The sequence below is a fragment of the Micropruina sp. genome, from assembly GCF_047602385.1.
Lineage (GTDB): Bacteria > Actinomycetota > Actinomycetes > Propionibacteriales > Propionibacteriaceae > Micropruina.
Map to the genome: position 1 here is coordinate 513,538 of NZ_JASGHL010000005.1, position 55,585 is coordinate 569,122.

Here is a 55,585-nt window from a genome sequence, read left to right on the forward strand (position 1 = left end):
CCCAGAAAGCCTCGCCGCGACACCACCCGTCCCGGCTGGCTTGGAACTTCACTCATATTCGATCTCCTCCTTGAGTTTCGACGCCGCTGCCAGCGCGCTGGCGCGGCATGCTGGCTGGGACATTACACGAGTAGACTACGCCCGACAATCCCCTCCCCAGCGAGGCTCGTGCGGCTCCATTTCACCTTGCCGCCGACGCGACTGCACGTGTAGATTTGCAGCTGGCCCGCCTCGACGAATGAGGCCTGGCGAGGGGCGGCTATGCGGCGCCATCTCCTCGGGAGGGCTCCGACGGTCCGCCCAGCCGCCCTCGCCGAGCCGAACCGGCCGGCCGAGGGGGACCGGGCACCGCAACTTGTGTCCGCACCTAGAAACGATTCAGTCGAAAGGACTCGGCGTGACCGTCGACACCTGTGCCGTACTGCGCTCCGCCGGGGTGTGTGTCGTCCTGGACGCCACCCTCGGCAGGCTTCCAGCCATCCTGCATTGGGGACAGGACATCGGTGCACTCTCACTGCGGGACGTGCGGGCGATGATCCGTGCGGCGGTGCCACCGGTGGTCTCCAACCTCGTCGACGAACCGGCGCGCCTGGCGATCCTGCCGGAGCACTGGACGGGGTGGGTCGGCAGGCCCGGGCTCAGCGGATCGCGTAGCGGACGGGACTGGTCACCACAGTTCACCACGACCGCATTGCGAGCCAACGGCCACGCCACTGGCAGCGAACTGATCGAGCTCGGCGCAGGGGTGGTGGAGGTGGACGCCGTCGATCGCGACGCCGGCCTCGCCCTCACCCTGACGATCGAACTGACCTCGAGCGGGCTGCTGCGCAGCAGGGCCACGGTGAGCAACCTCGTCGACGAGCCTTACCACGTCCACGATCTGGTGCTGGCCTATCCGGTGCCGCAACTCGCGACTGAGCTCCTCGACATGGCCGGCCGCTGGACCAAGGAGCGAGTCCCGCAGCGTCGCGAGTTCACCGTCGGCACGCACCTGCGCGAGAACCGCAAGGGTCGTACCGGGCCGGACTCCGCCTACGTGCTGCATGCGGGAACCCGCGGGTTCAACTTCGCTTCCGGTGAGGTCTGGGCGGTCCACACCGCGTGGAGCGGAAACCATGTCCACTACGCCGAACGCCTGTACACCGGTGATCAGCTGATCGGCGGCGGCGAACTGCTGCTGCCCGGCGAGGTGATCCTCGGCCTCGATGAGAGCTACACGACGCCGTGGCTGTACGGCGCACATGGAACCGGCCTGGACGCGGTCGCGGCGCGATTCCACGCCTACCTGCGGTCCCGGCCCGGCCACCCCTCAGTGGACCGGCCGGTCACCCTCAACGTGTGGGAGGCCGTCTACTTCGACCACAACCTCTCCAAGCTGATCGCATTGGCCGAGGCCGCGGCCTCTGTCGGCGTCGAGCGGTTCGTCCTCGACGACGGCTGGTTCGGCCGGCGACGTGACGACCGAGCAGGGCTTGGCGACTGGCACGTGTCTCCTGACATCTGGCCGAACGGCCTTCATCCGCTGATCAATCGGGTCAACGACCTGGGCATGCAGTTCGGCCTGTGGTTCGAACCCGAGATGATCAACGCCGACTCCGACGTCGCGCGGGAGCACCCGGAATGGGTGATGGCGACCGGAGGTCGCTGGCCGATCGAATCCCGCTACCAGCAGGTCATCAATCTGGGCATTCCCGAGTGCTATGCCTACATTCGCGACGCAATGATGGCGATCCTCGATGAATACCACATCGCGTACATCAAGTGGGACCACAACCGTGACCTGATCGATGCCGGAACCGCGCCCACGGGACGCCCCGGTGTGCACGATCAGACTCTCGCCTTCTATCGCCTGATCGACGAACTCAAGTCAGCCCACCCGGGACTTGAGATCGAGTCCTGCGCCTCGGGTGGCGGACGCGTCGATCTCGAGGTGATGCAGCGCACCGACCGTGTGTGGGTGTCCGACTGCATCGACCCGTTGGAGCGCCAGCAGATGAATCGCTGGACGCAACAGCTGCTGCCGCCGGAGTTGCTCGGATCGCACATCGCGTCGGGCGTATCGCACACGACCGGGCGCGCCCACAGCCTCAACTTCCGGGCGGCGACCGCGGTGTTCGGCCATCTCGGCATCGAGTGGGATCTGACCAGGGCCAGCGTCGACGAACTGGACGCCCTCGGCAAGTGGATCGCGTTCCACAAGAAGTACCGGCCGCTTCTGTTGGGCGGCGACGTGATCCGCGTCGACGATCCGGACGAGACCAACAGCGGCCACGGCGTGATCGCTCCGGACCGCAGCAGGGCGATCTACTCGTTCGCGGAGGTCGGGCGGCCGGCAGTCGTGCTGCGCGGCCGCATCCGGCTGCCCGGACTGGACCCCGCCCGCCGGTACCGCGTGTCACCGCTGATGCTCGAGTATGCGCCGCTGGTCGAACCACCGTCGTGGTGGGGCGTGACCGGTGAGCAGACTCATCTCCTCGACCACTTGAGCTTTGGCAGGCGGACCCCGTTGCAGCCGACCGACTCCTTCGGAGTCGAGTTGACCGGCGCGGCGTTGGGCTCGGTCGGGCTCAGCCACGCCCCGGCACTCCCGGATACGGTGACGCTCTATCTGGCGGAGGCCGTCCACTGACCCGGGCCGTGCCATTCGGTCGCCGGGTTCGGCGGACTGCTTCGGGGAGCCGCGTATCGCACCGGTAGATTTCGGGCGGCGTGCCTTATCGCAATAGCCTGGCTCCGACTCGGTGCCGAGATGCACGGGGCCACTGTTGAGGGAGGGGGAATCGACATGGCGGTCGGTTCGCGAAATGGGGTCGTCACTCGTACCGACGTCGCCCGATATGCCGGGGTCAGCAGCGCGGTGGTGAGCTATGTGGTCAATGACGGCCCGCGTCCGGTGGCAGCGGCGACCGCGGCGCGAGTCCGGCAGGCGATCGAGGTTCTGGGCTACCGGCCCAACGGCAGTGCCCGCGCACTGCGCCGCGGGGTCAGCGACATCATCGGGCTGGTTCTTCCCTCGTCCAACAATCCGTTCTTCGCCGAGTTGGGCCTCGAAATTCAGCGCCTTGCGGCCGATACCAACCGGTCGGTGTTGATGGGCAGCACCATGGGCCGGCAGCGCCAGGGCGACAAGATGATCGAGCGACTTCTCAGCCAGCAGGTCGAAGGGATCATCGTCCGCAGCGACGCGGCCAATCGCGATCCATTCGTGAATATCCGGGCCGACGTCCCGTGCGTTCTCCTCGACACCAGCGTGCCGATCCCCGGCCGGCGCACCGTCGGTTCGGATCTCCGCCGAGGCGCCGACGAACTCGTCGAACACCTGGTCACGACGCACGGCCTGACCCGGATCGGCCTGGTCATCGGCGAGGATCCAAGCGGCCTTGCCGACCCGCGGGAACTCGGCTGGCGCGACGTCCAGCGGCGGCACGGACTACCCGAGGGCCCGATCGCTCGCGGTTCCTTCGGTCGCGACGGCGGCTACGACGCGATGATGCGGATGCTCGGAAAAGAGCCCCAGGCGGTGTTCGCGTCGTCCGACCAGCAGGCCGTCGGGGTACTCCGGGCGTTGCATGAGTCGGGCGTCCGGGTCCCGGACGATGTCGCCGTCGTCAGCTTCGACGGGACCGTCGAGTCGGAGTACACCTGGCCGCCGCTGACGGTTGCCCGGCAGCCGGTGGCCGAAATCGCCGCCGAAGCTTTTCGGCTGATCACCGAGGACGGCCCCGACGAGCTGTTCCGGCTGTTCCCGACGCAACTGATCATCCGCACCTCCTGCGGGTGTCATCCCGCGTCCGGCTGAACGGCACAGCGACGGCTACTGGGCGTAGCCGTCCGGATTCGCGGCCTGCCAGCGAACGGTGTCCGCGCAGGCCTGCTCGAGGCTCCGGTGCGCCGTCCAATCGAGCTCCCGGCCGGCCTTGCTGACGTCGGCGTAGGAGGCGGCCACGTCACCGGGCCGGCGGTCGACGATCTGGTACGGAATCCTGACGCCGGACGCCGCCTCGTAGGCCGAGATGACCTCGAGCACCGAGAACGGGCGACCGGTGCCGAGGTTCCAGGTCTGGCAGCCGGCACCGTCCGCCAGCCGGGCGAGCGCGGCGAGATGCCCCTGAGCCACGTCGACCACGTGGATGTAGTCGCGCAGCCCGGTGCCGTCGGGCGTCGGATAGTCGTTGCCGAACACCTGCAGGCCGGTGCGGCGGCCGGCCGCGACCTGGGCCACGAAGGGCAGCAGGTTGTTCGGGATGCCCTTCGGGTCCTCACCGATCCGGCCCGACTCATGGGCACCGATCGGGTTGAAGTAGCGCAGCACCGCCACGCTCAGGGACGGATCGGCGGCGGCCGCGTCGGCGAGGATCTGCTCGATCATGTGTTTGGTGTGTCCGTACGGGTTCGTCGCCCCGGTCGGCGCGTCCTCGGTGAACGGTGGTTCGGAGGCGCTGCCGTAGACCGTCGCCGAGCTGCTGAAAACGATCTGGTGACAGCCGTGGGCGGCCATCGTCTCGAGCAGTGTCACCGTGGCCGCCACGTTCTCGCGGTAGTAGAGCAACGGCAGCCGGGTGGACTCGCCGACCGCCTTGCGGCCGGCGAAGTGAATCACCGCGTCGGGCCGGAAGCTGGTGAAGGCAGCGTCGAGCTCGGCGGCGTCCCCGACGTTGGCCTGGACGAAGTCCGCCGGCCGGCCGGCCAACTCGGCGACCCTGCGCAGCGACTCCTCCGAACTGTTGGACAGATCGTCCAGCACCAGGACCTGATGGCCCTGACCCAGGAGTTCCACCGTGGTGTGCGAGCCGATGTAGCCCGCGCCGCCGGTTACCAGAACGCGCATTTCAAGAACCTCTTCCTATCGAGTTCGCCTAGGTGGTGCCGATTCGGGACTCAGTGCCCAGCGCCCGGTGCCGACGCCGAGGTGTCCACCACCACCGGCTTCAGTCTGGCCCACGCCATGAACACTCCGCCTGCCACCAGCAGGCACAGTCCAGTGATCAGATTCGCATTGATCCCGCCGGTCTTGTCCAGTTCGGGGTCGGCGAACAACCCCATGGCGGTCAGCACCACGCCGTAGATGAGCAGCAGCAGCCCGATGAAGTTGCGGATGTCGTAGAGCCCGGCGCCCTTGCTCGTGGTGTTCGGGGCGGTGTTGGGGGACATAGTCGGTTCCCTTTCTGTCAAGACTGGAGGCTAGAAGACGAAGTTGAGGGCGATCACCATGACCAGGGCTACCCCCGCCAGCGGGACGGTGCGGCGGTACCAGGGCATCGCCTTCTCCGCCGGGTCGACCAGGTGTTCCTTCGGCGTCTCGGAGTACACCAAACCCACCAACAGCTCGGCCGGCTTGGGCTTGCTGACCAACGACACGGCGATGCTGACCACGATGTCGACCAGGAAGCCGATCGAGGCGGCCAGGAAGGCGGTTCCCTGCCCAGGCAGGTCGAACACTCCCCACTGGTTGAGCAGCCAGGTGAAGATCGCGCTGCAGGTGCCCGCCACCAGCCCGATCCAACCGGCCGCCGGGGTCATCCGCTTCCAGAACATGCCCAGGATGAAGGTGGCGAACAGCGGGGCGTTGAAGAAGCCGAAGAGGGTCTGCAGGTAGTCCATGATGTTGCGGAACCCGGCCGCGATCAGCGCGGTGAAGATCGCCACTCCGGTCGCCACGAAGGTGGCGATCCGGCCCATCCGGACGTAGTAGGCGTCGTCGCGGTCCTTGACCACGTAGCGCTGCCAGATGTCCACGCTGAACACCGTGTTGAACGCCGACACGTTGGCCGCCATGCCGGCCATGAAGGCCGCCAGCAGGCCGGTGATCGCCAGGCCGACGAGCCCGTTCGGCAGCAGGTCACGCATCAGCAGCAGCAGCGCGTCGTTGTAGGTCACGCCCTCGCCCGAGGCTCCGCCGGCCGGGGAGCCGCCCGCCTTGAGCTGCCCGATCTCGACCACCAGCACCCCGGCGAGCATGCCCGGAACGATGGTCAGGAAGGGCACGAACATCTTCGGGAACGCGCCGATGATCGGGGTCTTGCGTGCCGCCGACATCGACTCCGACGCCATGGCGCGCTGCACCTCGACGAAGTTGGTCGTCCAGTAGCCGAAGGAGAGCACGAAGCCCAGGCCGAACACGATTCCCACCACCGACAGCACCGGATTGTCGAAACCGGACAGTGCCTGGCCGGGCCAGGAGTTGAGCTGTTCTGCTGCCGGCGGGACGCCGGCGTCCGGCGGTGCCGCCGCCGCGGCCGCGGTGATCTTGTCGACCATGCCCTGCCAGCCCCCGGCCTGGTGCAGGCCGAGCAGCACCAGCGGCAGCAACGACGCCACGATCACGAAGAACTGCAGCACCTCGTTGTAGATCGCCGCGGACAGGCCGCCGAAGCTGATGTAGGACAGCACCACCACCGCGGCGACGATCAGGGCCACCCACAGCGGCCAGCCGAGCAGGGCGTGCACGATGTTGCCCAACAGGTACAGGTTGATGCCGGCGATCAGCAGCTGGGCGAGGGCGAACGAGATCGCATTCACCAGGTGCGCACCGACCCCGAACCGGCGGAGCATGAACTCGGGCACCGAGCGGACCTTCGAGCCGTAGTAGAACGGCATCATGACGACGCCGAGGAACAGCATCGCGGGGATGGCGCCGATCCAGAAGTAGTGCACGGTCGGCAGACCGATCTCGGCACCGGTGGCGGACATGCCCATGATCTCGACGGCACCGAGGTTGGCCGAGACGAAAGCCAGGCCGGTCACCCAGGCCGGCAGCGACCGCCCGGACAGGAAGAAGTCCAAGGAGCCGGACACCTGGCGCTTCGCCATGAAGCCGATCCCGAGAACGAAGATGAAGTAGGTGGCCAGGATGACGTAGTCGATGGCGTTCGCCCGGAGCAGCGTCTCCACGGAGTTCCTCTTTCGATTGGATGTGCCCAGCCGAGAGACGTTCGATGATTGCGTCACCATTCCAGCGCTGGATGGTGTCGCCCTCGCTCCGCTGGGAGGTCGATGTTTGCGTCACCATTGGGTGACACAGCTCGATGTTGACGGACGACAGAGCCTGTGTCAAGGTGATTGAGCACAAACTGTTTACGCAAACATTCCTGCGCTGCCGCTGGTTCGGCGGCGCGGAACGAAGCGGGCCACGACAAGGGAGTCGCATGAGCGAATGGCAGCGGGCGTGGAGCGATGGCACTGGAGTCGAGACCGTCCGGGAGATGTTCGGCGAAGCGTTCGGAGCGGAACCACAAGGGGTCTGGGCCTCGCCCGGACGGGTGAACCTGATCGGTGAGCACACCGACTACAACGGCGGACTCTGCCTGCCGATCGCCCTGCCCCATCGGACCTACGTCGCAATGTCCCGCCGGGACGACGGGCGTGCCCGGCTGACGACCGGGCTGGCCGACGGCCGGACCTGGTCGGGGGAACTCAGCGAGATTGCGCCGGGCACGGTGACCGACTGGGTCGCCTACTGCGGGGGCCCGGCGTGGGCACTGCGGGACGCCGGCGTGGACGTGCCCGGCTTCGACGCTGCGATCGCGTCCTGTGTTCCGCTCGGCGCGGGGCTGTCCTCGTCGGCCGCGGTCGAGTGTGCCGTCGGGCTCGGCCTGGCCCACCTCGCCGGACGCCGCCAGGACGCCGACGACTCCGCCCGCGCCTGGCTGGCCGGCGTGTGCGTCCGCGCCGAGAACGAGGTTGCCGGCGCACCGACCGGCGGCATGGACCAGGCGGCCTCACTGCGCTCGCAGGCCGGACACGCCCTGCTGCTGGACTGCCTGGACGGCACCGTCGAGCAGGTCCCGTTCGACCTGGACAGCGCCGGGCTGGAGCTGCTGGTGATCGACACCCGGGCCAGCCACTCGCTGGCCGACGGCCAGTACGGCGCCCGCCGGGCCAGCTGTGAGAGCGCCGCCAGAACGCTCGGGGTGGCGACGCTGCGCGAGGTCCCCGACGCCGAGGCCGCACTCGCGGCCCTCGACGACGAGGTGGTCCGGCGCCGCGTCCGCCATGTCCTCACCGAGATCCAGCGGGTCCGCGACTTCGTGGCCGCCGCCGGTGCCGGCGACTGGCAGGGCGCGGGCGCGCTGATGAACGCCTCGCACGAGTCGCTGCGCGACGACTACGAGGTGAGTTGCACCGAACTCGACGTGGTGGTCGAAGCGGCCCGGGCCGCCGGCGCGCTGGGGGCCCGGATGACGGGCGGCGGCTTCGGCGGCAGCGCCATCGCTTTGGTGCGCGTCGCGGACGCCTCCGCCGTCGCGCGGGCGGTGCGCCGCGAAGCCCTGGACCGCGGGCTGCCCGAGCCCGTCGTCCACCTGTCGACGCCGTCTGCGCCCGGCGAGTGCCTGCTCGAACCCTGAACGCAGAGACCACCTGAAGGGAGGCTGCCGATGAGTGAGCAAGGTCTGCTGAAGGCGCAGGAGAAGATGCGCGCCGCCGCTGTCGACGAGACCGCGATCACCGTTTTCACCCACTACTACCGGGAACTCGAGAGAGGTGCGACCGGCCTGATCAGGGAGGCCGAGGTGGAGCCGCTGACCGACGTCGCGCAGCTGGCCGACGTCGAGACCGGCCCGCGGGAACGAGCCGAGGCCCTCGACAAGACGGTGCTGCTGCGGCTCAACGGCGGCCTTGGCACGTCGATGGGAATGGATCGCGCGAAGTCCCTGCTCACCGTTCGCGACGGCAAGTCCTTCCTGGACCTGATCGTCCGGCAGGTGCGGCACACCCGGGCAACCACCGGCGCCCGGCTGCCGCTGGTGCTGATGAACTCCTATCGCACCCACCGCGACAGCCTGGAGGCCTTGGCCGGCTACCCCGATCTACCGGTCGACGGCCTACCGCTGGACTTCCTGCAGAACGCCGAGCCGAAGATCCTGGCCGATGGTCTGATGCCGGCCATCTGGCCGTCCAATCCAGCGCTGGAGTGGTGCCCGCCCGGTCACGGGGACATCTATCCGGCGCTGCTCGGCAGCGGCCTGCTCGAGCGCTTCCTCGATCTGGGCTACCGCTACGCGGCATCGGCGAACAGCGACAACCTGGGCGCGGCCCCGGACGGCCGGATCGCGGCCTGGTTCGCGGCCAGTGGCGCGCCGTATGCGGCCGAGATCTGCCTGCGGACGCCGGCCGACGTCAAGGGCGGGCATCTGGTCATCCGGAAGCGGGATCGTCAGCTGATCCTGCGCGAGACCGCACAAACCGCGTCCGACGAGATGCGCTACTTCACCGACGGCGAGCGGCACCCCTACACCCACACGAACAACCTCTGGTTCGACCTGGAGGCCCTGCACCGGGCTCTCACCGAACGGGGCGGCGTCCTCGGGCTGCCGCTGATCCGCAACGAGAAGACACTCGACCCCACCGACCCGACATCGCCGCGGGTCTACCAGCTCGAGACGGCTCTCGGCGCCGCGATCGAAACCTTCCCCGGCGCCACGGCCATCGCCGTCGGCCGGGACCGGTTCCTGCCGGTGAAGACCACCAACGACCTGCTGTTGCTGCGCTCCGATGTGTACCAGATGGGCGAGGACGCGGTGCCGCGGCTCGCGGCGGGGCGGGCCCCGCAGGTCGACCTGGATCCTCGGCACTACCGGACGATCGCGGGTTTCGAAGCTCGCTTCCCGGCCGGTCCGCCGTCCCTGGCACAGGCCGACCAGTTGCGCGTCCAGGGCGATTGGACGTTCGGTGCCGGCGTGGTGGCGCGCGGCACGGTGACCCTGCCGGACACCGGACGTCCCGAGCGTGTCCCCGACGCCGCCCAGCTGCCCTGACCCGACCCTTCGTCGCCCGCCTTTCCGACTGTCTGCCCGGTGCGCGAGACTAGGCCCGGACGAGCGGTCGCCCGAGCCTGCGGTGACGCCGCCGATATCATCGGCGGCCGGGACCAAGGGCTGGTGGCCGGGATCGAAAGGTGACCACGGTGCAGGACATGCGGACGACACGTCGAGTCCGCGCGCAGGATGTCGCAACCCTCGCCGGGGTGTCCCCGCAGACGGTGTCCCGGGTGGTGAACGGCGCCACCAACGTGCGCCCGGAAACCCGGGACCGGGTGACGGAGGCGATGGCCAAGCTGGGATACGCCCCCAGCCAGGCGGCCCGGGCGCTCCGCTCCGGTGCCCTGGAAACGCTCGGCGTGGCCGTCCACCACCTGGCGAGGACCGGCGAAGCTCGGATCATGGAGGCGGTTGCCCGGACGGCACATCGGCACGGCTATGCGGTCACCCTGCTCGATGCCACCAGCGAGGACGTCGGTGACATGAACCGCGCCCTGCAACACCTCGGACACGACATCGCCGGCCTGGTGCTGTTGAGCCTGGAGACCGCCGACGTCGAACGGATGCGCGTCCCCGGGCACCTGCCGGTGGTCGCCGCCGACAGCCGCGACCTGCTGCACCCTTCGGTCGGCTTCGACCAGCGCGGCGGCGCCCACCTGGCGGTGGCTCACCTGCTCGGACTCGGTCACCGCACCGTCCGGCTGCTCGCCGGACCGCAGAGCTCATTGCAGGCCCGCGAGCGCGAAGAGGAATGGCGCAAGACGCTTCAGGCTGCCGGTCGTGAGGTGATCGAGCCGTTCCACGGAGACTGGACGCATGCCTCCGGGTACGAGGTCGGCCGCCGCATCGCCGCCGACCCGGAGGTGACGGCGGTGTTCGTCGCCAACGACGAGATGGCTGCCGGGCTGCTGCGGGCCCTGCACGAGGCCGGACGCCGGGTCCCCGCCGACGTGTCGGTGGTTGGCTTCGACGACATCCTCGGCGGCTACCTGTGGCCGCCGTTGACGACCGTGCACCAGGACTTCGAGGCGATGGGCGAGAACCTCGTCCGCGTGCTGCTGCAGCAGCTGAGGTCCGGGGGCTCCGCCTCGGAGCCGGTCACCGCGATGATCCCCGCCCGGCTCGTCGTCCGGGCCAGCACCACGGCACCGCCGCTTCGCTGAACCGCGGTGTCGGGCGGCGCCGAGGTTCCAGATCTGGCGTCCATCGCCCAGCCTGGCGGGCGCGACCAATCCCGAGCATCCACTGGTCGATTGCCGCGGCACCGGCGTGTCGCCCACTTCTGGCTATCGAGTGCTGGATTCTCGGGATTTCCTCACCGGCAGCCTCGACCGGCTCGCGAGCGTGGTCGAGGAAACCGCGCACGCCTCGACATCTGATCGCGGCGCCGGCGCCCTGGTCAGGCGTAGTCCCGGGTCACTCGCCCGGTGATCAGGCAGGTCACCTCGTAGGGAATGGTGCCCATCAGGTCGGCGACCTCGGCGACGGTGATCTCCGCATCGCCGCGGCGTCCGATCAATACCACCTCGTCGCCGACCTCGGCGACCGGGTCGGGCCCGAGGTCGATCATGGTTTGGTCCATGCAGACCCGGCCGGCGATCGGGTAGGAGTTGCCGCCGATCAGCACCCGGCCACGGTTGGACAGCAATCGCGAGTAGCCGTCGCCGTAGCCAACCGGAATGGTGGCGATCCAGCTGTCCCGCGGCGCCGTCCAGGTTCGGCCGTACCCCACGGTTTCGCCTGCGGCTACGGGTTTCACGAAGGAGACCGCGGTGGTCAGCTCGAGCCCGGGGCGCAGCTCGACGGTACGTTCGGCGTCCGGGTCCGGCAGGCTGCCATAGATCATGATGCCCGGCCGGACCAGGTCGAACCAGGTCTCCGGATGGCCGAGCACGCCGCCCGAGTTGGCCAGGTGCTTCAGTTCGACCGGGCCGGCGGCCGCCTCGACGGCGGCTGCCGTGGACGCGAAGACGTCGGCTTGGGCGCGGGTGAAGGCGGCGCCGTCCGGGGTGTCCGAGATCGGGAGATGGCTGAACAATCCCTGCAGCCGCAGGCCCTCGTCGGCGATCCGGGCCGCCAGCGCGGGCGCCTGGGCGGGCTCGACGCCCACCCGGCGCATCCCGGTGTCGACCTTGAGATGGACGTCCACCCCGGTCAGGCCGACCATCCCGGCCACCCGAGACGTCTCCCGCACCGACGCCTCGTCAACCACGCTCAGGGTGAGCGCGGACGCCAGTGCCCGGCCGATCTCGGCTTCGCCGCGGGTCGGCGAGAACTTCAGGATCGGCAGCGTGACTCCGGCCTTGCGCAGCTGGCGTCCCTCGTCGACGGTCGCCACCCCGAGCCAGTCGGCCACCCTGCGCCGCTCGATCATGGCGGCCACGGCGGCCGCGCCGTGGCCGTAGGCATTGGCCTTCACCGCGGCGAGCACCAGCCGGTCACCGACCCGGGCCCGGACGCCACGCAGGTTGGCCTCAATGTTGCCGAGCAGGGTGCGCGCCGTGGTCGGATGGGTCATGCCGCACCGGGTTCCCCGGTCGCTACCGGACGTGCCGGGTCGTTGCTCCAGGCCGACCACGACCCCGGATAGAGGGCAACCGGCCGGTCGATGCTGGCTCCGGCCAGGACGAGCTGGGCGGCGCTCACACCCGACCCGCAGTAGGCGGCCAGCGGTCCGGGGTGGTCGAGCAGTTCGGTCAGGCGGTCCTGGCTCGGCAGCCGTCCGTCGGCGGCGAAGAAGTCGCTGACCGGCTGGTTGATCGCGCCGGGGATGTGTCCGGCGACCGGGTCGATCGGCTCGGTCTCGCCGCGATACCGCTCGGGTGCCCGGGCGTCCATCAAGGTGCCGGCATACCCGGCGGCCCCGTCGGCGTCGATCGTCGGCAAGCTCCCGGTGGTCAGTTGCAGCAGCACCGGCTCGACCTGGGTGTCACCGCTGGTCATCGGGCGGTTGCGGGCCGTCCAGGCGTCGACGCCGCCGTCCAGGACCCGGACGTCCAGCCCCGCCCAGCGCAACACCCACCAAGCCCGGGCAGCGGCGAACGAGCCCGCCTCGTCGTAGACCACCACCGGACGGGTGCCGTCCACGCCGAGTCGCCCCAGCCCGTGGGCCAGGGTGTCCACGTCGGGGAGTGGGTGGCGCCCATCGCTCGGCTCGCCGTGCCGGGTCAGCACGTCCTCCAGGTCGAGGAAGCGGGCGCCGGGCAGGTGAGCGCCGAGGTAGCGCTCGCGACCGGCACCGGCCGGTTCGCCGAGCCGCCAGCGGACGTCCAGCAGATCGACATCGGCCAGCACATCGTCGAGTTCGTCGGGAGTGATCAGCACATCGGATCGGGCCATGACTCCAGCCTGTCAGACCCGGGCCGCCCCGATCACCCCTGAAGCCCTCGACGCTGGGAACCTCACGCGCCGGACGCGCCCGCCAGTCGGGGGTGATCGCGCCAGGCCGGCAGGGTCGCCATGTAGGCGCGGGTCTGCTCTTCGATGGTGGCCTGCGGCTGGTCGGGGTGGCGGCGGCGCTGCCAGCCGACCATAGCGGCGAAGCGGGTGTCGAAGTCCTGCAGGTTGCCGTCGGCGTCGGTGCAGTAGGCGCAGTAGTGGCCGGTTTCGATCGGCATGCCGCAGCTCTCGCAGGACACGGTCTGGGCGGTCATGGTTGTTCCTTTCGTCGGGCCGCGGCGACCAGGGCATGCAGGCCGTCGATCAGTCCGCGGCGGGTGGTGGTGTCCAGGCGGTCCATCGCCTCGGCGACCAGGGCGCGGTCCAGCACATCGGAGTCCTGCCGCAGCCGGGCCAGGCCGGCATCGGTGAGCCAGACCAGCGTCCGCCGGCGGTCGGCCGGGTCGGGTTCGCGTTCCAGCAGACCGTGGCCCTCCAGCTGGCTGACGATCTCGCTCACCACCGACTGGGCACGATCCAGGTGCCGGGACGCCTCACCGATGGTGATCGGCCCGGAGCCGGCCAGGTGGGTGAGCACCGCGCGGGACGCGTTGGTCAGTCCGCTCCGGCGTCCGTCCCGGCGGTGGAAGGCCAGGTAGGCCTTCGGGAAAGCCGCGCAGAAGGCATCGACCTCGGACATGTACTCATCGTCGGACGGCGGGAATCCATCGTCAATCCCGATGCAATTCGCGACAGTTCGACGGAGAACGAGCGCCGGCGGCATCGACCAGCTCAGGAAGCCGAGCGCACCTCGGCAGCCTCGAAGGCGGGCAGCTCGCCCACTCCCAGCGGCCACACGGTGATCGACAGCTGCGCGATCCCGGCGGCGATCCCCCGCACCCGATCGAGCCAGGCCCGTCCGGAACGGGTCGAGGCCAGCTCCGGCGACACCGCCAGTCCCAGCACCGGACGGCCCTCAGCCAGCTCGGCAGCCACTCGCTCGAACAGCGCTTCCAGATCGTCGAGCTCGGCGAGCCGCTCGGCCACCTGAGGCGGCGCCGGGCGTCCGGACGCCGTGGCCGGATGCAGCTGGAAAGCCGGGATCGGCAGCTCCCACAAGGCGATTCGCTCCCGTGCGGCCCAGCCGGCCAAGCCGTCCGCAGCCGACGACGAGCACATGCCGTGACCCACCAACAGGATCGGGTCGGTGCTCTCAGCCATGTCGTCCTCCTTGTTCTCTCGGAGCCGCCGCCCCCGGACGGCGGCCCCGCGGGTACTGCTCAGTCGAGCAGGTCGGCGTACAGCGGGGTGCTCAGGTAGCGCTCGCCCCAGTCGGGGGTGACCACCACGATGGTCTTGCCGGCGTTGGCCGGGTCGGCGGCCAGATCGGCGGCGGCTCGCAGCGCGGCGCCGGACGAGATGCCCAGCAACAGGCCTTCTTCCTTGGCCACTCGCCTGGCCCAGTCGATCGCGTCGTCGGAGGACACCTTGATGATTCCGTCGATCACGCCGCGGTCCAGGATGTTCGGCACGAAGCCGGCGCTGATGCCCTGGATCTTGTGCGGCCCCTTCGGCTCACCGGAGAGCACCGCCGATTCCGCGGACTCCACCGCATACAGCTGGACGCTCGGCTTGCGCGCTTTCAGAACCTGGCCCACACCAGTGATGGTGCCGCCGGTGCCCACCCCTGATACGACGATGTCGACCGCACCTTCGGTGTCGTTCCAGATCTCCTCGGCGGTCGTCCGGCGATGAATCGCGACATTGGCGGCGTTGTCGAACTGGCGAGCCAGGATCGCGCCCGGGGTCTGTTCGGCGATCTCGGCGGCGCGGGCGTTGGCGCCGGGGACGCCGTCCGCCGCGGGGGTCAGCACCAGCTCGGCGCCCAGCGCCCGCAGCACGGCCCGCCGTTCCTTGGAGAAGGTCTCCGGCAGCGTGATGATCACCCGGTAACCGCGGGCCGCGCCCACCCAGGCCAGCGCGATGCCGGTGTTGCCCGAGGTGCCTTCGACGATGGTTCCGCCCGGCTGCAGCGAGCCGTCGGCCTCGGCGGCGTCGATGATCGAAACGCCGATCCGGTCCTTCACCGAGTTGGCCGGGTTGTAGTACTCGAGCTTGGCCAGCACGACGGCCTGGCTGTCGCCGTAGAGCCGGTTGATCTGGACCAGCGGCGTGCGTCCGATCAGTTCGGTCGCGTTCCTGAAGTAGGTCATGTCGTTGTTCCTCCCATTGGTTTCTTGGATCGATCTGGGTCAGGTTCGGCTCGCGGAGGGATCCGCGAGCAGGTCGAGGGCCTTCAGCACCTCCGGACGCCGAGCGGCTCCGACGAGGCGTTGGCGCACCGCTCCGGACGCGTCCAGCAGCAGCACCGTGGGCGTCCGGGTGATAGCGAACTCCTCGATCAGGTCGAGGTTGCGCTCGGCGTCGATGTCGATGTGGGTGACCGACGGACGCGTCGCGGTGACGTCGGCGAGCAGTCGGTGGGTGCTGCGGCAGGGCGCGCAGAAGCTGGACGAGAACTGCACGAGGGTGGCCTCGTTGCCGAGGCTGCCACCCAATCGGACGGCGTCCAGCCGCTGCTCGGCGCCGGGCCGGACGGTCTTGGCCCGGCCGTCGGTCAGCCGGCGGTAGCCGCCGAAGGCGAGCGCCAGCGCGACCGCCGCGAAGACCACCCACGCGCCGGTCATCGCGTCACCGTGCTGTCCCGGTGGCCGCGTGGGTGAACACGCGCCGTCCGAGCAGGTAGATCTCGCAGCCGAGGCAGTAGTCGAAGACGGCGTTCAGCACGGCCGCCACCAGCGCGAAGCCGCCGGCGACGTAGAACAAGGCCGGCGCAGCTGCGGCGCCGAGCAGCCCGGCGAGCCCGAACAGAAGGCCGACGGTCTGCGCGAACCGGGGCGGACGGGCGTCCTCCAGTGCAGCGGGCGGTGCAAGCCGCGGCCGGACGGCGACCCGGAACACCCAGGCCCATGGCTGATACCGCAGGCCGAACAGCGAGCCGGCGGCGAACGCCAGGGTCTGCCCGAGCAGGACGGGCCAGCCGAGCACCGGCCCGAGAGCCAACGCGGCGGCAAGCAGGACGGCGGTGACAGCGGCCGCAAAGCGCGGGCCGCGCGGATCGATCAGCTGCGCCGAGATGTCGGCGCCAGCAGGTGAAGGCATCGGAACTCCTTCGAGGCGGATGTGCGGGTCTGACCGGGGACGCCAGGCGTCACCCAGGGAGTCGGTGAAGGGCGCAGCCGAGGAGGCGCGCGATCGTCAGCGGGTGGTGCGAAGCGTCAGTGCCGGCAACACATTCGAGCGCAGACAAGGACCGCTTCGGGTACGACTCGTCCGGCGAACATGCGGAAAATCGTAGCACCTTTATCGGAGGCGGTTGTTGCGGCAAGGCTGAACACTTCGGTCAATCTCCTATTAAATCCGTAGGCGAACCATGTTAGCCTCTCCCGGTGACCTCCTCCAAGAAGCCCCGCCAGCTGCACCTGAACGCCTTCGTGATGAACGTGGGCCACCACGAGGCCGCCTGGCGGCTGCCCGAGTCCGACGTCTCGGGCGGCACCGGGCTCGATCACTACGTCCGGCTGGCCAGGATCGCGGAGCGCGGGACCTTCGACTCGATCTTCCTCGCCGACCATCCGGCGGTCTTCCCGGTGCACCGGCGTCCGACCAGCGTGCTCGACCCAACCGTGCTGCTGGCGGCCGTCGCCGCCTCGACCGAGCGGATCGGACTGATCGCCACCGCCTCGACGAGCTACAACTCGCCCTACAACCTGGCCCGCCGGTTCGCCTCGCTGGACCACGTGAGCGGGGGCCGGGCGGGTTGGAACATCGTCACCACCGAGGTGCCGGACGCCGCCCGCAACTTCGGCTTGGACGAGCACCCGAAGCATGCCGACCGGTATCGCCGGGCAGCCGAGTTCGTGGACGTCGCGCTCAAGTTGTGGGACAGCTGGGCCGACGACGCGATCCTGGCCGACAAGGAGCGCGGCGTCTGGGCCGACCCCGACCGAGTGCATCCGGCCGCCCACCGCGGCGAGTTCTTCTCGGTGGCCGGAGCGTTGAACGTCTCCCGCTCGCCGCAGGGCTGGCCGCTGCTGGTCCAGGCGGGGTCGAGCGAAACTGGCCGGTCGTTCGCCACCCGGTACGCCGAAGCCGTCTTCACCGCCCAGCAGAGCATCGACGATGCTCGCGCCTTCTACACCGACCTGAAGCGCCGGGCGTCCGGCCTCGGACGGGATCCCGAGGGCATCAAGGTGATGCCGGGGCTGGTGCCGATCATCGGCGCCACCGAGGCCGACGCCGAGGCGCGCAGCCGGCTGTTCGACGAGCACATCAACCCCGAGCTCGGACGCGAGGAACTCGCCCGCATCCTCCGGCTGCCGCTGGAGGACCTGCCGCTGGACCGACAGTTGCCGGCCGACCTGCCCGACGAGGACGAGATCGAGGGCAACCGCAGCCGGTACACCCTGATCGTCGAACTTGCCCGGCGGGAACGGCTGACCGTCCGCGAACTGGTCCGGCGACTCGGCGGCGGACGCGGGCACCGCACCTTCCACGGCACCCCCGAGCAGGTCGCCGACACCATCGAGGAGTGGTTCAGCACCGGCGCCGCCGACGGCTTCAACGTGATGCCGCCCGCACTGCCCGGCGACCTGACCACCTTCGTCGACGAGGTGATCCCGATCCTGCGCCGCCGCTCGCTGTTCCGCACCGAGTACACCGGACGGACGCTGCGCGAGCACTACGGCCTGGACCGGCCGGCCGCGACCGGCCTCTCGATCGGTCAGCGCGCTCACGGCGGACTGGACGGGGTGCTGGCGTGACCGCCCAGCCGATCGTCGGCGGCGAGCAGGGCATCGATGCCGAGCAGTTCCGGATGATCTTCCGCGGGCATCCGGCCGGGGTGGCGGTGGTCACCCTGCAGGACGGCGGCCGCGCGTACGGGTTCACCGCCACCTCGGTGATCTCGGTCTCGGCCGAGCCGCCGCTGTTCGCCTTCTCGGTGCACAAGGCGTCCTCGTCGTGGTCGGCGCTGAGCAGGGTGCGACGAGTGATGATCAACTTCCTCGCCGAGGACCAGGCCGACGTCGCAGCCCGCTTCGCGACCAGCGGCATCGACCGGTTCGCTGGCCGGCGGCTGGCATCCGCTGCCGACCGGCGAGCCGGTGCTGGCGGGCTGCGCCGGCTGGATCGAGGGCCGAGTGCGGTCCCGCGTCCCCGCCGCGGGCAGCCGGCTGATCATCGCTCAGGCAGCAGCCGCCTGGAGTTCCGGCCTATCCCCACTCATCTATCGCGACCACACCTACCACCGCTTGGCTGCCCAGGAGACCTGAACCTGGCGACACCGGCGCTCCCCGACATCGTTTCGACAACGCCGAATGCCCCGATCCACTGCCGATGAACCGGCGGTGGATCGGGGTACTTGGCGTTGAAGGAGGTGGGTGACTTCGTTGGTCGAGCTTGTCGAGACCTGAACCTATGCCCGCGCATTCCGCGACGGCGACCCGGCACACGGGTTTCGACAAGCTCAACCGGCGGTGGTGGCGGCCTCAACCGGCGTGGTTCTAGGCGGCAACCTCGTCCTGAGCCCGGTGGATGGCGTCCAGCAGGGTGTCGCGCAGGTCGACGAAGCCGGGATCGGCCCTGAGTTCGGCGGGGGTGAGGCCGTCCGGGAGGTCGACCGGCAGGTCCAGCAACACCCGGCCCGGGCGGGCGGTCATCACGATCACCCGGGTGCCGAGGAAGATCGCCTCCTCCACGTCATGGGTGATGAACACCACGGTCTTGCGCCGTTCGCGCCAGATCTGCAGCAGTTCGACCTGCATCCGCTCGCGGGTGAGCGCGTCCAGCGCCCCGAACGGCTCGTCCATCAGGATCACTTTGGGGTCGTTGACCAGCACCCGGGCGATCTGCGCCCGTTGCTGCATGCCGCCGGACAGCTCGTAGGGCTTGCGGTCGGCGAACAGCGACAGACCCACCATCTGCAGGAAGCGCTCGGCCTGCTCGCGGCGTTCGGCCTTGCCGACACCTCGGATCCGGGGACCGAGTTCCACGTTGCCGCGGGTGGTCAGCCAGGGGTAGAGGTTCGCCTGCTGGAAGACGACGCCGCGGTCGGCGTCCGGACGGCGTACCTGCACGCCGTCGACCAGCGTCTGACCGGACGAGGGCGCGTGGAAGCCGGCGAGCATCTGCATCAGCGTCGATTTGCCACAGCCGGAGGGTCCGACCACGCAGACGAACTCGCCCTCGGCGATGTCGAAGGAGGTCTCCGTCAGCGCGACGACGGGTTCGCCACTGTCGGTGGCGTAGGCCTTGGTGACCCGGTCGAACCGGATCTTCGGTGTCAGCACGTTGTCGGGGGCACTGGTCATCGTTTCGCTACTTTCTCGATGGAGGTCTGGTAGACGCCGGCCCGATAGGTCGACAGGTCGCTGACCGAAGCCACCTCACCCTGGGTGGCGAGGAACTCGGCGGTCGATTTGAGCTGACCGGGCAACTCGGCCAGCAGCTTCACCTGGTCCGCCGCCCGGGGGTAGGTGTAGCCCTTGAGCTGGCCGCGGACCGCTTCGGGCGTGCTGCCCAGCTGGACGGCGACCGACTGGGCCGCAGCCTGCTGATCGCTGCCGGTGAGCAGGCCAACCGCGTGGTCCTGCAGCGCCGTCCAGGTGTCCATGAAACCCGGGTTGGCGCTGACGAATTTGCGGGTCGCACCCTCCAGGTCGAAGGTCGGCTTGCCCTGCGCCGCGGTCTCTTGGCTACCGGTGATGATGTGGCCATGCTCGGTCAGCTCGCTGAGCACCGGGTCCCAGACCCAGGCGGCGTCCACCTCGCGACCGCTCCAGGCAGCCAGGATCTTGTCCGGGCTGAGGTTGATCAGCTTCACGTCGGTCCCGACCCTGAGGTTGGCGGCCTGGAGAGCCATCAGCAGGCTGAAGTGCGACGTCGAGCTGAACGGGACGGCGATCGTCTTGCCGCGCAGGTCGGTCAGCGTCTTCACCTCCGGGTCCTTGACCACCAGCGACTCGGCGGCACCGATCACGTCATCGATCCAGACCACCTGCATGTCCACGTTGAGCGGTGCCGAGAGCGCCTTGGTGGCCGGGCTGGAGCCGAGCGTGGACAGGTCGACCGAGCCCGATCCGAAGCCCTGCACCACATCGGCACCGGAGTCGAATTTGATCCAGGTCACCGTGACATTCGGCAGGCAGGCCTCGATCCAGCCCTTGTCCTTGACCAGCAGGTTCGCGCCCGGAATCGCCTGCCAGCCCAACCGGACGGCACCGGTGGCGGCCTTGTTCACCTCAACCGGGCACTGGACGGCGGAGCCGTTGTTCGCGTTGGCCCGAGCCTCGGCCTCACGGGCAGTGGTGCAGCCGGACAGGGCGAGCGGCAACGCCAGGGCGCAGGCCAGGGCCGTGAGCGGAGCTAGGCGGGTCAGGCGGTTCTTCATGGATGCGGATTTCCTCTCGCGGAACGACATGTCAGGCCTTGCCCTGCCACGGCACCAGCAGGCCGGCGACGTACTTGATGCCGCCATCGAGCGCGATCGCGGCCAGGCCGATGACGATGATGCAGGCGATGGTCAGCGGGGTCTGCAGTTGGGTGCCGGCCAGGTAGGCGAGCCCGCCGATACCGGGGATGCCGTTGTTGAGCTCGGCGGCGACCACCGTCGTCCAGGCGAAGCCGGTGGCGATCCGGATCCCGCTCAGAATGCTCGGGAGGCTGGCCGGAATGATCACGTGCCGCAGCACGTGGACCGGCTTCGCGCCCATCGCCTGGGCGGCCTGGATCCGGTCCACCCGGATGCCCCGGACGCCGTCGATGGTGGCCATCGCGATCGGCGGGAAGGCCGCCAGAAAGAGCAACCAGACCTTCGAAGTGTCCCCGATACCGAACCAAACGATCAGCAGGCCGATGTAACCCAGCGGTGGCAGCGAACGCAGGAAGTTCAGGTACGGCTCGAACAGCCGCCCGAACACCGGGACGAGGGCCATCGTGTAGCCGAGCAGCACGCCGAGGACGATGCCGAACACCACGCCGACGCCGATCCGCTGCAGGCTGGCCAGCAGGTGCTCCCACAGGAAATAGCCCTGCGAGCCACAGACGATCCGGGCGCTGCCCTCTTGGATCGGACGGCAGCCGTTGGCGTCGATGAACGCGCCGACGACCGCCTGCGGACTGGGCAGGAAGAGCGGCGCGATCAGCCCGGACGCGGTGAGCGCCCACCAGGCGGCGATGACTCCGGCGAACACGCCGGTGTTGATCGCCCAGCGGCGCCAAGGGACGGCCCGGGCCCGAGCGCGCTGCTTGGCCGGCGGCGTCTCCGCCGGCTGGGCGACGACCTTCTCGTCGACGAGTGTCATGGGAATCCTCTCAGGCCGGCAGTGCGGCCTCGTCCGCCCTGGTGGACGGTCAGGTCTGCTGATTGGGTGGTCCGCCGGTGGCGGCTCATGGAAGGACGAAGCCCTTCCCGCGAAGCCCGGTGCGCGATCAGCACATTCGGGAGGAACACCAGCGAAGCCGAGCGACGAGCGCCAGGCTCTGCCTATTCCTATTAATCACATGGGGATTGTATGTATAGCTGGCAGGTCGGTCAACCGCTCGCCACGTCGTGAGACCACGCCGGGGAGCACTCATCGCGGCGGTGGACCCGGCGGCAGTGCGCCGCACCGCTCGCCGAGGTGCCCCGAGGGTGAGATCGCCGGGCCTCGGGCGCGTCCCCACGGCACTCCCGAAGCCACAACAACGCACGGATTACGAAGCATTCCCCGCGTGCCGCCACGGAGACGGAGGCCCGGCCCGGCAATCCGCGGAATGTGTCGCCATTTGGATTGATATTCCCATTGGGGTCAGTTCCTTGCTACGGTTCCGACCATGAGCACCACCGCGACTCGCCTGTGTCCAGGCCGTCGAATGCCCGGTGACAACGTCTGTTGTCACCGCTGCTGCTCTGCCTGCGCCTGAACGTCCCTCGCCCGGCGCTGCACTGAACCTCCGATCGGCCTCACCCGCCTCGGCCGCTGGCCGATGCGGTTCGCCGTGACGGAGATTTCTATCTCGTCCGAGATCCGTATTTCTCATGCCTATTTCTGGGAGGAATTTCCCATGTCCAAATCCGATTCCGGCGGTGCCGTCGCGACCACCGCCGACGCCCCCGACCAAGCCGGCAAGTTCTCGATCAGCGAGGACTGGCTGGCTGTCGTGGTCGGCCTCGTCCTGCTCGGCCTGGTCCTCACCGGCCTCATCCCACAGGGGCTGATCCCATGAGCCTCCGCCAACCGCACACCCATGTCGCAGACGCCGCGCCGGCCGGTGTCCCAGCAGCGATCCCCGACGAGCCGACCGGCCGCACCTCCTTCAACTGGCCCGGCTTCGCCGCTGGCCTGGCGGTGGTGCTGGCGCTCGGCGTCGGCGCCCACGCCCTCACCGAGGGCGTCCCGGTCTGGACCAAGGGCACTCCCTTCGGCGCGGTGGCCAAGTCCATCGAGTTCCCGATCTACGCCATCGTGCTGGGTCTGCTCGGCAACCTGGTGCTCACCTCGACCGGGCTGCGGGACCGGCTGCTGCCGGGCTTTCGGACCGAGTTCTTCATCAAGACCGGGCTGGTGTTGCTCGGCGCCTCGATCAACTTCGCCGTCATCGTCCGGGCCGCCGGCCCCGCGATCGCACAGGCGGTGCTGCTGATCACCTTCGTCTTCTTCTTCACCTGGTGGGTCGCCGGCCGGCTGGGGGTGGAGGACCGGCTGCGGGCACTGCTCTCCAGCGCGGTCTCGATCTGCGGGGTGAGTGCGGCGATCGCGGCGGCCGGCGCGGTGAAGGCGAAGAAGGAGGACCTCGCCTACACCGCGAGCCTGGTGATCGTGTTCGCCCTTCCGGCGATCTTCCTGGTCCCCTGGCTGGCCGGCCTGCTCGGCCTCAGCGATGCCGTCACCGGCGCCTGGATCGGCGGCAACATCGACACCACCGCGGCGGTCACCGCGGCCGGCACGCTGGCCGGCGAGCAGCCGCTGCAGATCGCCACCATCGTCAAGGTCACCCAGAACGCCCTGCTGGGCGTCGCGGCGATCCTGTTGACGCTGTACTTCACCCTGCGGGTCGACCGCGGGTCATCGGAGCAGCGTCCTGGCGCTGCCGCCGTGTGGCAACGGTTCCCCAAGTTCGTGCTGGGATTCCTGGCCGCGTCGGTGATCGCCACGATCTACTCCGCCAGCGTCCCGGCGGCGGTCTCGTCGGCGACCGTCGGCGTGGCGAACGACCTGCGCACCTGGTTCCTGATCTTCGCCTTCATCAGCATCGGATTGGAGTTCAACGCCGCCAGCATCCGGCGGTTCGGCTGGCGTCCGGTGGCCGCGTTCGGAGCGGCGACGGTGGCCAACCTGGTGATCGGCCTGGGGCTATCGCTGCTGCTGTTCGGTTCGTTCGTGTTCTGAGGCGATTCCGAGGGCGGCCGGCGACAGTCGGCCGCCCTCCCTGATCGCATGCCATTTCCCCTTGTCACTCACGGCACGGAAGGACTTCCTGTGATCGCCGTCACCGACCTTGAGAAGGTCTATCGTCAGCCCAATCGTGAGATCCGCGCACTGGACGGGGTGACGCTGCAGGTGCCCGACGACTCGGTGCACGGTGTCATCGGCCAGTCCGGCGCCGGCAAGTCGACCCTGGTGCGCTGCATCGCGCTGCTCGACCGGCCCACCAGCGGAACCGTGGAGATCAACGGTGCCGACCTGACCGCCGTCCATGCCGCCGACCTGCGCCGCGCCCGGCGGCGGCTCGGGCTGGTCTTCCAACACGCCAACCTGTTCGACTCCCGCACCATCGCCGGCAACGTGGCCTACCCGCTCGAGCTGGCCGGGGCCGGACGCGACGAGCGGACGGCGAAGGCGTCCGAACTGCTCGGCCTGGTCGGGCTGGGCGACGCCGGCCAGGCCTATCCCGCGCAGCTGTCCGGTGGCCAGCGGCAGCGGGTCGGCATCGCCCGCGCGCTGGCCACCGACCCCGACGTGCTGCTCTGCGACGAGCCGACCAGCGCGCTCGACCCGAAGACCACCGGCGAGATCCTCGACCTGATCGCGTCGCTCAAGGCCCGGCTCCGCCTGGCCGTGCTGATCATCACCCACGAGATGTCGGTGGTGAAGCGGATCTGCGACTCGGTCTCGCTGCTGCAGGCCGGACGGGTGGTCGAGTCCGGCACGCTGGTCGAGGTGGTGAGTCGCTTCGGCAGCCGACTGAGTGAACTGCTGCTGGCGTTGCCGCCGACCGCCGACCAAACTCCCGACGGACTCTCGACCATCGAAGTGCTGGACCCGGTCACCCCGGGTGCGGTGCCCGCCCTGACCGCCGTCGGCCGCGAACTCGGCGTCGACCTGCCGGTGCTTGCCGGCACTATCGAAACCCTCGCTGGGGTCACCTTCCAGCGACACCGTGTACTGGTCCCGAATCCGCTGGAACCGGACGACGTGGTGTCCGCGCTGAGACGCCGCGGCGCGCAGGCGGCCCTCGCGACCGGGGCGGGAGACGTCCGATGAACGACTTCTTCGACAGCCTGGCCACCAACCCGGCGATCACCACCGCGCTCTGGCCGGCGTTCGTCGAGTCCCTGCAGATGGTTGCCATCTCGGGACTGTTCACGGTGCTGCTCGGCTTGCCGCTCGGCGTGGTGCTGTTCGTCAGCCAACCGGGCGGGATGGCCGACAACCGGCTGCTGAACCTGGTGCTCGGCGGCGTGCTGGTCAACATCACCCGCTCGATCCCCTACGCGATCCTGATGGTGGCGCTGATCCCGGTCACCCGCTGGCTGGTCGGCACCTCGATCGGCCCGATCGCTGCGTCGGTGTCGCTGACCATCGCCTCGGTGCCGTTCTTCGCCCGGCTGGTGGAGACCTCGTTGCGCGAGGTGCATCCGGGAAAGGTGGACGCCGCACACGCGATGGGCTCGACCCGCTCCCAGACGGTGTGGAAGGTGCTGATCCCCGAGTCGCTGCCCTCGCTGGTGGCCAGCATCACCACCACCCTGGTCGCACTGATCGGCTACTCGGCGATGGCCGGCCTGATCGGCGGCGGCGGACTCGGCCGGCTCGCCTACAACTACGGCTACCAGCGCTTCCAGCTCGAGGTGATGGTGATCGTGCTGATCATCCTCGTGCTGCTGGTGCAACTCGTCCAGGTCGCCGGCGACGCCGTGGTGCGCCGCGTCGATCACCGCTGAACACCCGAATCCCCAACACAACCCAACGAAAGCGAGACAACCATGTCCACATTCAAGAGAACCCTGGCCACCCTGGCCGCCGCTGCCGTCGCGCTCACCCTCACCGCCTGCGGTGGATCGGCCGCCGCACCCAGCAGCCAGGCGCCTTCCTCGGCGTCCCTGACCACCGTGAAGGTCGGCGCCAGCCCGGTGCCGCACGCCCGCATCCTGGAGTTCGTCAAGAAGAACCTGGCTCAGGCCGCCGGCATCGACCTGCAGATCGTCGAGTTCGACGACTATGTGCAGCCCAACGAGGCACTGGCGTCCAAGGAACTCGACGCCAACTACTTCCAGCACCTGCCCTACCTGGAAGCACAGGTCAAGGAGCGCGGCTACAAGTTCGAGCACGGCGCAGGCGTCCACATCGAGCCTTACGCAGCGTTCTCGAAGAAGTACAAGGCGGCGAACGAGTTGCCGCAGGGCGCGACCATCGCGATCACCAACGACGCCTCCAACCAGATCCGCGGACTGCGGCTGCTGCAAGGCGCCGGCCTGCTGACCGGCATCACCGATGCGTCGAACGTGCTGAACCTCACCAAGGCGCAGAACCCTAAGAGCTTCAAGTTCGTAGAGAACCAGCCCGAGGTGATCGTCCAGCAGCTCGACGACCCGAAGATCGACCTTGCCTTCGTGAACGGCAACTTCATCCTGACCGCCGGACTGTCGACCAAGGACGCGCTGCTGGCCGAGACCGCCAAGGACAACCCCTACGCCAACTTCCTGGTGTGGCGCACCGACAACACCAACCCGGGCGTGGCCAAGCTCGAGACGCTGCTACATGACCCCAAGGTGGCCGAGTTCATCACGACCACCTGGCCCTCCGGCGACGTGCTGCCGGGCTGACCCCAGCCGCGCACAGCCGCGATCGAACGGTCGGACGGCGGCGGTGAGCCCTGGCGGACGTCCTGTCGGCCAGGGCTCAGCAGCGTCGTGCTCGCATGGCAGGGTTGATAGGTGACTATTTGGTCACCTATTCTCGTGGCATGCGAGGCGACGTGTTCAAGGCGCTGGCGGACGACACTCGTCGCGCGATCCTCGACGCCCTGTTCATCGCCGACGGCCAGACGCTGACCGCACTGGCCGCGCGGTTTCCGGCGATGTCCCGGTTCGGGGTGATGAAGCACCTTGCCGTGCTGGAGGAGGCCGGCCTGGTGACCACGCTCAGACAGGGCCGCAGCAAGCGCCACTTCCTCAACCCGGTGCCGATCGCCGAAATCGCCAACCGGTGGATCAGCAAGTACGCAGAGCCGTTCGGCACCGCCATGGTGGGGCTGAAGGCCGGACTCGAACAGGAGCAGCGATGACCACCTCGCACGTCTACCAGATCTACATTCGCGCCGGGATCGAGACCGTCTGGAACGCGATCGTCGACCCGGCCTTCACCCGCCAGTACTTCTTCGGCAGCTCGTTCGAGGCACCGCCCGTCGCCGGTCGCGAGTACCGGTCGGTGCTGGCCGACGGGAGTGTCGGAGTGGACGGCGTCATCGAGGAGCTGGATCCGCCGCACCGGCTCGTCCAGACCTGGCGAGTGCGCTACGACGAGGCGCTCGCGCAGGAACCGGCCAGCCGGGTGACCTGGACGCTCACCGAAGCCGGCGACGGGCTGACCCTGCTGCGGGTGGTGCACGGCGACCTGGCGTTCAGTCCGCTCACCGCGGCGAACGTCGGCTCGGGCTGGCCCTACCTGCTGGACGGGCTGAAGAGCCTGGTCGAGACCGGCACCCCGCTGCCGCCCCGCTACGCCCGCGGCCCGGCCCCGGACGCCGAGACCACCGGTAAGGACTGGCACCGGCAGCAGGCGGCCCAGGCCAACGACGCCACGTTCGACCTGCTGGAGGCCGAACCGCTGGACGCCGAGGCCGTCCTGCGGGGCGCCTACGCGGCAGCCTTCCACTGGGACCGGGTGGCGTCGAAGCGGCCTGAAAACGAAGTCCGGGCGCGCTACCTGATCGGTAAGGCCTGGCTGGCCGCCGGGTCTGGTGAATTGGCGCTCGACTACGGGGATCGCTGCCTCGCCGGTTGTCTCGCCGCCGGCCTGGCCGACTTCGATCTCGCCTACGCGCACGAACTGCGGGCCCGCGCGCTGCAGCTCCTCGGACGCGGGGACGAGGCCCGCCGGGAGTGGGCGGAGGCCATCTCGATCGGCATCGCGGACGAGGAGGACCGGGAGATCGTCGAACGAGATCTCGCCGTCCCGCCGTGGGGGTGACCGAGATTAGCGATCCGGATCGGGCTGGTCTGATCGAGCCCGATCCGGATCCTTATTCGGAGTCTGTTCAGAACATCATTGCCAGGCCGGGATCGGCGAGGATCGCGCCCACGTCACTGAGGAACCTGGACGCCAGTTCGCCGTCCACCAGGCGGTGATCGAAGGTCAGCGACAACGTGCACACCGAACGGATCACGATCTGCTCGTCCGCACCCTTGCCGATCACCCATGGACGCCGGGCGATGGTGCCCAGGCACATGATCGCCGACTCGCCGAGGTTGAGGATCGGCGTGCCGCCGTCCACGCCGAAGACGCCCACGTTGGTGATGGTGAAAGTGCCCTTCATCATGTCCTCGGCGGGGACTTTGCCGGTCTTGGCCACCTGGACCATGTTGTGCAGCGCCTCGGCCAACTGCAGCAGGTTCATCCGGTTCGCCTGCTTGATGTTCGGCACCATCAGCCCGCGCGGCGTCGCGGCGGCGATGCCCAGGTTGACGTCCTCGTTGCGGACGATCTCGCTCGCCGCCATGTCGAGGGTGGAGTTCAGGTCGGGATTGCGGGCGATCGCCAGACACGCGGCCTTGGCGAAGATCAGCAACGGCGAAACCCGTAGCCCGGCGAACTCGCGGCGGCCCTTCAGCCGCTCGACCAGTTCCATGGACGCGGTCACGTCGGTCTGCATGATCACCGTCGCGGTCGGCACCTTGAACGACTCCGCCATGGTCCGGGCCATCTCGCGGCGGACACCCTTCAGCGGCACCCGCGAGGTGACCCCGGTCGCCTCCGGCGTCCCGCGGGACAGGACGGCCGCGCTGAGCACGTCGTCGGCGGTGATGGTGCCGTCCGGCCCGGTTCCGTCGACGGCGTCCAGGTCGAGGCCCAGGTCGCGGGCCAGCCGGCGGACCGGCGGCTTGGCCAGCGCGCGCTTGGCCGCCGACGCCGGCTTGGGCGTCCGGCCCGGACGCGGCAGCGGGCTGCCGGTGGACTCGGCGCTGAGCGGGCCTGTGGTGGTGGCCTGGTCGATCGGACGCGATACCGGCTGGTCGGCGGCGTAGGAGTCGTGCACCTGATCGGTGACCGGTCCGATCGGCTTGCCCACCCCGCTCGCGGTCTTGCGCGGACGCCGGGCCAGCGAGGACGACTTCGTCCCGTAGCCGACCAGGAACGCCTCGGACGCCGGGGCCGGCTCCGCGACCGGGGCCGGCTGGGTCGTCGCGGCGGTCTCGGTGGCCTGCACAGGCTCGACCGGCCGAGGCGCCTCGGTCGTCGCCGGCGGCGCGCCCACGCCGTCGTCGATCAGGATGATCGGCGCACCCACCTCGACGGTGGCGCCCTCTTCGACCATCAGCCGGGCGATCCGTCCGGCCCAGGGCGAGGGCAGTTCGACGATCGACTTGGACGTCTCGATCTCGACCAGGATGTCGTTCACCTTGACCTCGTCACCTTCGGCGACGACCCAGCGGACGATGTCGGCCTCGACCAGTCCCTCGCCGGGATCGGGCAGATGGAATTCCTTCATCGCAATCTCCTCAGTAGGCCATGGAACGGTCGACGGCGTCGAGCACCCGATCGAGATCGGGCAGGAAGGCGGACTCGACACGACTGGGCGGATACGGAATGTCGTAGCCGGTCACTCGCAGCACCGGAGCCTGGAGTGAATAGAAGCAGGACTGCTGCAACCGGGCTGCGATCTCGGCGCCCATGCCCAAGGTCATCGCCGCCTCGTGGACGACGATTGCGCGTCCGGTCTTGGTCACCGAATCGATCACGGTGGCCATGTCGAGCGGGGCCAGCGAACGCAGGTCGATCACCTCGATGTCGTGGCCCTCCTCGGCTCCGGCGATCGCCGCCTCGACGCAGGTACGCACCATCGGACCGTAGGTGATCAGGGTGAGATCGTCGCCCGGTTTCACCACCCGGGCCTGGAACAGCGGCATCGGCTCGGTCTCGGTGTCGACCTCGCCCTTCTCGTGATAGCGCCGTTTGGGCTCGAAGAAGACGATCGGATTGTTCGACGCGATCGCCTGCTGCATCATCCAGTAGGCGTCCAGCGGGTTCGAACAGGTGACCACCTTCAGGCCCGGAGTGTGCGCGAAATACGCCTCGGGCGACTCGGAGTGATGCTCGATCGCACCGATGCCGCCGCCGTAGGGAATGCGGATGACGATCGGCATCTTCAGCTGCCCGTGGGTGCGGAAGTAGAGCCGCGACACCTGCGAGACGATCTGGTCGAACGCCGGGTAGACGAAACCGTCGAACTGGATCTCGACGACCGGCCGGTAGCCCCGCATCGCCAGCCCGACCGCGGTGCCGAGGATGCCCGACTCGGCCAGCGGCGAGTCGATCACCCGGTCGGCGCCGAAGTCACGCTGCAAGTGCTCGGTGATCCGGAAGACCCCACCCAGCTTGCCGATGTCCTCGCCTGCCAGCAGCACCTTGGGGTCTGCCTCCAGGGCGCGGCGCAGGCCGGCATTGAGCGCCTTCGCGAGAGTCATCGTCGCCATCAGAAGGCCTCCTGAACCTGGGAATGGGCCTCGGCACCGGCGCCGTCCTGTGGGTGATCGGCGAAGCCGGCCTCGTATTCGAGGTAGTCGTCACGCTGTTCGAGGAGCACCTCGCCGGGGTCGATCACGGTGTGGTCGAAGAACTCTTCCAGTGCAGGTTCGGGCAGCGTCAGGCACCCTTCGCGGACCCGGACGGCCAACTCGTCGGACTCGGCGTCGAGAGCGTCGAGCCAGGCCTGGTCGATGGCGCCGGCGGTGCGCAGGTAGGCCTGCACCCGGGCGATCGGATCACGCTGACGCCACTGCTCGGTCTCGTCGTTGCTGCGGTACTTGGTCGGGTCGTCCGAGGTGGTGTGGGCACCCATCCGGTAGGTGTAGGCCTCGATCAGTGTCGGGCCCTTGCCTTGGCGGGCGCGTTCCAGCGCCCACCTGGTGACCGCGTGGACGGCCAGGACGTCGTTGCCGTCCACCCGGACGCCGGGGAACCCGAACCCCGACGCGCGCCGATACAGCGGGATCTTCGATTGCAGGGCGATCGGCTCGGAGATCGCGTACTGGTTGTTCTGGCAGAAGAAGACCACCGGTGCGGTGTAGGACGCGGCGAAGATGAAGGCCTCGTTGACGTCGCCCTGGCTGGTCGCGCCGTCGCCGAAATAGACCATGGCGGCGCCGTTGGCCGCCGGGTCGTCATTGCCGACCAGGCCGTCGCGCTGCATGCCCATCGCGTAGCCCACCGCATGCAGGGTCTGGGTACCGATGACAAAGCTGTAGGGGTGCATGCCGGCGACGTCGTTGGCCCACGGCGCCATCGCCGTGCCGCGGAAGGTGCTCAGCATGGCGACCGGGTCGACGCCCAGATGCAGCGCGATCGCGTGCTCGCGGTAGGAGGGAAACACGTAGTCAGGAAGCCGGAGCGCGTTCGCCGAGCCGACCTGGGCGGCCTCCTGGCCGAGCGCCGGCGGCCACAGGCCGAGTTCGCCCTTGCGCTGCAGCGCGGTGGCCTCGCTGTCGAACCGCCTGGCCAGAACCATCTCGCGCAGGAAGCCGGCGACGGCCTCGTGGTCACCCTCGAAGGCGAAATCCGGGTGCTGGACGCGCTCGCCGTCCGGGGTGAGCAGCTGGATGAAGTCAGCTACAGCAGGGTCGGACACGTCGGATCCTTTCGGGTCGCACCAACCGGAGAACTCTGTATACGTGGCGCTAACTTACTGGTTACGTAACCGTAGGTCAAAGACTCTCGCGCGCGAGCGCGGACCTGTAAACGGGTGCTCACGAGCGCTGCAAGGCTCCTCTCCACGGGCCTCCTCGCCCGCGCGTCCATCCTCCACCTGATGGCCGACCGGGTCGATACCCCGCGCCGCGACCCGGCCCAGTCGGCCCGACCGGCGCTTTCGCTCGACGCATTGGGTGCCGGATTGACGAGAGTCTCACGGCGACCTCTGTTCAGCACTGCTTCACGATCGTGAAGTAAGCCGCGCTTGTGCTAATGGGTTGCCCGCACCAGGCTGGGCCGCGATGAGACCGGAGAGGAGTCGGTGATGACCGGTATCGAGTTCATGATCGCGGTGGCGATCTTCATTCCCGTGGTGTGGCAGTTGGAGGCGACCCATCGACGCACCCGCGGGCTGCCGCGGATCCCATTCGGGGCGGACGCCGAGTCCGAGGCCGCTGCCAGCTACCGCCGCCAGGTGGCCGAACTCCGGCAGCTCAGCCAGCTGGCCGCCGCCGGCGATCGGACGCCGAAGGTGTCGCCGGCCGGCCAGTCCGAAATCGACCCCAGAGTGCACCGCGCCGACCTCATCGCTCAGCGGTGACGGTCACGCCGGGCCGCCCACTGTGGGGTCGATCTCGGAATCGGTGCACTCGCAGCCCATAGATTGCGCCCAGCATCGTGAAGACAGACTGACGATTCGCCCGCGATTCGGTTGCGATCCTTGCCTACAGTGACGGTCATGATGGATCTACAGCGACTCCGCGTGTACCGGGCGGTGATCGCCGCCGGCTCGATCCAGGGGGCGGCCGCCCACCTCGGCTACACGCCGTCGGCGGTGAGCCAGCAGGTGGCAGCGCTGGCTCGCGAGACCGGCCTGGTGCTGCTGAGCAAGTCGGGCCGCGGTATTGAACCCACCGACGCCGGGCTCGAACTCGCCGGCGCGGCGGACGGCCTGTTCGGCGAACTCTCCGAGGTCGAAGCGAAGGTCGCCGACCTCCGGGAAGGGCGCTCCGGGTCGCTCAGCATGGCCTACTTCACCTCCGCCGCGATGGCCTGGATCCCCGGCATCGTGCACCGCGTGCTCGCCGAGCACCCGGGGCTGCGTCTGGACCTGAGGGTTGAGGACCTGCCGTCGCCCGATCACCGGGTCGACGTGGAGCTGTTGGTCGAAGCCAGGGACTACACCGCGCCGGCCGGATTCCGCGCACTGCACCTGGTGGACGAGCCATATGTCGCAGTGCTGCCTCCCGGACATCCGTTCGCGGAACGTGGCTCGGTCGACCTGGCCGAGCTCGCCGGGGAGCGCTGGATCGCGCACGATTCCGAGGAGTCCTGGTGCGTGATCAACCTGCATCGCGCGGCGGTCTCGGCGGGCTTCGTTCCGCCCTACTCGGTCCGCACCGCCAATCACCCGACCGCGATCGCGTTCGTCGCAGCCGGCATCGGGATCGCCGTGATGCCTCGGTTGTGCACCGTCGACCTGCCTCCCGGCGTCCGGGCGGTCCCGGTGGTGAATCCGACTCCGATCCGCTCGCTGCACGTCCTGGTCCGGCGCGCCGTCGAGGAGTCCCCTGCCGTCCAACTGGTGATCGGCGGATTGCTGGCCCAGGCCCGGGCGTCCGACCCCTCGTCCGCCGACTCGACCCCCGCGCTGGCTCTGCGACACTCTGGCCGAATCTGCGACGGGCACTAGAGAAGGCCATACAGTCCGATCGTGGATCCGATCAGAAATCCGTACGCACCCGGCGCCGGCCAGCGGCCGCCCGAGTTGGCCGGACGCGACCCGCAACTCGAGGCGTTCCGGTTCGTCATCGAGCGGGTCTCCCGCGGACGTCCCGAGCGCTCGATCGTGCTGGTCGGGCTGCGCGGCGTCGGCAAGACCGTGCTGCTCAACGCCACCCGGTCGCTGGCCGTCCGGGCCGGCTGGGGCACCGGAAAGTTGGAGGCCCGTCCTGACCAGGGCATCCGGCGTCCGTTGGGCGCCGCGCTGCACATGGCGATCCGCGAGCTCGGTCACCCGGACGCCACCGCCGTCCTCTCCACCCTGAAGGCATTCGTCGAACGCGCCGCGCCCGCCAATGCCAAGGCCTACGACCGGTGGAACTCGGGCATCAGCGCCCCGTCGATCACCGGCCGTGCCGACTCCGGCGACATCGAGATCGACCTGGTCGAGTTGCTCACCGACGTCGCCGGGCTGGCCGCCGACCAGGGCAAGGGGGTCGCGGTGTTCATCGACGAGATGCAGGACCTCGGTGCCGACGACGTCTCGGCGCTGTGTGCCGCCTGCCACGAACTCGGCCAGCAGTCGCTGCCGCTGATCGTCGTCGGCGCCGGGCTGCCCCATCTGCCGGCGGTGCTGAGCGCGTCCAAGTCGTACTCGGAGCGGCTGTTCTCCTACGCCCGGATTGACCGACTGGACCGCGAGTCGGCCGACCTCGCCCTGGTCTCCCCCGCAGCGGAGGAGGGTGCCGCGTTCACCCCCGAGGCCCTCGACGCCATGTACCGGGTCACCGGCGGATACCCGTACTTCGTCCAGGCCTACGGCAAGGTGGTCTGGGATCTGGCTCCGACTACGCCGATCACCGCCGAGGACGTCTCGGTCGCCGCACCCGAGGCGGAACACGAACTCGCCGTCGGCTTCTTCGGCTCGCGGCTGGAGCGGGCGACGGCCGCCGAACGCGAGTACCTGCGGGCGATGGCGGACGCCGACGCGACCGACGCCGGCGCGGTGCCGTCCGCGCTGGTCGCCGAGACTCTGGGCCGCAAGCCGCAGTCCCTCTCCCCCGCCCGGGACGCCCTGATCAAGAAGGGCCTGATCTACGCCAGCGAGCGGGGCCGGATCGCGTTCACCGTGCCGCACTTCGGACGCTTCCTGCGCACCCAGGCGGAGCCGGCCTGATCCGGCCCAGCTCCCGCCGTGCCGCCTCCATCGGCCGCGGCCGCAGTTGCCCGTGGTTCCAGCGCTTGTCGCGCGCAAACGAGCGTTCTGCGGAGCCTCCCCGGCGGAACTCGGCCGGTCCGCGCCGATATCAGCGTTATGGGCCCGGCCAGGGGGCGGCATAACGCGAGTTTCTCCGCAGCGGCCCGGCAGACCCACTCCGGGTCGCCGCATAACGCACGTCTCGCCGCGGGCGGGGCTGGTTTCCATCGGTCACCACTGGTCGAGACCTGAGCAGACCTGAACGTCGACAAGTCCGATCAACGGCCAGTGGCCGTCGGTGCGTTCGGACGGCATGCTGACCCCGTGGAACCCGAACACGTCGTCATCCTGCTGACCGTGGCGCTGCTGGGCATCGCGGGCGCGTCGGCGCTCAGCGGCGCCGTCCGGGTCGCCGCCCCGTTGCTGTTGGTCGTCGTCGGTGTGGTGATCGGCTTCATCCCCGGCGTCCCGAGTCTCGAGATCGATCCCGAATGGGTGCTGATCGGGGTGCTGCCGCCGCTGCTGTTCTCGTCCGCCGCGTCGATGCCGTCGATGAGCTTCCGCCGGGAACTGCGCTCGATCACCAGCCTGTCAGTGGCCCTGGTCGTGCTCAGCAGCCTGTTGCTCGGCTGGCTGTTCAGCGCCACCCTCGACATCTCGCTGGCCTGGGGCGTCGCGCTGGGAGCCATCGTCAGCCCGACGGACGCGGTGGCGACCGCCATCGCCCGCCGGACCGGCGTCCCGCACCGGGTGCTCACCATGCTGGAGGGCGAGAGCCTGCTGAACGACGCCAGCGCCCTGGTCCTGCTGCGGTCGGCGGTGGCGGCTGCCGCCGGCGGCATCGCGATCGGCGGCGTGCTGCTGGACTTCCTCTGGGCCGTCACCGGCGCTGCCCTGATCGGCTTCGCGGTCGGCTGGCTGAATCTGTGGCTGCGGGCCAAGCTGAGCGATCCCGCGCCCTCGACGGTGATCTCGTACGCCGCGCCGTTCCTGGCCGCGGTGCCGGCCGAACAGGTCGGGGCGTCCGGCCTGGTGGCGGCCGTGGTGGCCGGTCTGGTCAGCGGGTACGGTGCGCCGCGGATGCTGTCGCCGTGGGCGCGGCTGTCGGACTCGCAGAACTGGAAGACCGTCGAACTGGTGTTGGAGAGCGGCATCTTCGGCCTGATGGGTCTGCAGTTGCATGGTCTGATCACGCACGCCGATCACGGTCACGGCGCGATGCTCACGGTCGCCTGGGTGGCCGCCGCCGGCTGGCTGGGGTCGGTGCTGATCCGGGGGGTCTATGTGACTTCCCTGGTCGCCGGCATGGCGCGCCGAACCGAACGCCGGCTGAGCCGGCAGGAACGGATGGAGGGCTGGCAGGCCTACCTGGAGCAGCGGTTGGCCGATCCGCGCGCCCACCCAGAGCCGCCGATCTCCCCTGAGAACCGTCGAGCTGCCGCCGGCCGCCGAGGCGGAACGCGACGGTGGAGCACCCAGCGGCTCACCCTGGTGCTGACCCGCCTGCGCCGGGAACGCGCCACCGTCGACTACCTGTCCAGCAACCCGATCGGTCCGCGCGAAGGCGGTCTGCTGGTCTGGGCGGGGATGCGCGGCGCGGTTTCGCTGGCCGCCGCCCAGACGCTGCCGTCCGATACCCCGGGACGCCCGACGCTGCTGCTGGTCGCCTTCGCCCTGGCCGGGGGTTCGCTGCTGATCCAGGGCGCGACCTTGCCGCTGGTGGTGAGGTGGCTGAGCCGTCCGGCCACCGACGAGGACCGCCAAGGCGACGCCGACGAACGTGACCGGCTCTTCGACCTGATGAAGCAGACCGCCGAGCAGGAGCGCAACAGGGTCGCCGGACGCGGGCTGAAGCGGGTCGAGCTCGACGTGCTGAACGCCCAGCGGACGGCCCTGCTGGACGCCCGCGACGACGGCGTCTTCGACGCCGAGGTGCTCACCCATGCGCTAGCCGTGGTGGACGCCGAGCAGATCGGGCTGGAGCTACGGGGATCCCCCGAGGACGGCTGAGACGGCGGATCAGTCTTCGTCGAAGTCGACGTCGTGGTGATCGAAGTCGGCGACTCCGCGCTTCCAGTAGCCATCGACGACCAACTGCTTCCGGCGCAGTCCGACCTCGTGGCGGAAGTACCGCCGGATCGGCCGCAACGCGTTGGTCTCGCCGGCGATCACGACGAACAACTCACCCAGGTCGTCGGGAAGGGGGAGCTCGCGCAGCGCGGTCTCGAGCGGGCTGAGGTGTCCCTCCCCCGCCGGCGCGGAGGCTCGGTGCACCCAGTGCAGGTCCAGTTCGGCGGCACCGGTCAGCGCCAACTCGTCGGAGGTATCGGCGACCTCCACCACGGCGGTGACCCGGCAGCCGGCCGGCGCCTCCTCGATGATCCGGGCGATCATCGGCAGCGCGGTCTCGTCCCCGGCGACGAGGTAGTGCGGATAGTTCTCGGGCAGGAACCAGTGCGCACTCGGACCGTTGACCACCAGCGGGTCACCGGGGACGGCGGTGCGCGCCCACCGACCCGCGACACCGTGCTCGTGCAGGACGAACTCGAGGCTCAGCTCACCGGTGTCCGGATCCCAGGCCCGGACCGTGTAGTCGCGGTGGATGGGATCGCCCGAGCCCTCGAGCACCCACTCGTGGTCGGCGACCTCCCGATAGGCGATCAACTCGCCGGTCTCCGGGTTCGGGAAGAAGGCCCGGACGTGGTCGAGCGGGGCGAACCGCGCGAACGGGAATCCGCCGGCCAGGTCGTCGCCGACCAGGGTGATCCGGCGGTACCGCCCGGTGAGGTCCTCGACCCGGGCCACCCGCAGGTCGCGGCGGACCACCTTGGCGTGGAAGTGCAGCTTGAGCTCACCGGTGCGGTTCGGTCCGGTGAACGTTCGCTTGCGAGCCATCAGGGTTCTCCTCTTCATTGGGTTTGGGTGTCTTCATCGGGTCGAGGGTCGCTGTTCGAGCGGGTCCGCCGCGGGTCGAGCGGGACGACGGTGGGCGTCCCGGTGACCGGGTCGGGCAGGACGAGTGCCCGCAGATCGAAGACCTCGGCGATCAGGTCCGTGGTGATGATCTCGGCGGGAGCGCCGGTGGTCACCACGTCGCCGTCCCGCATCACGATCAGGTGATCGGCGTAGCGGGCGGCCTGATTCAGGTCGTGCAGCACCGCGACGACGGTCTTGCCGTCGAGGTGGAAGGTCCGCAGCAACTCCATCAACTCGTACTGATGGGCGATGTCCAGGAACGTGGTGGGCTCGTCCAGCAGCAGGATCGGCGTCTGCTGAGCCAGCAGCATCGCCACCCAGACCCGCTGCCGCTGGCCACCGGACAGTTCGTCGACCAGACGTCCGGAGAGTTCGGTCAGCCGGGTTGCCGCGAGCGCGGCCGCCACGGCGTCCTCGTCGGCGCGACTCCACTGGGCGAAGATGCCCTGGTGCGGGGCTCGCCCGCGGGCCACCAGATCGGCGACCCGGATCCCCTCCGGCGCCAGGGACGTCTGCGGCAGCAGCCCCAGGACGCGGGCCACCTCCTTGGGCCGGTAGCTGCCGATGGTCCGGCCGTCCAGCAACACCGCGCCGGAGACCGGGGTGAGCACGCGGGCCAGCGCGCGGAGCAGGGTCGACTTGCCGCAGCCGTTGGGGCCGATGATGGCGACGAACGAGCCGTCCGGAATCTGCACGGAGAGTTGCCGCGAGACCACCCGGCGGTCGTAGCCGATCGTCGCCTCGACCACGGTGACGCGCGCGGGAACGTCGCCGGTCGGTTTCATCGGGACGTCCGCGGTCATCGCAGGCCTCCGTGCCGTCGGGCTTCGCGGATCAGCAGCCAGATCAGGTACCCGCCGCCGAAGCAGACGGTGTACAACCCGACCGGGATCGCGGCATATACCGCAGCGACAGCCAGGCTGAGCAGGTGCGCGCAGGCCAGCAGCGCGGCTCCCATCGCGGCCGACGCCAGCAGGCTCACCCCGGGCGATCGGGTCAGCCGGCGGGCCAACTGCGGCGCGACCAGCGCGACGAAGCCGATCGGGCCGGCCGCCGCCGTCACCAGCGCGACGGTGGCGACGCCGACGATCATCAGGGACAGCCGTGCCGCGACCAGCCGGGTGCCGAGCGTGATCGCGAGGTCGTCGCCGAGTTCGAGTCGTTTCAGGGCCGGCGACAGCAGGATCGCCGCCACGATGATGGCGGCGGCGAGCACCAGCGACGGCGTCAGGATCGGCCAGGTGAGGTGCCCGAGCCCACCCGCGCCCCAGAAGCCGACGGTCATCGCGTCCACGATGTCGGCACGGGTGATCAGATAGGCGTTCAGCGAACCGAGCAGCGCCGACACGCCGATTCCGACGATGATCAGCCGGAAGCCCTGGACGCCCCGCCGGTAGGCGAGCGCGAACACCACCAGCGCTGTCGCCAAGCCACCGACGAGGGACGCGCCGGCCAACGTCCAACGGCCGGACGACCCCGCCAGCAGGATCATCACCACCACCGCGGTGTAGGCACCGGCGTCGAACCCGATCACATCGGGGGAGCCCAGCGGGTTGCGGGTCAGCGACTGGAAGATGGCGCCGCCGATGCCCAGCACGGCACCGAACACCACCGCCGCCACGGCCAGCGGAAGCCGCCACTCGAGCACGACGGTGCGCGGGAAGTCCGCCCCGCCGCCGGCGAGCGCCTGGTAGACCTCACCAAGGCTGATCGGGTACTTCCCGATCGTGATGGCAACGACGGCGGACGCCGCGGCCACCGTGAGCAGCAGGAACGACACCGCCATCACCCGAATCGGGAGGTTCGCAGACAGCGGACCGAGCCGGATCGCCCGGGTCGCCCGCCCGAAGTCGACCGGGGCGACGGTGGCGGCGGAATCCGGGGCGGTCACAGGCCGCTCGCGTTCCGCCGGCGGACCAGGGCGATCAGCACCGGCGCCCCGATCACGGCGGTGACGATCCCCGCCTCGATCTCGCCCGGACGACCGGCGACGCGTCCGATCACATCGGAGAACAGCACCAGGGCGGACGCCGCGGGCGCCGAGTAGGCGATGATCCAGCGCTGGTCGGGACCGGTGAACCAGCGGACGATGTGCGGCACCATCAGCCCGACGAAGGCCAGCCCACCGGTGAGCGCGGTGCCGGTGCCGGCCAGCAGGGTGATCGCGACGATGCCGAGGATCCTGGTCCGCAGCACCCGGGTGCCCAGCGATGCCGCCAGGTCGTCGCCGAGCGCGAGCGAGTTGAGCGAACCGGAGAGGGCGAAGGCAAGCAACAGGCCGGCCGCCAGGAAGGGCGCGACGCCCAGGGTTTCGGACAGCTCGGTGCGGTCGATCGACCCGAGGCCCCAGTTCCGCACCGCCTGGAACACCTCGGGATCGAGTAGTTCGAGCATCGTGGAGAACCCGGTGAGCACCGCACCGAGCGCGACGCCGGCCAGCACCAGCGCCTCCGGAGTGGTCGAGCCGCGTCCCGCCGAACCGATCAGGTAGACCAGCAGCGTGGCCGCGGCCGCCCCGGCGAAGGCGAACCAGACGTAGTCGGTGACGCTGGTCAGACCCAGCACGCCGACGCCGAGGGTGACGGCGAAGCCCGCCCCGGCGTTGACACCCAGAATCCCTGGATCGGCCAGCGGGTTGCGGGTCAAGGCCTGGATCAGCGCCCCGGCTACGCCGAAGGCGGCCCCGACGACGATGCCGACCACGGTGCGAGGCCCGCGCAGACCCCAGACTACGGCGGACGCGGTGGAACCGTCATGCGTCCACAACCCGTGCCACACCTCGCCGACGGACAACGGATTGGACCCGACCGCCAGGCTCAGCATCGCCGCGCCGCCCAGTGCCGCCAGGATCACCGCGAGCCCGAGGACGCGTCGTGGGGCCATGGCCGACGAGGGCACGCCGGAGTCCCGGACCGACCGAGCAGCCCGGCGCGCCTGAACTGGCACCTTCATCTGACCGAGCGGGACCCAGGGAACCGCTTGCTAGCGGAGCCTGTCCGCCAGCGGCGGCACGATCTTGCCGAGGAACCAGGGCACGCTCAACGCCGACGGCCAGCTCACCGCCCAGCCGAGTTCCTTCTCGACGCTGAGGTCGATCAGGGCGTACCGCTTCTGCGCGATGGCCGGCACCGTCGCGAACGTCGGCGTTTTGAGCAGCTTGTCGAACTGGGCCTTCGGCGATGCGATCAGCACCACGTCGGCGTCGATCAAGGCATAGTTCTCGGCGCTCAGAAACAGATTGTCGCGGCTGAACTTCGACGCCGACGGCGCCTCGGCGAAGCCGAGCTTGGCGAGCAACTCCGAGGTCGGCGAGCCCTGGAAGGAGCGGAAGGTCAGCTTCTCGTTGCCCTGCAGCCACAGCACGAACGCCAGCGACTTGCCCCGGAACTCGGGGTGCGCCTGCGCCGCCGCGGTGACCTTCGCGTCCACGTCCGAGATGACCAGGTCGGCCCGCTTGGTCAGATCGAGGGTGGCGCCGATCAGCCGCACGGTTTCCTGCCAGGTGACGTCCCAGCTCGGCTTCTCCACGGTGAGGACGGGCGCGATCGTGGTCAGTTTGGGGTAGGCGTCCTCGAGGATGCCGGCGTCGGTCTGCACGGCGATGATCAGGTCGGGCTTGCTCGCCGCGATGTCCTCGACGGGGATGGTGTCGGTGACCTCGCCACGGCGTTCGATCTTCTTCGAACCGGCGGCGGTGGTCCACTCGTAGGACGCCTGCCAGTCGTCGGCCCACACCGGCGTCACGCCGAGCGCCAAGGTGTTGTCGAGATCGTTGGCGCCGGTGGCGATCGCGATCCGCTCCGGACGCTTCTGCAGAGTCGTCTTTCCCCACGGCGAGACCAGCGTCAACGGGTAGGCCGTGGTGCCCTCCCCGGCCGGCAGATGGTCGCTGGCCGGCGCCCCGGCCGGGCTGGACGGCGGGTTCGACGGCGGGGTGCTCGACGGCGTTGCCGCAGGGCCACCGCAGCCCGCCAGGGCAGTGAAGGCGGCGACCGCCGCCAGTGCCACAACCCAACGCCGTCGCGACGTTCCGATCCTCATCCGCGTTCCTCATCTCGTACGTTGACGTTTCGATCACCGCCGGCACCAGACTGGGCGCCGGGTCTCGGACGGGGCGGTTCCGGACGCGATCAGATCCAATCCTAAGGTTAGGCTTACCTAAGGCATGTCAGCTGGAACGTCAGTTGGTTGTCACCAAGGAAGTGCTGATCAATGCTGTTCCGAGCGAGGACGTGCTCGGCGGGATGAGCTGCGGCCCCCAGATCTTGTGGGCGTACTGGACGTACGGCGCAAGATTTGGGGCTGCAGATCGCCCGCCGAGTGCGCCGCAGCCGGGACATGATTGATCAGTGCTTCCCCAAGCGAGCGGAGGTCGGGCGTCCATGCTGGTCAGCGTTCCCCCCACGATCCCGCGCAGCTGCAAGAGCGAGCCGGGCGAGTTGGCAGAGCATCTGACGCTCTGGGTGAGTACCGGGACCGCGCACCTGCGGGTCGATGACGGTCGGGAGTATCGGATCGATGCCGGCTCGGGTATCTGCGTGCCACCGGGCACCGAGCACGAGGTTTGGACCGAGCCGGCCACCCTCGTCATTCCGGCGTGGTCGTCGGTGCCCGCGGTGGCTGCCGGCCCGGATGAGATCGCGCTGTTCCCCATCGCGGATCAGGATCGCGATCGGCTGCTGGAGCGCTACAGCCGGTGGGCCTGGGACGACTCTCCCGCGTTCGCCGGTGCGAAGCCGCTCTCGCCGGACCTGGGCATTGAGTCCGGGTCCGGCGGCGCCTCGGGACGCGCGCCGATCCGTCCCCTCCTGCCTGCGCTGGGGCCGGCGCGGAGGGTAGCGACCGAACTCGTCCGCCGGCCCGCCTCGGACCGGAGCCTGGACGAGTGGGCGGCCTGGGCGGCCTGCAGTCCCAGCACCCTGCGACGTGGCTTCCTGACTCAGACCGGATCGACCTTCGCGCACTGGCGACAGCTGACCCGACTGGCGGCGGCGGCAGAGCTGCTGGCGGCCGGGTGGCCGGTGGGCCGGGCCTGCGCCGAGGTCGGCTTCACCTCGCGTTGGGGTTTCGCGGACGCCTTCCGCGCGCGCTACGGCGTCCCGCCGCGCGAGTTCAGTGCCCAGGCCGCAGGGACCGGGGATACGTCGCCACCCCGTCCGCTCACCGGCCCCATCGAGGCCGAGGATCGGTTGCTCTCGGACAACGTGATGCTCTGGGTGCAGGCCGGCGAGTTGCGGGCGCGCTTCGCCGAGCGGCTCTGGGTCGGACGCGCGGGGGACGTCGTCTGGTTGCCCGCGGGTGCCACGGTAGAGAACGCACCGGACGCCTCGGTGCCGCTGAGCACCTTGTGCACCGGCTGTGCCCAGTTGGACCGGCCGCGCCGCGCCCGGTTCTCGGCAGCCTGGCGCGACTGGCTGCTGTGGGCGTCGGTGAGCACCAACAGCCTGCTGAAGTCCGAGGAGCATCGCGGACGATCACCGACGATGGAGCGCGTCTTCCACACCCACGTCATCGAGGCATTCTCCAGTCAGCACGCTGTCGAGCGGGCCAGGAGCGTGCCGACACCCGAGGATGACCGGGCCAAGGCGGCAGCCAAGGCCTTTCTCGGCGCGCTCGGGACGGCGTCCCAGAGCAGTACCCACGACGTCCCCGCTGAACTCAACGAGGTATTCCGGCGGGAGACCGGTATGACGTTCTCAGGTTGGCGGCACGCCGCCCGGATGCGGGTCGCCCGCCAGCTGCTGCAGAGCGGAGTGGCGAGCAGTAGTGTCGCGGCCCGGGTGGGCTACTCGCTGGTGTCGAACTTCAGCCGGGCCTTCAGCCGCTTCCATGGGGTCGGTCCCCGCGAGTTCCAACAACTGGAAGGACCGGACGAGGTTCTGGCGGCCGGCTGAGGCTGCCAATCTCAGCGGTGCCCCGGCCCCCCGCAGACATCTCCGGTCGGGTCGCAACGTTTCCGCTGGTCTGTGCGTGGTGTAGAGGCATGAGCGCTTCTCGATTCAAGGTTTGGTTGCCGTCGCTGGTGCTGTCGGGGGTGATCGGCCTGGCCGGCTGCACCCAGGCCACGTCGTCGGCTGGCTCGCCCGAGGTGGCGCCGGCCGGCGACGGTGCCGTACCTGCGGCCACCGCCGCTCCGAGCGACACCGGCCGGGCGAGCGAGCGGCAGGTGGTCCGCACCGGAACGCTGTCGCTGCGCTCCCCCGATCTGGGCGCGACCGCCGACAAGCTCCGTCAGCTGGCCGAGAGCCTGGGCGGCTATGTGGCGTCCGAGTCGACCTGGACGGGTGGGGAGGACACCGCCGCCACCTCGCGGCTGGTGTTCAGTGTGCCGAGCGAGAACCTGGACCGGTTCATGGCCGAGGCGGCCAAGCTGGGCGAACTGGTCAGTCGGGCGGTCACAGCGCGGGACGTCACCGAGCAGGTGGTCGACGTCGAAGCCCGGATCGGCACGCTGCGCGAGTCGATCGCGCGCATCCGGGCACTGATGAGCAAGGCCGGCTCGATCACCGAGATCGCCCGGGTCGAGCAGGAACTCACCCAGCGGCAGTCCGAACTCGAGGCGCTGCTGGCCAAGCAGAAGGCGCTGAAGAACCAGGTCGAACGCGCGCCGGTGACGGTCACGCTGCTCCGTCCGGGCCAGGCCGAGACCCCGAATCCTTTCCTGACCGGGCTCAGCCAGGGCTGGGACGCGCTGCAGAACTCCATCGCGGTCCTGCTCACCCTGCTCGGCGGCGTCCTGCCGTTCGCCCTGGTCGGCGGAGCGGTGGCCTGGCCGGTCGTCCGTCGAATGCGCCGCCGGGCAGCGGCCCGGAAGGCTGGGTCGGCGGACTCCGATCTGCGCACCTCGGACGCTACGAGCGCCTCACGACCCTCAAGCGAGCCGGCAGGTCGCCAGCCCGAGCAGCCCCACCACGAGGGTGGCGATCAGGCCGAGCAGGACGGGACGCAGCCCGGCTCGTCGTAGCACCGAGACGTGCAGCGACGTCCCGAGGGCGAACATCGCCGCCGCCAGCAGCCCGGTCTGCAGCAGGCCGGCGGCCTATAGCACGGAAAGCGGCAGCACCCCCAGGCTGCGCACCACGACAGCCGCGAGAAAGCCGAACACGAACAGCGGAACCGGTGGTTGCCCGAGGTGTGCGCCGCGTCCTGGCCGCTGCTCCAGTGAGATCACTGCCAGCACCGGGGCGAGAAGCAGCACCCGGGCAAGTTTGACCACCACCGCCACCTCCAGCGCCGATTCCCCGACGATGCCGGCGGCGGCGATCACTTGGGCGACCTCGTGGATCGAGGCGCCCGCCCACACCCCGGCGGCAGTGGCGTCCAACCCGAGCAGGGCGGCGGCCGGCGGCAGTACGGCGATCAGCGCTGTGCCGAAGACCACGACCAGGGCAACCGCGGTAGCGGTTTCGTCGCTGTTGCGTCGGCGGAGCACGCCGTCGGCTCCCGCGACCGCCGCCGCCCCGCAGATCGAGAATCCGCAGGCGATCAGCAGCGACTGGGTCCGGCTGACGCCCAGCAGGCGCCCGGCCAGCAGGGTGGCCCCGATGCCGCCGGCCACCACCACCACGACTCCGAGCAGCACCGGCCAACCCAGACCGGCGATGTCGGCGATCGCGAGTTGCAGCCCGAGCAGCACCACCCCGAGGCGCAGCAGCCGCCGGGACGCGACCTGCAGTCCGGGTGCGACCAGGTCGGCGAAACCACCGCGGGATCCGGCGATGTTGGTCAATACGGCTCCTGCGATGATCGCGAGCAGCAGTGGACTGAGCGCCGGCACGACATGCTGAAGCGCCAACACCCCACCTGCGACGGCCGCCGATAGCAGCAGGCCGGGAAGCGATGAGGGTCCGCTTCCCGGAGCCGGATGTACCTCGGGCAAGCGGCGTTCGGACGCCGAAGGAACGGTTCGCTGGGACACCGCTCTACGATGACTCGGCAAGCCATATCGGACTAGACCCCACTTTCGCATGGTTGCCATACGATGTTGATATGGCTCTGGAGCTGTCGCCACACCGCTATCCCTCGGTGGCGGACCTGGCCGTTTTCGTGGCCGCCGTCGAGCATCGCGGCGTCGGCGCCGCCGCACGGGCGCTCGGGATGGCGCAGCCGAACGCCAGCCGGGCGTTGCGCCGACTGGAGCGGACGCTGAGACTCGAGCTGCTGGCCCGCAGTCCGGCCGGCACCGTGCCCACCCCGGACGGCGCCCTGGTGGTGGACTGGGCGCGCCGTGTCCTGGAAGCGAACCAGCGGCTCCTGCTCGGCGCGGCGGCGATCGGCCGCGGGCACACCGGCAGACCTTCGGGTAGCCGCGAGCCAAACCATCGCCGAGGAACTGCTGCCACGCTGGCTGGCGGCGCTGCGGGCCGAACACCCGCAGGCCGACGTGTCGCTGGCAGTCGGCAACTCCCGAGAGGTCGGACGACTGCTGAGTTCCGGCTACACGCTCGGATTTGTGGAAAGTCCCGATCTGCCCGAGAGCCTCACCGCGACAATGAGCTCGCGCGAGATCACCACCGACCGGCTGGTCGTCGTGGTGGCGCCCGGTCACGAGTGGGCTCGGCGAACCCGACCGGTTCCGCTGGCCGAACTCGTCGGCACTTCGCTGATCGTTCGAGAACCCGGCTCAGGCACCCGGATCGCGCTCGAGCGCGCCCTGGCCGGAATGCCCGCAGCGGCACCCGCCCTGGAACTGGCCAGCAACTCCGCCGTCCGCGTGGCAGTGATCGCCGGCGCAGGGCCTGCGGTGCTCAGTGAGCATGCCGTGCACGCCGCGGTGAGCGCCGGCGAGTTACGGGCGGTCATGGTCGACGGATTGACGGTTGAGCGACCGCTACGGGCGATCTGGCCCGCCGAGCCGCCGCTGTCGGCGGTGGGCGCACGGCTGGTCGAACTAGCCGCCGAACTGGAGCAGACCCGGCGGACGCCCGCGTCCGAGCCTCGGCTGGATCCGGGCTGGGGCATCTGACAGTCGCCACTTCGACCGGTGGACAGCACGACCACGGAAGGCGGACACGGGTCACTCCGGGTCGGGCCGGAAGCTTTCCGCGATCGCCTGCAGGTCGTCGTACTGCCGGTGCCAGCCGTCGGCGTCCAGCTCGGGAAGGTTGTCGACGCCCGGTCGCATTCCGGCAGCCCCGTCGATCGCCTCCCGGACGATGTCGGCGTGCCCGACGTGCCGATGCGACTCGGCGATCATGTGCACCAGGATCTGCTGCAGGGTGACCTCGCCACGCTCGCCCCACCAGGGCACCCGGCCGGGTGCGTCCAACTCCAGCGCGGCCACGGTCTCGGCGGTGTGCCGTCCGGCGCTGCGGTAGAGCTCGATGATCTGCTCGGAGGACTCCTCCGCGGTCGCGAACATGTCGGCGTTGGCCGGCAGGTTGGGGTCGTCGTCGAACCAGGGCAGCGGAATGCCGGACGGCCGTCCCATCACCTCGCCGAAGTAGCCCAACTCGACGCTGGCCAGGTGTTTCACCAGCCCGAGCAGGTTTGTTCCGGTCGGGGTCAGCGGACGCCGCAGGTCGTACTCACTCAGCCCGTCCAGCTTCCACAGCATCGCCTCGCGGGCTCGTTCGAGATAGGTCAGCAGTACTTCTTTGGGTTCCATCGGACACCTCCTGGGTTCACCCTGCCACCCGGCTGTGACATTCGCACCGGCGTCGCGTGGTTGGTCATCTCGGCGGACGCCGGCGGGTGCCGGTGCCGTCCGCCGGCCGACACAATGGCAACCGCCGCCGGACGACCGGGCGGTTGGGGAAGCGGGGTAGGGGATTCGATGCAGAAGACGATCGCGATCATCGGCGGCGGCCACAACGCCCTCACCGCAGCGGCCTACCTGGCGCGCGCGGGGGCGTCCGTGACGCTGTTGGAGCGACTCGACCACGTCGGCGGCGCGGCACTCTCGGCACCCGCGTTTCCCGGCGTCGACGCCCGGCTCTCCCGCTACGCCTACCTGGTCAGCCTGATGCCACAGCAGGTGATCGCCGATCTGGGCATTCCGTTGCGCCTGGCCCGGCGCCGGTATTCGTCCTACACGCCGGTGCCCGGCACCGACCGCGGCCTGCTCATCGACAACGGCGACGCGGACGCGACGCTGGCGTCCTTCGCATCGATCGGTGCGGCCGGGGACGCCGCCGGTTTCGCCTCGTTCTACCAGCGGACGACGGCCGTGGCGCAAGCGGTGTTCCCCACCTTGACCGACCCGCTGCCCACCCGGGAACAGGCGAAGAAGCTTGTCGGGGCCGATTGGGCGGCGTTGTGCGAGCGTCCGATCCAGGAGTTGATCGAGGCGTCCGTGGCAGCTGACCTGGTCCGCGGGGTGATCGCGACGGATGCCCTGATCGGCACCTTCGCCGCGGTGGACGATCCGGGCCTGGAACAGAACCGCTGCCTGCTCTACCACGTGATCGGCGGCGGCACCGGCGACTGGGACGTGCCGGTGGGTGGCATGGGTGTGGTCAGTGGCGGCCTGCGGGTCGCAGCCGAGAGCGCCGGTGCGAAGCTGATCACCGGTGCCGAGGTGACCTCGGTGACCCCGGACGGCGAGGTGGTCTGGCGGCACGCGGACGAGGAGCATCGGCTGACCGCAGACCTGGTGCTGTGCGGAGCTGCGCCGGCCGTGCTGTCACGACTGCTCGGCGAGACCTCCGAGCGGGTCGAGGGTGCCCAGGCCAAGGTGAACATGCTGCTCACCCGGTTGCCCCGACTGCGTCAGCAGGTCGCTCCCGAGGCTGCCTTCGGCGGCACCTTCCACATCAACGAGACCCTCACCCAGTTGAACGCCGCGTTCGCGCGAGCGGAGGCCGGGAGCGTCCCGGATCCGTTGCCGGCCGAGATCTACTGCCATTCGCTCACCGACCCCAGCATCCTCGGCCGGCAGTTGCGGGCGGAGGGCTGGCAGACGCTCACCCTGTTCGGCCTGCACGTGCCGGACCGCCTGGTCGACAGTCACGGCAACGATGAGCTGCGCGCCGAGCTACGGTCGGCCGTCCTGGCGACACTCGACTCGGTGCTCGCCGAGCCGATCGAGCCCCTGCTCGCCACCGACGGCAACGGCGAACCGTGCCTCGAGGTGAAGACCACCCGCGACATCGAGGACGCTCTGGCGATGCCCGGCGGGAACATCTTCCACGGCGGGCTGGGTTGGCCGTGGGCGGACGCCGACGACCCCCTGGACACCCCCGCCCGGCGTTGGGGCGTCGATTCGGGCCACGCCGGCATTCTGCTGTGCGGAGCCGGCGCTCGCCGCGGCGGCGGAGTCAGCGGCGTCGGCGGTCACAACGCCGCCATGGCGGCGATTGAACTGCTCGGGCTGTAGGGGTCAGGCCGCGTCCCAGATAGCCTGGTCCGGGTGGGCGGCGAGGATACGTTCGTCCTTGGTGACCAGCAGGTCCCGTGCCGCCAATGCCTGGGCGACGATGATCCGGTCGACCGGATCACGCGTGAAGGTCATCCGCTCGGCCAGATCGACGACCCTGCCGAACGGCTGAGCATCCTCCACCAGGCCCATGGCGGTCGCCAACTCGGCCAGGATCCGCCGCGGTTCGTCGACGATCCTGCCGATCTCGTGAAGGTACCCGAGTTCCAGCCGGACCATCGGTGAGAATCGCAGGCTCCCCTCGTTGAGCCGCTCGCGCAGGGAGGCCGGGAATCGGTCGTGCAGACCGGCGTAGAGCCACACCACCACATGGGTATCGAGGTGGAGGCGCTGAGTCACGGCAGCAACCGCCGATCGTCGTCCCACTCGCTTGACCAATCCATCGACACCAGCTCGTCCGGATCGCCGGCGATGACGTCCGGGTTGACCTGGATCGCGGCCAGACGGTCGGGGCCCGGCTCGTCCGGCACCAAGCGCAAGCGGCGGCCATTCCGAGTGATCTCCAGCGGCTCACCAGTCTCGAGAACGCCATCGAGCAGGCGATAGACGTCCTGACGCAGTTGGGACGGCGTAACCGGTTTGCTCATAACCACAGGATAGGCATCCGTACGTACGTGCTCAACACTCTCATACGTACGAGATCTCAGCGACCATCGAACTCGCGCACCTGCTTCACCACGAAATGCCCGTCCTCAAGGACTTTCACCTCCAGATCGAGCGAGCGGGGCTTGGTGTTGTCCGCGGTCACCTGCGAACAGGGGCCCGGGTAGTAGCCCGGCTTTGCCCGGCAGTAGGCCCGCTCCACGGTGCGGGTCAGGTCCACCAGCGCGACCAGTTGCTCGTTGGCCAGCACCGGCGCGGTCAACGCCGGCCCGGACGCCGTCGGCTTGGCGAAGCGGGTGACGGTGAAGCTGATCGGCTCGGCGTCGCTGAGGAACGCCGCGATGCTGGACTCGCTGTAGGTGCCCGGGTCGGGGTTGGTGACCAGGTTGTTGCCCTGTTGCACCGACAGCGAATAACCGTAGACGGCGTCCGTGTTCAGCACCCGGGTGACCACGACGGCGTTGGCGGCAACGTCGGACTCGCTGTCGTAGGCCGGGACGACGGCGAGTCCCATGGCGACGCTGCGCTGGTCGATCCGGGCGAACGACCGCTCCTCGACCGCACGCTTGTTCCACAGGCTGGCGTACACCCCCTTGACCGCGCAGCCCAGCGCCCGCGGGTCGACCGTGCGTTTGGTCTCGGCACCGTCCGCCTCGTCCCGGACGGCGCAGATCTGGCCCGGGACGTCCGCGATCTTGGTCTTGACCGAGAAGCTGTCGTGCAGCCCGGCGCCGTCGAAGCCAGGGATGTCCTCGGCGTTCGCCGACGACCGCACCTTCAGCTTCTTGACGTCGAGTGCGGTGACCCGGGCCCGGATCGCCTCCAGTTGCCCGGCCGGGAACTCGGCGGCCAGGAACTCGTCCTGGACGACGGCGACCAGGTCCCGGAGTTCGCGCGGCGCCAGATCGCCCGCGGCCTCCCGGGTGATCAGGTCGTCGAGGGCGGTGCGCAGGCAGTCGTTGGGCGGGTGCGCGACGAAATCCGCGTACCACTGGAACGGCACCGCGAAGCCCTGCGGGGTCAGATCGTAGCCGAGCCTGGCGCTGGGCGTCCCCGGCTGCCCGACCCGCCCCAGCACTCGCCGGTGGGCGAGGAAACCGAGATTCGCCGCCTTCGAGCCGTAGCGCCGAGCCGCCGCCAGCGCCTCCGCGGCGGTCCCGGACGCCAGCTCGTCATAGTCGCGCAGCTCGGTTTCGGGTTCCCAGCCCAGTTCGACCACCGGCCGGTCCAGTCGTTCGGCGAGCTTGGCGGCCACCACCTCGGCGGTGGTCGGCTCGATCAGGAAGTCGTCGCCGCGCACCACATAATGCACCGGGGTGTCGGCGAACGGCGCCAGCCGCGGGTGCTGTGGACCGGCGTCGCGGAGCACCGCGTTGGGCGTGTTGCGCTCCTTCGATTTGAGGTTGACATGGGAGTTCGTGTCCTGGACGGCCCGGGTGAGCACCCCCGCCACCACCGACAGGTCCAGCGGCAGCTCGTCCAGCACCACGATGTCGGTCGGCCGCAGTTCGTCGGGATCGGTCGGGAAGATCCGCAGGTACCCCCAGGCCTCGCCCTGGTTCAGCGGAATGTAGGTGACCGCGCCCAGGATGTCGTCCAGGGTGAGCACCTCGATCCCGGACGCCGCCAGGTCGGACGCCACCCGCGCCGTGGTCTGCTGCGTCCCGGTCTGCACGAACGCGACCGAGGTGCCGGGCAGCGCGATCTGCTGGGCGATCACCAGCACCGCGTCGCGCAGCACCTCTTCGGCGATCACGTCCTGGGGGTAGAACTGGACGCCGAGCACCGGCGGGCGTCCGGCCAGCGCGTAGCTGTGTACCACGCCGGCGAGATAGCGCTTCGGGCCGGGCGTGAAGTAGGTCACCCGGTTGAACTCGTCCAGTTCTTCGGGGACGCCGAACACTTCGCGTCCGAAGAAGTAGTGGTACTTCGCCGAATCGGGGGTGGCGCCATTGCGGAGGAAGTTGGCGTTGACGAACGCGACCCGGGGATGCGCCGGGTCGCGCTGGTCGACGAAGACCTTCGCCAGCCGTCCGTTCGCGACCAGGTCGGCGGCCGGCTGCGAGATCGCTTCGAAAAGTTCGTTCGAGTCGAGTCGGGGATGCGACAGCCCGAGATCGGACGGCTCGGGCTCGGCGGCCGCGACCAGCCGGCTCGCTCGCGCGAAACTGCTGAAAGCCTCGTCAGCGGGTGCCGCAGCAGGCGCCGTCAGGCGGGGTAGGAATCCGTACACGATCGTCTCCTTCGGGGTTCCCGGTCACGATAATCAGCGTGCGGCTCTCCCCGAATCGGCAGATGTGCCCATATCGGGCCGGGTATCACCCCGGCTTTGCCCACCTCGGCAGGTCGCCGTAGCGCTGCGGCTTGATCAGCCGTCCGGCAGCCGAGTCGGCGATCAACTCGGCCAGCCGTTTCTGCCGGGTGACTTCGGTCTTCGCCTGCATCACCCAGCCCACGCAGGTCCGCCGGTAGGACGCCGTCGCGCGGCCGTAGAAGAACGCCACCGCCGCCGGATCGGCCCGCAGTTGCGCCTCGTAGTCGTCCGGCAGGGCGAGTTCGCCGCCACGCTCGTAGCTGTAGCGGGCCTGGTCGGGACGCCGCCGCTCGAACGCGGCGATTCCGGGCGGCCGCATCCTGCCGGCGGCGGTCAGTTCGGCAACCAGAGCGATGTTCACCTGACTCCAGCCACTGCCTGCTTTGCGCGGCGTCCAACGCTGCCGGACGGTGTCCTCGTCGAGCCGGTGCATCGAGGAGTCGATCCAGCCCCAGCACAACGCGACCGGAACCGCCTCCGGCCAGGTCAGCCCGCGATCGGCCGCGTGCTTCTTGAACAGCCCCATCCAAAGCTCGGTCTCGCTGTCGTGGTGCCCGGCGAGCCAGTCGTCGAAGGCGTCCGGACCGGAGAAGAACCGGGCCGGACGATCCTCGGTTCCACCGATCCAGGTCGCCATCGGGCAATCATGGCAGCCGGCGCCGAACAAACTTCCGGCACGAGGGGGTTCTTTTCGTCCCAGTTGGTGACCGCGGGAACCGTCCCCGGTGACCGCGGGAACCGTCCCCGGTGACCGCGGGGACGGTTCTTTTGGTCACCCGAGCAGGGTCTCGACAAGCTCGACCAACGATGATCAGCACCGCCTTGACTGATCGCTGAGTCACTCCGAGGTGAGCGCGCTGACCAGCCGCGCCAGCACCCTTTCGAAGCGGGCCTCGGGGTCGGCGAACATCAGCCGTCCGGCCCGCGCCATCAACGGGTGGGCCTCGGCACCGATCCGGGCGTCCCGTTCGGCCAGGTCATAGCTGCTCGGATCGGCCTCCCGGGCCTGCCGCACACCCTGCTCCTCGGCCGTCCAGCCGATGGTGAAGTGCATCACGATCTGCCAGGTGTCCAGCACGTCCTCAAGGCTTCGTCCGGTCGCCACCAAGGCAGCCAACGGCCGCTCCTGCACCTGGATCAGGCCGATGTCGGTGAGCCGCCGACCGGCGAACACCGTGGCACCGTCGCGGTGCGCCAGCATGGTGGCCCGCAGCGTCCGGGCCGCCTGCGTCAGCCCCCGGCCCAGGTCGTCGCCGGGTGCCTGAAACAGGGTTGCCGTTGCGGCCCGCCACATGCTGGTGCCCATCTCGTCGAGCAGATCGGCCTTGTCCGAGACGTGCCAGTACAGCGCGGCCGCCTGGACGCCGAGCCGCCCGGCCACCTTGCGCATGGTCAGCCCGTCCAGCCCGTGTTCGTCGAGCACCTCGAACGCGGCGGCCACGACCTGATCGCGGGTCAGTCCGCGCCCGACACCGCCCGGCTTGATCATTGAACAATGTTAAGGCACTCTGGAGGCGACAGCATTTAACATCGTTCAATGGAGGATCGACATGCGCGCAGCAGTCGTCACCGCTCCCGGCGCCACCCCGGTCGCCGGCACATTCGCCGAGCCCGAACTCGGCCCCGGCGCCGAACTCGTCGAGATCGTCGCGGCGGGCATCCACCCGGTCGTCCGCGGTCTGGTTTCCGGACGGCACTACGGCTCGACCGAGGTCTGGCCGAAGATCCCCGGCGTGGACGCGGTCGCCCGCCGGTCCGACGGCGGCCTGTGCTACACCGGCTTCACCGCAGACCCCTACGGCACCTTCGCCGAGCGGGCCGCCGTCCGGCTCACCCTGCCGGTGTCTCCGGAGGCCGACCCGGTCACGCTGGCCGCCGGGATGAACCCGGGCATGTCGTCCTGGCTGCCGCTCACCACCTACCTGACCAACCCCGAGCAGGCCTCCGTCCTGGTGCTGGGCGCTACCGGCAGCGCCGGACGGCTCGCCGTCCAGAACTGCGGGGCGCTCGGGGTCGACCGGGTGCTCGCCGCCGGCCGCAACCCCGAGGCCCTCGACCGGATCGCCGAACTCGGCTGCGCCACCGTCACCCTGGACGCCGACGCGCTCGGCGATGCGGTCGCCGAGTACCAGCCGGACCTGGTCCTGGACTTCCTCTGGGGTCCGGTCGCCGAGGTGACGCTGACCGCGCTGGGCACCCGTGGGCTGGCCACGGTGGCCCACCCGGTGACCTATGTCGAGATCGGCGCAGCCGCCGGCCCGACGGCCGCAGTGCCCGCCGCGGTGCTGCGCAGCCGGTCGGTGACGCTGCGCGGCAGCGGAGCCGGATCGGTCGCCCACGACGTCCTGGCCCGAGCGGCGGCCGGCTACGCGGAGCTGCTGACCTCGGGCACGGTCACCGTGGACGCCGCCGCCTACCCGCTGGACGACATCGCCACCGCCTGGGCGGACACCAGCTCTGCGCATCGAGCCGTGATCGTGCTCTGAGCAGACGTCGAGCTCGCGGGGTCGCCCACCGAGCCCGATAACCGGCGATGATGGCGTCATGATCCGCGCCGTCGTCTTCGACCTGGGCCAGGTGCTCGCCTCGCCGCCCGATATCCACTCCCACCCGGCCGGCCTGCTCGGGGTCAGCACCGACGACTTCGCCGCCGGCTACTGGCAGGGACGCCGCGAGTACGACGAGGGCGCGACCGACGACGCCTACTGGGGTCCGCTGCTGACCCGGCTGGGGCTGGCGGCCTCCGCCGAGAACGTCGCGCTGCTGGCCAACACCGACGCCACCATCTGGACCCGGATCCGTCCCGCCGCCGAGCAGCTGCTGGCCGACACGAAGGCGTCCGGACGCCTCACCGGGCTGCTCTCCAACGCGCCCCGGCCGCTCGGCGACGCCATCGAGGCCGCGCCCTGGCGAAACCACTTCGACCGGGTGTACGTGTCGGCGCTGATCGGCGCGGCCAAGCCGCGGAAGGAGATCTACGACTACGCCGCCGCCGACCTGGGGGTGGCGCCGTCGGAGATCGCGTTCGTGGACGACCGCCCCGAGAACGTCGAGGGTGCCCTGGCCGCGGGTTGGCAGGCACACCTGTGGGTGGACGACGACGACACCCGCGCCTGGCTGGCCGAGTGCGGCGTGCTCTGAGCCAGCGGCAGGTATCTCGATCATTCCGGCGACCGGCCACCGAATCACCGCGATGGCGTCGGGTTCGGACCCGGCACCTCCTTCGGCGGCGCACACAGCTTCGCCGCCCGGCCGTGACCGGTGGTGAAAGCCAGCGGGGGCTGCAGGACGACCTCGCAGGCCCACTCGGTCAGCTGCCGGTCCGCTGAGCCGCCGAAGATCCCGTTGCCCCGGCAGCCCGAGTAGCGCACGACGACATCGGTGGCTGAATCGCCCTTCCAGCGCCTGACCAGCGCGGCGGTGTCACCCGGGCTGGTGCAGGATGCGTCGTCCGGCCCCGACCCGATCGGTGCGGTCGACACGGCCCTGACCACCGTGGCCGCGTCGTCGCCGGACACCCGCTTCGAGGCGACGAGTTGCGCCGGCATTGTCCTGAGGTCGTACTGGCACAGCGTGACCCGCCGGGCGGCGGCGGCATCCGGTGCGGTGGTCGCCACGGCGAGTGTGCTGCGCGCCGGGCACCCGTTCGGATCGATCTCGCCGATCGGGCGCACCGAGGCGACGATCTGGTCGGCGACCGTGGCGTAGGCGTCGGTGTGGACGACCTCGACGACGTAGCCGTCCACCTCCTTGCTGGCGGTCGACTTCCAGCCCGCCGGCAGCTTCCAACCGCGATCGGGATCGGTCACCGAACGCACTGAGACGAAGGTTTGCAGGTAGCTGGCGGGCAGGTCGCCCGGGCAGCCGATGGTGCGGATCGGCAGTAGCTCGGTGGCCAGTGCGACGAAGGGCTCGGACGGCGGCTTGGCCCGGTCCGCACACCAGTCGGCTCGCGGCGCGTAGGCGTACCCCCAGCGATCCGGCACCTGGTAGCTGAGCACCCGGTAGGACTCCCACCGCCACCCCGCCCGAGCCGCCACCGTCGGCGGTCCGGACGCCGCGTCGCCCGGCTCCCGCTCGGGAGCCCGT

Annotated in this window: 55 protein-coding genes and 2 pseudogenes (2 of these 57 running past the window's edge); 26 read left to right on the top strand and 31 right to left on the bottom strand. The window is 69.7% G+C overall.

Translation table 11 applies throughout. From position 1 onward, the window contains the following. Positions 1-56, bottom strand: the 5' end (the start) of a protein-coding gene (locus QM711_RS17880) for an ABC transporter substrate-binding protein (protein ID WP_415101826.1). The gene continues 1,294 nt to the left of window position 1, outside the view; 56 of the gene's 1,350 nt are visible here — the first part of the coding sequence; the start codon lies at positions 54-56; the stop codon falls past the left edge of the window. 341 nt (positions 57-397) lie between these two features. Here QM711_RS17880 and QM711_RS17885 point away from each other — a divergent pair, with 341 nt between their 5' ends. Next, positions 398-2,629, top strand: a complete 2,232-nt coding sequence (locus tag QM711_RS17885) for an alpha-galactosidase (RefSeq protein WP_415101828.1) — start codon at positions 398-400, stop codon at positions 2,627-2,629. Between the two features lie 156 nt (positions 2,630-2,785). Further along, positions 2,786-3,799 carry a LacI family DNA-binding transcriptional regulator gene (locus QM711_RS17890; RefSeq protein ID WP_415101830.1) on the top strand — a complete coding sequence of 338 codons (1,014 nt, stop codon included), beginning with the start codon at positions 2,786-2,788 and terminating at the stop codon, positions 3,797-3,799. A gap of 15 nt (positions 3,800-3,814) precedes the next feature. On the opposite strand, the gene galE is transcribed toward QM711_RS17890, so the two are convergent. Genes galE through QM711_RS17905 form a run of 3 tightly spaced genes read right to left on the bottom strand, consistent with a single transcriptional unit; the run spans position 3,815 to position 6,891 of the window. Continuing rightward, on the bottom strand, positions 3,815-4,828 hold the full coding sequence (gene galE / locus QM711_RS17895) for a UDP-glucose 4-epimerase GalE (protein WP_415101832.1): 1,014 nt from the start codon (positions 4,826-4,828) through the stop codon (positions 3,815-3,817). A 50-nt stretch (positions 4,829-4,878) separates the two neighbouring features. Then, positions 4,879-5,151 (bottom strand): hypothetical protein, encoded by a 273-nt coding sequence (locus QM711_RS17900; RefSeq protein WP_415101834.1) that lies wholly within the window; start codon positions 5,149-5,151, stop codon positions 4,879-4,881. A 30-nt stretch (positions 5,152-5,181) separates the two neighbouring features. Then, positions 5,182-6,891 carry a sodium:solute symporter family protein gene (locus tag QM711_RS17905; protein WP_415101836.1) on the bottom strand — a complete coding sequence of 570 codons (1,710 nt, stop codon included), beginning with the start codon at positions 6,889-6,891 and terminating at the stop codon, positions 5,182-5,184. Positions 6,892-7,145: 254 nt separating this feature from the next. Between QM711_RS17905 and galK the strand changes: the two genes are divergently transcribed. The 3 genes from galK (at position 7,146) to QM711_RS17920 (ending at position 10,921) form a co-directional block, all read left to right on the top strand. Then, positions 7,146-8,345: a galactokinase gene (gene galK, locus QM711_RS17910; protein ID WP_415101838.1), complete on the top strand. Its 1,200-nt coding sequence runs from the start codon at positions 7,146-7,148 to the stop codon at positions 8,343-8,345. Positions 8,346-8,375: 30 nt separating this feature from the next. Next, the gene (locus QM711_RS17915; protein WP_415101840.1) at positions 8,376-9,755 is read left to right on the top strand and encodes a UTP--glucose-1-phosphate uridylyltransferase; all 1,380 of its coding nucleotides are present in this window, start codon (positions 8,376-8,378) and stop codon (positions 9,753-9,755) included. A 158-nt stretch (positions 9,756-9,913) separates the two neighbouring features. Continuing rightward, positions 9,914-10,921: a LacI family DNA-binding transcriptional regulator gene (locus QM711_RS17920; RefSeq protein WP_415101842.1), complete on the top strand. Its 1,008-nt coding sequence runs from the start codon at positions 9,914-9,916 to the stop codon at positions 10,919-10,921. A 236-nt stretch (positions 10,922-11,157) separates the two neighbouring features. On the opposite strand, the gene alr is transcribed toward QM711_RS17920, so the two are convergent. The 8 genes from alr to QM711_RS17960 all read right to left on the bottom strand — a co-directional run bounded on the left by alr (position 11,158) and on the right by QM711_RS17960 (position 16,298). After that, on the bottom strand, positions 11,158-12,276 hold the full coding sequence (gene alr, locus QM711_RS17925; protein ID WP_415101844.1) for an alanine racemase: 1,119 nt from the start codon (positions 12,274-12,276) through the stop codon (positions 11,158-11,160). Then, positions 12,273-13,097 carry a sulfurtransferase gene (locus QM711_RS17930; protein ID WP_415101846.1) on the bottom strand — a complete coding sequence of 275 codons (825 nt, stop codon included), beginning with the start codon at positions 13,095-13,097 and terminating at the stop codon, positions 12,273-12,275. The genes alr and QM711_RS17930 overlap by 4 nt, the downstream gene beginning before the upstream one ends. Before the next feature lie 62 nt (positions 13,098-13,159). Then, positions 13,160-13,411, bottom strand: coding sequence for a zinc ribbon domain-containing protein (locus tag QM711_RS17935; RefSeq protein WP_415101848.1), 252 nt, complete (start codon positions 13,409-13,411; stop codon positions 13,160-13,162). After that, the gene (locus tag QM711_RS17940) at positions 13,408-13,836 is read right to left on the bottom strand and encodes a MarR family winged helix-turn-helix transcriptional regulator (protein ID WP_415101850.1); all 429 of its coding nucleotides are present in this window, start codon (positions 13,834-13,836) and stop codon (positions 13,408-13,410) included. The genes QM711_RS17935 and QM711_RS17940 overlap by 4 nt, the downstream gene beginning before the upstream one ends. A 92-nt stretch (positions 13,837-13,928) precedes the next feature. Next, positions 13,929-14,357 (bottom strand): hypothetical protein, encoded by a 429-nt coding sequence (locus QM711_RS17945; RefSeq protein WP_415101852.1) that lies wholly within the window; start codon positions 14,355-14,357, stop codon positions 13,929-13,931. Positions 14,358-14,416: 59 nt separating this feature from the next. Then, on the bottom strand, positions 14,417-15,349 hold the full coding sequence (gene cysK / locus QM711_RS17950) for a cysteine synthase A (RefSeq protein ID WP_415101854.1): 933 nt from the start codon (positions 15,347-15,349) through the stop codon (positions 14,417-14,419). A 39-nt stretch (positions 15,350-15,388) separates the two neighbouring features. Beyond that, positions 15,389-15,823, bottom strand: a complete 435-nt coding sequence (locus QM711_RS17955) for a thioredoxin family protein (protein ID WP_415101856.1) — start codon at positions 15,821-15,823, stop codon at positions 15,389-15,391. A gap of 4 nt (positions 15,824-15,827) precedes the next feature. Further along, positions 15,828-16,298, bottom strand: a complete 471-nt coding sequence (locus QM711_RS17960) for a DUF4395 domain-containing protein (RefSeq protein ID WP_415101858.1) — start codon at positions 16,296-16,298, stop codon at positions 15,828-15,830. A 287-nt stretch (positions 16,299-16,585) separates the two neighbouring features. Here QM711_RS17960 and QM711_RS17965 point away from each other — a divergent pair, with 287 nt between their 5' ends. The 3 genes and pseudogenes from QM711_RS17965 to QM711_RS17975 all read left to right on the top strand — a co-directional run bounded on the left by QM711_RS17965 (position 16,586) and on the right by QM711_RS17975 (position 18,469). Then, positions 16,586-17,959 carry an LLM class flavin-dependent oxidoreductase gene (locus QM711_RS17965; protein ID WP_415101860.1) on the top strand — a complete coding sequence of 458 codons (1,374 nt, stop codon included), beginning with the start codon at positions 16,586-16,588 and terminating at the stop codon, positions 17,957-17,959. 53 nt (positions 17,960-18,012) lie between these two features. Next, positions 18,013-18,204, top strand: a pseudogene (locus tag QM711_RS17970) (flavin reductase); the annotation flags it as partial. 97 nt (positions 18,205-18,301) lie between these two features. After that, on the top strand, positions 18,302-18,469 hold the full coding sequence (locus QM711_RS17975) for a hypothetical protein (protein ID WP_415102311.1): 168 nt from the start codon (positions 18,302-18,304) through the stop codon (positions 18,467-18,469). A 231-nt stretch (positions 18,470-18,700) separates the two neighbouring features. Here the strand turns inward: QM711_RS17975 and QM711_RS17980 are convergent, their stop codons facing one another. From QM711_RS17980 to QM711_RS17990, 3 genes are read right to left on the bottom strand one after another with little or no spacing between them, the layout of a single operon-like run. Further along, complete coding sequence (locus tag QM711_RS17980; RefSeq protein WP_415101862.1) at positions 18,701-19,507, bottom strand: ABC transporter ATP-binding protein; 807 nt, start codon at positions 19,505-19,507, stop codon at positions 18,701-18,703. Next, positions 19,504-20,586: an ABC transporter substrate-binding protein gene (locus QM711_RS17985; protein ID WP_415101864.1), complete on the bottom strand. Its 1,083-nt coding sequence runs from the start codon at positions 20,584-20,586 to the stop codon at positions 19,504-19,506. Before QM711_RS17985 ends, QM711_RS17980 begins: the two co-directional genes overlap by 4 nt. Before the next feature lie 31 nt (positions 20,587-20,617). Beyond that, positions 20,618-21,499 (bottom strand): ABC transporter permease, encoded by an 882-nt coding sequence (locus tag QM711_RS17990; RefSeq protein WP_415101866.1) that lies wholly within the window; start codon positions 21,497-21,499, stop codon positions 20,618-20,620. Positions 21,500-22,241: 742 nt separating this feature from the next. Here QM711_RS17990 and QM711_RS17995 point away from each other — a divergent pair. From QM711_RS17995 to QM711_RS18025, 7 genes are all read left to right on the top strand, one after another. Next, complete coding sequence (locus QM711_RS17995; protein WP_415101868.1) at positions 22,242-22,403, top strand: hypothetical protein; 162 nt, start codon at positions 22,242-22,244, stop codon at positions 22,401-22,403. Next, complete coding sequence (locus QM711_RS18000) at positions 22,400-23,566, top strand: YeiH family protein (RefSeq protein ID WP_415101870.1); 1,167 nt, start codon at positions 22,400-22,402, stop codon at positions 23,564-23,566. The genes QM711_RS17995 and QM711_RS18000 overlap by 4 nt, the downstream gene beginning before the upstream one ends. Positions 23,567-23,656: 90 nt before the next feature. After that, positions 23,657-24,661, top strand: a complete 1,005-nt coding sequence (locus QM711_RS18005; RefSeq protein ID WP_415101872.1) for a methionine ABC transporter ATP-binding protein — start codon at positions 23,657-23,659, stop codon at positions 24,659-24,661. Beyond that, a complete protein-coding gene (locus QM711_RS18010; RefSeq protein WP_415101874.1) occupies positions 24,658-25,341 on the top strand; it encodes a methionine ABC transporter permease in 684 nt (227 codons plus the stop codon). The genes QM711_RS18005 and QM711_RS18010 overlap by 4 nt, the downstream gene beginning before the upstream one ends. 42 nt (positions 25,342-25,383) lie before the next feature. Beyond that, entirely contained in the window at positions 25,384-26,223 is an 840-nt protein-coding gene (locus tag QM711_RS18015) for a MetQ/NlpA family ABC transporter substrate-binding protein (RefSeq protein ID WP_415101876.1), read from the top strand. Positions 26,224-26,363: 140 nt separating this feature from the next. Then, complete coding sequence (locus QM711_RS18020) at positions 26,364-26,684, top strand: ArsR/SmtB family transcription factor (protein WP_415101878.1); 321 nt, start codon at positions 26,364-26,366, stop codon at positions 26,682-26,684. Then, the gene (locus tag QM711_RS18025) at positions 26,681-27,589 is read left to right on the top strand and encodes an SRPBCC domain-containing protein (RefSeq protein ID WP_415101880.1); all 909 of its coding nucleotides are present in this window, start codon (positions 26,681-26,683) and stop codon (positions 27,587-27,589) included. The genes QM711_RS18020 and QM711_RS18025 overlap by 4 nt, the downstream gene beginning before the upstream one ends. A gap of 67 nt (positions 27,590-27,656) precedes the next feature. Here QM711_RS18025 and QM711_RS18030 read toward each other — a convergent pair whose 3' ends face one another. From QM711_RS18030 to pdhA, 3 genes are read right to left on the bottom strand one after another with little or no spacing between them, the layout of a single operon-like run. After that, positions 27,657-29,093 (bottom strand): 2-oxo acid dehydrogenase subunit E2, encoded by a 1,437-nt coding sequence (locus QM711_RS18030; protein WP_415102313.1) that lies wholly within the window; start codon positions 29,091-29,093, stop codon positions 27,657-27,659. A 25-nt stretch (positions 29,094-29,118) separates the two neighbouring features. Continuing rightward, positions 29,119-30,093: an alpha-ketoacid dehydrogenase subunit beta gene (locus tag QM711_RS18035; protein ID WP_415101882.1), complete on the bottom strand. Its 975-nt coding sequence runs from the start codon at positions 30,091-30,093 to the stop codon at positions 29,119-29,121. After that, positions 30,093-31,244 carry a pyruvate dehydrogenase (acetyl-transferring) E1 component subunit alpha gene (gene pdhA / locus QM711_RS18040; protein WP_415101884.1) on the bottom strand — a complete coding sequence of 384 codons (1,152 nt, stop codon included), beginning with the start codon at positions 31,242-31,244 and terminating at the stop codon, positions 30,093-30,095. Before pdhA ends, QM711_RS18035 begins: the two co-directional genes overlap by 1 nt. 387 nt (positions 31,245-31,631) lie before the next feature. Here pdhA and QM711_RS18045 point away from each other — a divergent pair, with 387 nt between their 5' ends. From QM711_RS18045 to QM711_RS18060, 4 genes are all read left to right on the top strand, one after another. Then, positions 31,632-31,907, top strand: coding sequence for a hypothetical protein (locus QM711_RS18045; protein ID WP_415101886.1), 276 nt, complete (start codon positions 31,632-31,634; stop codon positions 31,905-31,907). A 138-nt stretch (positions 31,908-32,045) separates the two neighbouring features. After that, entirely contained in the window at positions 32,046-32,999 is a 954-nt protein-coding gene (locus QM711_RS18050; protein WP_415101888.1) for a LysR family transcriptional regulator, read from the top strand. 21 nt (positions 33,000-33,020) lie between these two features. Continuing rightward, positions 33,021-34,205 (top strand): AAA family ATPase, encoded by a 1,185-nt coding sequence (locus QM711_RS18055; protein WP_415101890.1) that lies wholly within the window; start codon positions 33,021-33,023, stop codon positions 34,203-34,205. Between the two features lie 345 nt (positions 34,206-34,550). Beyond that, positions 34,551-36,236: a cation:proton antiporter gene (locus QM711_RS18060; RefSeq protein ID WP_415101892.1), complete on the top strand. Its 1,686-nt coding sequence runs from the start codon at positions 34,551-34,553 to the stop codon at positions 36,234-36,236. Positions 36,237-36,245: 9 nt separating this feature from the next. Here QM711_RS18060 and QM711_RS18065 read toward each other — a convergent pair whose 3' ends face one another. The 5 genes from QM711_RS18065 to QM711_RS18085 all read right to left on the bottom strand — a co-directional run bounded on the left by QM711_RS18065 (position 36,246) and on the right by QM711_RS18085 (position 41,243). Continuing rightward, positions 36,246-37,121 carry a siderophore-interacting protein gene (locus QM711_RS18065; RefSeq protein ID WP_415101894.1) on the bottom strand — a complete coding sequence of 292 codons (876 nt, stop codon included), beginning with the start codon at positions 37,119-37,121 and terminating at the stop codon, positions 36,246-36,248. 14 nt (positions 37,122-37,135) lie between these two features. Next, the gene (locus tag QM711_RS18070; RefSeq protein WP_415101896.1) at positions 37,136-38,005 is read right to left on the bottom strand and encodes an ABC transporter ATP-binding protein; all 870 of its coding nucleotides are present in this window, start codon (positions 38,003-38,005) and stop codon (positions 37,136-37,138) included. Continuing rightward, a complete protein-coding gene (locus QM711_RS18075; protein WP_415101898.1) occupies positions 38,002-39,093 on the bottom strand; it encodes a FecCD family ABC transporter permease in 1,092 nt (363 codons plus the stop codon). Before QM711_RS18075 ends, QM711_RS18070 begins: the two co-directional genes overlap by 4 nt. After that, on the bottom strand, positions 39,090-40,085 hold the full coding sequence (locus tag QM711_RS18080; RefSeq protein WP_415101900.1) for a FecCD family ABC transporter permease: 996 nt from the start codon (positions 40,083-40,085) through the stop codon (positions 39,090-39,092). The genes QM711_RS18075 and QM711_RS18080 overlap by 4 nt, the downstream gene beginning before the upstream one ends. A gap of 99 nt (positions 40,086-40,184) precedes the next feature. Next, complete coding sequence (locus QM711_RS18085; RefSeq protein ID WP_415101902.1) at positions 40,185-41,243, bottom strand: ABC transporter substrate-binding protein; 1,059 nt, start codon at positions 41,241-41,243, stop codon at positions 40,185-40,187. A 308-nt stretch (positions 41,244-41,551) separates the two neighbouring features. On the opposite strand from QM711_RS18085, the gene QM711_RS18090 reads away from it, so the two are divergent. Together QM711_RS18090 and QM711_RS18095 are read left to right on the top strand one after the other, a co-directional pair. After that, a complete protein-coding gene (locus QM711_RS18090; protein ID WP_415101904.1) occupies positions 41,552-43,096 on the top strand; it encodes a helix-turn-helix transcriptional regulator in 1,545 nt (514 codons plus the stop codon). Between the two features lie 89 nt (positions 43,097-43,185). Beyond that, a complete protein-coding gene (locus tag QM711_RS18095; RefSeq protein WP_415101906.1) occupies positions 43,186-44,166 on the top strand; it encodes a DUF4349 domain-containing protein in 981 nt (326 codons plus the stop codon). Positions 44,167-44,241: 75 nt separating this feature from the next. Here QM711_RS18095 and QM711_RS18100 read toward each other — a convergent pair whose 3' ends face one another. Then, positions 44,242-45,180 (bottom strand): YeiH family protein, encoded by a 939-nt coding sequence (locus QM711_RS18100; protein ID WP_415101908.1) that lies wholly within the window; start codon positions 45,178-45,180, stop codon positions 44,242-44,244. Between the two features lie 11 nt (positions 45,181-45,191). Between QM711_RS18100 and QM711_RS18105 the strand changes: the two are divergent. After that, positions 45,192-45,392, top strand: a pseudogene (locus QM711_RS18105) (helix-turn-helix domain-containing protein); the annotation flags it as partial. A 37-nt stretch (positions 45,393-45,429) separates the two neighbouring features. Continuing rightward, a complete protein-coding gene (locus QM711_RS18110; protein ID WP_415101910.1) occupies positions 45,430-46,167 on the top strand; it encodes a LysR substrate-binding domain-containing protein in 738 nt (245 codons plus the stop codon). 51 nt (positions 46,168-46,218) lie between these two features. Here the strand turns inward: QM711_RS18110 and QM711_RS18115 are convergent, their stop codons facing one another. Further along, positions 46,219-46,809, bottom strand: a complete 591-nt coding sequence (locus QM711_RS18115) for a DinB family protein (protein ID WP_415101912.1) — start codon at positions 46,807-46,809, stop codon at positions 46,219-46,221. Positions 46,810-46,977: 168 nt separating this feature from the next. On the opposite strand from QM711_RS18115, the gene QM711_RS18120 reads away from it, so the two are divergent. Then, on the top strand, positions 46,978-48,519 hold the full coding sequence (locus tag QM711_RS18120) for a phytoene desaturase family protein (protein ID WP_415101914.1): 1,542 nt from the start codon (positions 46,978-46,980) through the stop codon (positions 48,517-48,519). 3 nt (positions 48,520-48,522) lie between these two features. Here the strand turns inward: QM711_RS18120 and QM711_RS18125 are convergent, their stop codons facing one another. The 5 genes from QM711_RS18125 to QM711_RS18145 form a co-directional block, all read right to left on the bottom strand. Next, the gene (locus QM711_RS18125; RefSeq protein ID WP_415101916.1) at positions 48,523-48,918 is read right to left on the bottom strand and encodes a type II toxin-antitoxin system VapC family toxin; all 396 of its coding nucleotides are present in this window, start codon (positions 48,916-48,918) and stop codon (positions 48,523-48,525) included. Continuing rightward, positions 48,915-49,166, bottom strand: coding sequence for a hypothetical protein (locus tag QM711_RS18130; RefSeq protein ID WP_415101918.1), 252 nt, complete (start codon positions 49,164-49,166; stop codon positions 48,915-48,917). Before QM711_RS18130 ends, QM711_RS18125 begins: the two co-directional genes overlap by 4 nt. A gap of 56 nt (positions 49,167-49,222) precedes the next feature. Next, on the bottom strand, positions 49,223-51,415 hold the full coding sequence (locus QM711_RS18135) for a PEP/pyruvate-binding domain-containing protein (RefSeq protein WP_415101920.1): 2,193 nt from the start codon (positions 51,413-51,415) through the stop codon (positions 49,223-49,225). An 85-nt stretch (positions 51,416-51,500) separates the two neighbouring features. After that, entirely contained in the window at positions 51,501-52,133 is a 633-nt protein-coding gene (locus QM711_RS18140) for a YdeI/OmpD-associated family protein (protein ID WP_415101922.1), read from the bottom strand. Between the two features lie 201 nt (positions 52,134-52,334). After that, positions 52,335-52,985 carry a TetR/AcrR family transcriptional regulator C-terminal domain-containing protein gene (locus QM711_RS18145; RefSeq protein WP_415101924.1) on the bottom strand — a complete coding sequence of 217 codons (651 nt, stop codon included), beginning with the start codon at positions 52,983-52,985 and terminating at the stop codon, positions 52,335-52,337. A gap of 61 nt (positions 52,986-53,046) precedes the next feature. Here QM711_RS18145 and QM711_RS18150 point away from each other — a divergent pair, with 61 nt between their 5' ends. Together QM711_RS18150 and QM711_RS18155 are read left to right on the top strand one after the other, a co-directional pair. Then, a complete protein-coding gene (locus tag QM711_RS18150) occupies positions 53,047-53,982 on the top strand; it encodes a zinc-binding alcohol dehydrogenase family protein (protein WP_415101926.1) in 936 nt (311 codons plus the stop codon). A gap of 58 nt (positions 53,983-54,040) precedes the next feature. Continuing rightward, positions 54,041-54,637, top strand: a complete 597-nt coding sequence (locus tag QM711_RS18155; protein WP_415101928.1) for an HAD family hydrolase — start codon at positions 54,041-54,043, stop codon at positions 54,635-54,637. Positions 54,638-54,681: 44 nt separating this feature from the next. Here the strand turns inward: QM711_RS18155 and QM711_RS18160 are convergent, their stop codons facing one another. Continuing rightward, positions 54,682-55,585, bottom strand: partial view of a hypothetical protein gene (locus QM711_RS18160; protein ID WP_415101930.1) — the 3' portion only. It continues 248 nt past the right edge of the window; only the last 904 of its 1,152 coding nucleotides appear in the window; its start codon lies off the right edge, out of view — the gene reads right to left on this strand; it ends in the stop codon at positions 54,682-54,684.

What these genes read in the sequence shown, in the direction of transcription:
- QM711_RS17955 (WP_415101856.1), bottom strand. Translation starts at nt 15,823, where the DNA reads ATGACCGGCGCGTGGGTGGTCTTCGCGGCGGTCGCGCTGGCGCTCGCC.
- QM711_RS17990 (WP_415101866.1), bottom strand. Translation starts at nt 21,499, where the DNA reads ATGACACTCGTCGACGAGAAGGTCGTCGCCCAGCCGGCGGAGACGCCG.
- QM711_RS18100 (WP_415101908.1), bottom strand. Translation starts at nt 45,180, where the DNA reads ATGGCAACCATGCGAAAGTGGGGTCTAGTCCGATATGGCTTGCCGAGT.
- QM711_RS18155 (WP_415101928.1), top strand. Translation starts at nt 54,041, where the DNA reads ATGATCCGCGCCGTCGTCTTCGACCTGGGCCAGGTGCTCGCCTCGCCG.
- QM711_RS17890 (WP_415101830.1), top strand. Translation starts at nt 2,786, where the DNA reads ATGGCGGTCGGTTCGCGAAATGGGGTCGTCACTCGTACCGACGTCGCC.
- QM711_RS18130 (WP_415101918.1), bottom strand. Translation starts at nt 49,166, where the DNA reads ATGAGCAAACCGGTTACGCCGTCCCAACTGCGTCAGGACGTCTATCGC.
- QM711_RS18000 (WP_415101870.1), top strand. Translation starts at nt 22,400, where the DNA reads ATGAGCCTCCGCCAACCGCACACCCATGTCGCAGACGCCGCGCCGGCC.
- QM711_RS18065 (WP_415101894.1), bottom strand. Translation starts at nt 37,121, where the DNA reads ATGGCTCGCAAGCGAACGTTCACCGGACCGAACCGCACCGGTGAGCTC.
- galK (WP_415101838.1), top strand. Translation starts at nt 7,146, where the DNA reads ATGAGCGAATGGCAGCGGGCGTGGAGCGATGGCACTGGAGTCGAGACC.
- QM711_RS18050 (WP_415101888.1), top strand. Translation starts at nt 32,046, where the DNA reads ATGATGGATCTACAGCGACTCCGCGTGTACCGGGCGGTGATCGCCGCC.
- QM711_RS18010 (WP_415101874.1), top strand. Translation starts at nt 24,658, where the DNA reads ATGAACGACTTCTTCGACAGCCTGGCCACCAACCCGGCGATCACCACC.
- QM711_RS18020 (WP_415101878.1), top strand. Translation starts at nt 26,364, where the DNA reads ATGCGAGGCGACGTGTTCAAGGCGCTGGCGGACGACACTCGTCGCGCG.
- alr (WP_415101844.1), bottom strand. Translation starts at nt 12,276, where the DNA reads ATGACCCATCCGACCACGGCGCGCACCCTGCTCGGCAACATTGAGGCC.
- QM711_RS18015 (WP_415101876.1), top strand. Translation starts at nt 25,384, where the DNA reads ATGTCCACATTCAAGAGAACCCTGGCCACCCTGGCCGCCGCTGCCGTC.
- QM711_RS18035 (WP_415101882.1), bottom strand. Translation starts at nt 30,093, where the DNA reads ATGGCGACGATGACTCTCGCGAAGGCGCTCAATGCCGGCCTGCGCCGC.
- QM711_RS18025 (WP_415101880.1), top strand. Translation starts at nt 26,681, where the DNA reads ATGACCACCTCGCACGTCTACCAGATCTACATTCGCGCCGGGATCGAG.
- cysK (WP_415101854.1), bottom strand. Translation starts at nt 15,349, where the DNA reads ATGACCTACTTCAGGAACGCGACCGAACTGATCGGACGCACGCCGCTG.
- QM711_RS18080 (WP_415101900.1), bottom strand. Translation starts at nt 40,085, where the DNA reads ATGGCCCCACGACGCGTCCTCGGGCTCGCGGTGATCCTGGCGGCACTG.
- QM711_RS17980 (WP_415101862.1), bottom strand. Translation starts at nt 19,507, where the DNA reads ATGACCAGTGCCCCCGACAACGTGCTGACACCGAAGATCCGGTTCGAC.
- QM711_RS18095 (WP_415101906.1), top strand. Translation starts at nt 43,186, where the DNA reads ATGAGCGCTTCTCGATTCAAGGTTTGGTTGCCGTCGCTGGTGCTGTCG.
- QM711_RS17960 (WP_415101858.1), bottom strand. Translation starts at nt 16,298, where the DNA reads ATGCCTTCACCTGCTGGCGCCGACATCTCGGCGCAGCTGATCGATCCG.
- QM711_RS17930 (WP_415101846.1), bottom strand. Translation starts at nt 13,097, where the DNA reads ATGGCCCGATCCGATGTGCTGATCACTCCCGACGAACTCGACGATGTG.
- QM711_RS18150 (WP_415101926.1), top strand. Translation starts at nt 53,047, where the DNA reads ATGCGCGCAGCAGTCGTCACCGCTCCCGGCGCCACCCCGGTCGCCGGC.
- QM711_RS17935 (WP_415101848.1), bottom strand. Translation starts at nt 13,411, where the DNA reads ATGACCGCCCAGACCGTGTCCTGCGAGAGCTGCGGCATGCCGATCGAA.
- QM711_RS18070 (WP_415101896.1), bottom strand. Translation starts at nt 38,005, where the DNA reads ATGACCGCGGACGTCCCGATGAAACCGACCGGCGACGTTCCCGCGCGC.
- QM711_RS18140 (WP_415101922.1), bottom strand. Translation starts at nt 52,133, where the DNA reads ATGGCGACCTGGATCGGTGGAACCGAGGATCGTCCGGCCCGGTTCTTC.
- QM711_RS17915 (WP_415101840.1), top strand. Translation starts at nt 8,376, where the DNA reads ATGAGTGAGCAAGGTCTGCTGAAGGCGCAGGAGAAGATGCGCGCCGCC.
- QM711_RS17920 (WP_415101842.1), top strand. Translation starts at nt 9,914, where the DNA reads ATGCGGACGACACGTCGAGTCCGCGCGCAGGATGTCGCAACCCTCGCC.
- QM711_RS17945 (WP_415101852.1), bottom strand. Translation starts at nt 14,357, where the DNA reads ATGGCTGAGAGCACCGACCCGATCCTGTTGGTGGGTCACGGCATGTGC.
- galE (WP_415101832.1), bottom strand. Translation starts at nt 4,828, where the DNA reads ATGCGCGTTCTGGTAACCGGCGGCGCGGGCTACATCGGCTCGCACACC.
- QM711_RS17995 (WP_415101868.1), top strand. Translation starts at nt 22,242, where the DNA reads ATGTCCAAATCCGATTCCGGCGGTGCCGTCGCGACCACCGCCGACGCC.
- QM711_RS18120 (WP_415101914.1), top strand. Translation starts at nt 46,978, where the DNA reads ATGCAGAAGACGATCGCGATCATCGGCGGCGGCCACAACGCCCTCACC.
- QM711_RS17985 (WP_415101864.1), bottom strand. Translation starts at nt 20,586, where the DNA reads ATGAAGAACCGCCTGACCCGCCTAGCTCCGCTCACGGCCCTGGCCTGC.
- QM711_RS17900 (WP_415101834.1), bottom strand. Translation starts at nt 5,151, where the DNA reads ATGTCCCCCAACACCGCCCCGAACACCACGAGCAAGGGCGCCGGGCTC.
- QM711_RS17940 (WP_415101850.1), bottom strand. Translation starts at nt 13,836, where the DNA reads ATGTCCGAGGTCGATGCCTTCTGCGCGGCTTTCCCGAAGGCCTACCTG.
- QM711_RS18145 (WP_415101924.1), bottom strand. Translation starts at nt 52,985, where the DNA reads ATGATCAAGCCGGGCGGTGTCGGGCGCGGACTGACCCGCGATCAGGTC.
- QM711_RS18045 (WP_415101886.1), top strand. Translation starts at nt 31,632, where the DNA reads ATGACCGGTATCGAGTTCATGATCGCGGTGGCGATCTTCATTCCCGTG.
- QM711_RS18115 (WP_415101912.1), bottom strand. Translation starts at nt 46,809, where the DNA reads ATGGAACCCAAAGAAGTACTGCTGACCTATCTCGAACGAGCCCGCGAG.
- QM711_RS18085 (WP_415101902.1), bottom strand. Translation starts at nt 41,243, where the DNA reads ATGAGGATCGGAACGTCGCGACGGCGTTGGGTTGTGGCACTGGCGGCG.